Annotated in this window: 40 protein-coding genes and 2 pseudogenes; 28 read left to right on the forward strand and 14 right to left on the reverse strand. The window is 28.2% G+C overall.

Translation table 11 applies throughout. From position 1 onward, the window contains the following. A partial coding sequence (locus ACRCZX_RS00410; RefSeq protein ID WP_438580977.1) for an RNA-guided endonuclease InsQ/TnpB family protein occupies positions 1-422 on the forward strand: 422 nt, incomplete at its 5' end. A gap of 165 nt (positions 423-587) precedes the next feature. After that, complete coding sequence (locus ACRCZX_RS00415) at positions 588-1,760, forward strand: MalY/PatB family protein (protein WP_438580978.1); 1,173 nt, start codon at positions 588-590, stop codon at positions 1,758-1,760. 45 nt (positions 1,761-1,805) lie between these two features. On the opposite strand, the gene ACRCZX_RS00420 is transcribed toward ACRCZX_RS00415, so the two are convergent. Next, positions 1,806-1,931 (reverse strand): hypothetical protein, encoded by a 126-nt coding sequence (locus ACRCZX_RS00420; RefSeq protein ID WP_438580979.1) that lies wholly within the window; start codon positions 1,929-1,931, stop codon positions 1,806-1,808. Positions 1,932-2,111: 180 nt separating this feature from the next. Between ACRCZX_RS00420 and ACRCZX_RS00425 the strand changes: the two genes are divergently transcribed. Continuing rightward, positions 2,112-2,972 carry a patatin-like phospholipase family protein gene (locus tag ACRCZX_RS00425; RefSeq protein ID WP_438580980.1) on the forward strand — a complete coding sequence of 287 codons (861 nt, stop codon included), beginning with the start codon at positions 2,112-2,114 and terminating at the stop codon, positions 2,970-2,972. Positions 2,973-3,033: 61 nt separating this feature from the next. Here the strand turns inward: ACRCZX_RS00425 and ACRCZX_RS00430 are convergent, their stop codons facing one another. Further along, positions 3,034-4,581 carry a YfcC family protein gene (locus tag ACRCZX_RS00430; protein WP_438580981.1) on the reverse strand — a complete coding sequence of 516 codons (1,548 nt, stop codon included), beginning with the start codon at positions 4,579-4,581 and terminating at the stop codon, positions 3,034-3,036. 17 nt (positions 4,582-4,598) lie between these two features. Further along, entirely contained in the window at positions 4,599-5,936 is a 1,338-nt protein-coding gene (locus tag ACRCZX_RS00435; RefSeq protein WP_438580982.1) for a Sapep family Mn(2+)-dependent dipeptidase, read from the reverse strand. A gap of 165 nt (positions 5,937-6,101) precedes the next feature. On the opposite strand from ACRCZX_RS00435, the gene ACRCZX_RS00440 reads away from it, so the two are divergent. From ACRCZX_RS00440 to ACRCZX_RS00450, 3 genes are all read left to right on the forward strand, one after another. After that, positions 6,102-7,445, forward strand: coding sequence for an OmpP1/FadL family transporter (locus ACRCZX_RS00440; protein WP_438580983.1), 1,344 nt, complete (start codon positions 6,102-6,104; stop codon positions 7,443-7,445). 132 nt (positions 7,446-7,577) lie between these two features. After that, positions 7,578-8,015, forward strand: coding sequence for a hypothetical protein (locus ACRCZX_RS00445; protein ID WP_438580984.1), 438 nt, complete (start codon positions 7,578-7,580; stop codon positions 8,013-8,015). Positions 8,016-8,119: 104 nt separating this feature from the next. Next, on the forward strand, positions 8,120-8,620 hold the full coding sequence (locus ACRCZX_RS00450) for a hypothetical protein (protein WP_438580985.1): 501 nt from the start codon (positions 8,120-8,122) through the stop codon (positions 8,618-8,620). Between the two features lie 412 nt (positions 8,621-9,032). On the opposite strand, the gene ACRCZX_RS00455 is transcribed toward ACRCZX_RS00450, so the two are convergent. Then, positions 9,033-10,349 carry an MATE family efflux transporter gene (locus ACRCZX_RS00455; protein WP_438580986.1) on the reverse strand — a complete coding sequence of 439 codons (1,317 nt, stop codon included), beginning with the start codon at positions 10,347-10,349 and terminating at the stop codon, positions 9,033-9,035. A gap of 76 nt (positions 10,350-10,425) precedes the next feature. Between ACRCZX_RS00455 and ACRCZX_RS00460 the strand changes: the two genes are divergently transcribed. The 13 genes from ACRCZX_RS00460 (at position 10,426) to ACRCZX_RS00520 (ending at position 23,121) form a co-directional block, all read left to right on the forward strand. Continuing rightward, entirely contained in the window at positions 10,426-11,205 is a 780-nt protein-coding gene (locus ACRCZX_RS00460) for a MerR family transcriptional regulator (RefSeq protein ID WP_438580987.1), read from the forward strand. 88 nt (positions 11,206-11,293) lie between these two features. After that, positions 11,294-11,626, forward strand: coding sequence for a hypothetical protein (locus ACRCZX_RS00465; RefSeq protein WP_438580988.1), 333 nt, complete (start codon positions 11,294-11,296; stop codon positions 11,624-11,626). Between the two features lie 83 nt (positions 11,627-11,709). After that, complete coding sequence (locus ACRCZX_RS00470) at positions 11,710-12,369, forward strand: response regulator transcription factor (RefSeq protein WP_438580989.1); 660 nt, start codon at positions 11,710-11,712, stop codon at positions 12,367-12,369. Between the two features lie 124 nt (positions 12,370-12,493). Then, positions 12,494-13,723, forward strand: coding sequence for a sensor histidine kinase (locus ACRCZX_RS00475; RefSeq protein ID WP_438580990.1), 1,230 nt, complete (start codon positions 12,494-12,496; stop codon positions 13,721-13,723). Then, entirely contained in the window at positions 13,716-14,531 is an 816-nt protein-coding gene (locus ACRCZX_RS00480) for a nitroreductase family protein (protein WP_438580991.1), read from the forward strand. The genes ACRCZX_RS00475 and ACRCZX_RS00480 overlap by 8 nt, the downstream gene beginning before the upstream one ends. Positions 14,532-14,578: 47 nt before the next feature. Next, the gene (locus ACRCZX_RS00485) at positions 14,579-15,148 is read left to right on the forward strand and encodes a 3'-5' exonuclease (RefSeq protein WP_438580992.1); all 570 of its coding nucleotides are present in this window, start codon (positions 14,579-14,581) and stop codon (positions 15,146-15,148) included. A 1,076-nt stretch (positions 15,149-16,224) separates the two neighbouring features. Next, positions 16,225-17,499, forward strand: coding sequence for a histidine-type phosphatase (locus ACRCZX_RS00490; RefSeq protein ID WP_438580993.1), 1,275 nt, complete (start codon positions 16,225-16,227; stop codon positions 17,497-17,499). Positions 17,500-17,521: 22 nt separating this feature from the next. Then, positions 17,522-18,442, forward strand: coding sequence for a phosphate/phosphite/phosphonate ABC transporter substrate-binding protein (locus tag ACRCZX_RS00495; protein WP_438580994.1), 921 nt, complete (start codon positions 17,522-17,524; stop codon positions 18,440-18,442). Between the two features lie 45 nt (positions 18,443-18,487). Beyond that, the gene (gene phnC / locus ACRCZX_RS00500; RefSeq protein ID WP_438580995.1) at positions 18,488-19,237 is read left to right on the forward strand and encodes a phosphonate ABC transporter ATP-binding protein; all 750 of its coding nucleotides are present in this window, start codon (positions 18,488-18,490) and stop codon (positions 19,235-19,237) included. Beyond that, positions 19,221-20,084 (forward strand): phosphonate ABC transporter, permease protein PhnE, encoded by an 864-nt coding sequence (gene phnE, locus ACRCZX_RS00505; RefSeq protein WP_438580996.1) that lies wholly within the window; start codon positions 19,221-19,223, stop codon positions 20,082-20,084. Before phnC ends, phnE begins: the two co-directional genes overlap by 17 nt. Beyond that, positions 20,085-20,888 carry a PhnE/PtxC family ABC transporter permease gene (locus ACRCZX_RS00510; protein WP_438580997.1) on the forward strand — a complete coding sequence of 268 codons (804 nt, stop codon included), beginning with the start codon at positions 20,085-20,087 and terminating at the stop codon, positions 20,886-20,888. Positions 20,889-20,893: 5 nt separating this feature from the next. Then, positions 20,894-21,766, forward strand: coding sequence for an MBL fold metallo-hydrolase (locus ACRCZX_RS00515; protein WP_438580998.1), 873 nt, complete (start codon positions 20,894-20,896; stop codon positions 21,764-21,766). After that, positions 21,763-23,121 (forward strand): CehA/McbA family metallohydrolase, encoded by a 1,359-nt coding sequence (locus tag ACRCZX_RS00520; RefSeq protein ID WP_438580999.1) that lies wholly within the window; start codon positions 21,763-21,765, stop codon positions 23,119-23,121. The genes ACRCZX_RS00515 and ACRCZX_RS00520 overlap by 4 nt, the downstream gene beginning before the upstream one ends. A 157-nt stretch (positions 23,122-23,278) precedes the next feature. On the opposite strand, the gene ACRCZX_RS00525 is transcribed toward ACRCZX_RS00520, so the two are convergent. From ACRCZX_RS00525 to ACRCZX_RS00545, 5 genes are all read right to left on the reverse strand, one after another. Continuing rightward, positions 23,279-24,709, reverse strand: a complete 1,431-nt coding sequence (locus ACRCZX_RS00525) for a 6-phospho-beta-glucosidase (protein ID WP_438581000.1) — start codon at positions 24,707-24,709, stop codon at positions 23,279-23,281. A 25-nt stretch (positions 24,710-24,734) separates the two neighbouring features. Then, complete coding sequence (locus ACRCZX_RS00530) at positions 24,735-26,588, reverse strand: beta-glucoside-specific PTS transporter subunit IIABC (protein WP_438581001.1); 1,854 nt, start codon at positions 26,586-26,588, stop codon at positions 24,735-24,737. A 194-nt stretch (positions 26,589-26,782) separates the two neighbouring features. Beyond that, the gene (locus ACRCZX_RS00535; protein WP_438581002.1) at positions 26,783-27,625 is read right to left on the reverse strand and encodes a PRD domain-containing protein; all 843 of its coding nucleotides are present in this window, start codon (positions 27,623-27,625) and stop codon (positions 26,783-26,785) included. 226 nt (positions 27,626-27,851) lie between these two features. Then, complete coding sequence (locus ACRCZX_RS00540; RefSeq protein WP_438581003.1) at positions 27,852-28,118, reverse strand: zinc ribbon domain-containing protein; 267 nt, start codon at positions 28,116-28,118, stop codon at positions 27,852-27,854. A gap of 182 nt (positions 28,119-28,300) precedes the next feature. Then, positions 28,301-28,579, reverse strand: coding sequence for a DDE-type integrase/transposase/recombinase (locus ACRCZX_RS00545; protein ID WP_438581004.1), 279 nt, complete (start codon positions 28,577-28,579; stop codon positions 28,301-28,303). Positions 28,580-28,616: 37 nt separating this feature from the next. Here ACRCZX_RS00545 and ACRCZX_RS00550 point away from each other — a divergent pair, with 37 nt between their 5' ends. Then, positions 28,617-28,961 carry a transposase gene (locus ACRCZX_RS00550; protein ID WP_438581005.1) on the forward strand — a complete coding sequence of 115 codons (345 nt, stop codon included), beginning with the start codon at positions 28,617-28,619 and terminating at the stop codon, positions 28,959-28,961. Positions 28,962-29,139: 178 nt separating this feature from the next. Here ACRCZX_RS00550 and ACRCZX_RS00555 read toward each other — a convergent pair. The 4 genes and pseudogenes from ACRCZX_RS00555 to ACRCZX_RS00570 form a co-directional block, all read right to left on the reverse strand. Beyond that, positions 29,140-29,235: pseudogene (locus ACRCZX_RS00555) on the reverse strand (hypothetical protein); the annotation flags it as partial. Positions 29,236-30,200: 965 nt separating this feature from the next. Next, positions 30,201-30,443 carry a hypothetical protein gene (locus ACRCZX_RS00560; RefSeq protein ID WP_438581006.1) on the reverse strand — a complete coding sequence of 81 codons (243 nt, stop codon included), beginning with the start codon at positions 30,441-30,443 and terminating at the stop codon, positions 30,201-30,203. A gap of 60 nt (positions 30,444-30,503) precedes the next feature. After that, positions 30,504-30,677 (reverse strand): annotated as a pseudogene (locus ACRCZX_RS00565) (IS110 family transposase); the annotation flags it as partial. A gap of 98 nt (positions 30,678-30,775) precedes the next feature. After that, a complete protein-coding gene (locus ACRCZX_RS00570) occupies positions 30,776-30,970 on the reverse strand; it encodes an IS110 family transposase (RefSeq protein WP_438581007.1) in 195 nt (64 codons plus the stop codon). Positions 30,971-31,226: 256 nt separating this feature from the next. Between ACRCZX_RS00570 and ACRCZX_RS00575 the strand changes: the two genes are divergently transcribed. The 8 genes from ACRCZX_RS00575 to ACRCZX_RS00610 all read left to right on the forward strand — a co-directional run bounded on the left by ACRCZX_RS00575 (position 31,227) and on the right by ACRCZX_RS00610 (position 37,699). Next, positions 31,227-33,026 carry a replication initiator protein A gene (locus tag ACRCZX_RS00575; protein ID WP_438581008.1) on the forward strand — a complete coding sequence of 600 codons (1,800 nt, stop codon included), beginning with the start codon at positions 31,227-31,229 and terminating at the stop codon, positions 33,024-33,026. A 140-nt stretch (positions 33,027-33,166) separates the two neighbouring features. Next, complete coding sequence (locus tag ACRCZX_RS00580) at positions 33,167-33,334, forward strand: DDE-type integrase/transposase/recombinase (RefSeq protein ID WP_438581009.1); 168 nt, start codon at positions 33,167-33,169, stop codon at positions 33,332-33,334. Positions 33,335-33,453: 119 nt separating this feature from the next. Next, a complete protein-coding gene (locus tag ACRCZX_RS00585; protein WP_438581010.1) occupies positions 33,454-33,594 on the forward strand; it encodes a hypothetical protein in 141 nt (46 codons plus the stop codon). A gap of 326 nt (positions 33,595-33,920) precedes the next feature. Then, on the forward strand, positions 33,921-34,295 hold the full coding sequence (locus ACRCZX_RS00590) for a hypothetical protein (RefSeq protein WP_438581011.1): 375 nt from the start codon (positions 33,921-33,923) through the stop codon (positions 34,293-34,295). A gap of 36 nt (positions 34,296-34,331) precedes the next feature. Continuing rightward, positions 34,332-34,508 (forward strand): hypothetical protein, encoded by a 177-nt coding sequence (locus tag ACRCZX_RS00595; protein ID WP_438581012.1) that lies wholly within the window; start codon positions 34,332-34,334, stop codon positions 34,506-34,508. 507 nt (positions 34,509-35,015) lie between these two features. Further along, positions 35,016-35,288, forward strand: coding sequence for a hypothetical protein (locus ACRCZX_RS00600; RefSeq protein WP_438581013.1), 273 nt, complete (start codon positions 35,016-35,018; stop codon positions 35,286-35,288). Positions 35,289-35,401: 113 nt separating this feature from the next. Further along, positions 35,402-35,770, forward strand: coding sequence for a hypothetical protein (locus tag ACRCZX_RS00605; protein WP_438581014.1), 369 nt, complete (start codon positions 35,402-35,404; stop codon positions 35,768-35,770). Between the two features lie 165 nt (positions 35,771-35,935). Further along, entirely contained in the window at positions 35,936-37,699 is a 1,764-nt protein-coding gene (locus ACRCZX_RS00610; protein WP_438581015.1) for a flavocytochrome c, read from the forward strand. A gap of 290 nt (positions 37,700-37,989) precedes the next feature. On the opposite strand, the gene ACRCZX_RS00615 is transcribed toward ACRCZX_RS00610, so the two are convergent. Beyond that, a partial coding sequence (locus tag ACRCZX_RS00615) for a hypothetical protein (protein ID WP_438581016.1) occupies positions 37,990-41,910 on the reverse strand: 3,921 nt, incomplete at its 5' end.

A 41,910-nucleotide genomic window follows, 5' to 3' on the forward strand; every position in this document is an offset into this window, starting at 1 on the left:
ACAAGAGCCAAAATATCGTGAAATTAGAGAAAAAAATAAGGCTCGTTCATAGAAGAATTTCTAATATTCGTAACAATAATCTTCATGTAATTACTAATGAGATCGTGAAAACCAAGCCATCTCGAATTGTAATGGAAGATTTAAATGTTAAAGGTATGATGAAAAATAAGTATCTCTCAAAGGCTATAGCTGAACAAAATTTCTATAAATTTATAACTTATATGAAATATAAAGCTGAATTTAATTTGATTCAATTTATACAAGTGCCAAGATTTTATCCAAGTTCTAAGACTTGTTCAGACTGTGGAACTATTAAGAAAAATTTAAAACTTTCTGATAGAGTTTTCAAATGTGAGTGTGGTCATGTTATGGATAGAGATTTAAATGCAAGTATAAATTTAAGTAATTATAGAGTTTCCTAAAAAAGAAAACTATAATATGTACCGTGCGTTATGCGGGAATTTAAGCCTTCTGAGAATTATATCAAACTAAAGTAGATAAATTAATTTATCGAAATAGGATTCTATGAATAAGGAATTTAATTTGTATATTTTTACAAATTAATGGTAACGGAGCCGACGTCTAAAATGAAATATAATTTTGATGAAATTGTTGTGAGATCAAATACTCGATGTGCAAAATATGATGAAAGAATTAAAAAATTTGGTTCAGAAAATTTGATTCCATTATGGATTGCAGATATGGATTTTAAAACAGCTGAACCAATAATAGTAGCTTTAAAACAAAAAGCTGAAGAAGGAATATATGGTTATGTTTCAAGACCTGATAGCTATTTTAAAGCAGCATGTGATTGGAAAAAGCGTCGTAACAATTGGGAAATTGAACAATCTTTATGTTCTTTTTCATTGGGAGTAGTTCCTGCTATGACTATTATGGCTCAAATATGGTGTAAAAGTGGAAGTAATATTCTTATTCAACCTCCAGTTTATGGTGAATTTTTTGAAATAGTTAAAAATTCAGGCAACAATGTATTAACAAATCATCTTATAGAAAAAGATGGAAAATGGTCTATTGACTGGGAAGATTTTGAAACTAAAATAAAAGAAGTTTCTATGTTTTTATTTTGTACTCCTCACAATCCTTTGGGGATTGTTTGGGAAAAAGAAGAGATTGAGAGAGTCGTAAATCTTTGTGCAAAAAATAATGTAATACTGATAAGTGATGAGATTCATTCAGATTTAATTTTTCATGATAAAAAATTTATTCCAACAGCTACAGTAAGTGAGTTAGCAAAAAAAACAGTTGTGACTTGCTTTTCAGCTACAAAAACATTTAATCTAGCTGGGTTACAAGCTTGTACTGTTGTTTTTCCTAATAATAAACTAAAAGTAGAATTTGATAAATGGTGGCTTTTAAAAGATATTCATCGTAATAATTCATTTTCTTCTGTTGCAATGGAAGTTGCTTATAACGAAGGTGAAGAGTGGCTAGAACAATTACTACCATATCTAAGCAGTAATTTTGATTTTGTAGTTCAATATTGTAAAAAAAATATACCTAAAATTAAGACTTCAGCACCAGATGCAACATATTTAATGTGGCTTGACTGCCGAGCTTTAAATCTTACAAATGAAGAGTTAGATAAATTCATGATTCAAAAAGCAAAGCTTGGATTGAGTAGTGGATCAGCATTTGATAAAACATTAAATGGATTCATGAGATTGAATGCAGCAACTCCAAAAATAATTTTAGAAAAAGCATTAAAAAGCTTAAAAAAAGCTGTAGACGAATTAGACTAACAACTAAAAAAAGATACATCAGATTTTTTTCTGATGTATCTTTTTTTAGTTGTTTTTTTCATTTTCGTCATTCTCTCTAACTTCACTCGCTTCAGCCTCAACATTTGAGTCTAAGATATCAGGAGATTTAAGTTTTTCTTTTTTTTTGATTAGACATGCACAATTTTCCATTAAAAAATCACCTACTTTTTTTGCTTCTATTAATATTTATATTCTTAATAATCGAATAACTTCCTTTAAAAAATATCACTATATTTTTTTGACCCGAGATTCAAATATTTGTTGACAATTATATTATTTTAGTTTATATTTATAATATAAGAAAAATTATTTATCAGGAGGCTTTAGTTTATGAATAGCAATATAGGATTAGTATTAGAAGGAGGTGGACTAAGAGGAGCGTATACAACTGGAATTTTAGACTATTTTTTATCAAAAGAGTTATATTTTAAATACACTATTGGAGTATCAGCAGGTGCTATATATTCAGCTTCTTATATATCTAAACAAAAAAGAAGAAATATTGATATAATTTTAAAATATTTAAATGATGATAGATATATGGGATTAAAATATTTAGTGAAAAATGGAAGTTATATAAATACAGATTTTGCATATAAAGAAATAACATATAAAAAATCTCCATTTGATTTTGAAACTTTTAGTGATTGTGAATTAGAGTTTAAAGTAGGAGCTTTTAATTGTACAAAAGGAAAAACAGAATTTTTTAGTAAAAAAGATTTTAAAAATACAGAAGATTTATTAGAAACTTTAATAGCATCTGGAAGTTTACCATTCTTTTGTAAAGCAACAACTTTAAATGAAAAAAAATATTTAGATGGTGGAATAGCATCTCCAATCCCAATTGTACAATCAATTTTAGATGGAAATAGTAAAAATGTAATTATTTTAACAGAAGATAAAAGCTATACTAAAACTCCATTAAGATTTAAGCCTCTAATAAACCTATACTATAAAAAATATCCTAAAGTAGCAGAAGCTTTAAATAGAAGACATTTAACATATAATAAAGAGTTAAGAGAAGTAGAAGAGCTAGAAAAAAAAGGTGATGCTTTTGTTTTTAGACCAACTAAAATTGTAGTAGTTGATAGATTAGAAAAAGACTTAAATAAAATAAAAGATCTATATAATCTAGGGCTAAAAGACGCAGAAGAAAATTATGAAAGATTATTAAGATGGTTAAATAATTAATAAAAAAAAATACCTTCGGTCATGACCGAAGATATAATTTTGATATAATTTTGACCGAAATCTATATTAAACCTAGATACTGAGATACAGATATTAAAATACAACCACTTGCGAGCATTGTAATAAATATTTTTAATACAAATTTTAAATATTTATCATAAGGAACATTAAATAATTCTAAGGTTCCCATAGTTGTAGCACCAGGATATATTCCCGACATAAAGTTTAATCCCAGAGTAAATGCAGAGATTAACATGATTTGTCCGCCAGCTGCTCCAACTTTTGAATTTTGGAATAATGCCATTGCAACCGCTCCTAATATAGGCATTGTGATTCCAGCAACACCACTTGTTGACTGTAAAAAGAATCCAATTCCAACATAAGCTAAAACAGCAGCAATTGAGAATGCCCATGCAGGTATACCTTGCAGTGCTGATTGAATCCAGTAAACAAATGTAACAGACATTCCAGCGGTTTTTCCACCCATCAATATTGAAATTCCATTTGCAACAGATAAAACTAAAACAACACCTAAAAGGTCTTTTGCTCCATTCGCAAACTCTTTTACAAATTTATCTTCAGGAATCTTATTAATAAATCCAATTAATAATGAACCTAATAAGAATACAAATGAAAATTCACCAAAATACCAATCTCCTAAAGGAGTAATGTGTTTAGCTCCAAAAACATTACCTAAAACAGGAACTTTAGCAAGTAAATAAAGAGGAGCATTTATTATATCTTGGAAAGTTTTTCCATTCTCCATTTTAATTTCATACCAAGGCATATAACCTAGTATCAATAAAACTATTATTCCTACTAAAACTATAATTGACCAAAATCTTTTCTTTGTTAACTCTGGTAACTCAGCATTATTATTAGTTAGTGTATTTACTTCAATACCTCGAAGTATTGACTTTTCTTTATCTTTTTTTACTTCATTTGCATACTTTACAGTAAAAAATAAACCTATAAAATAAAGAAGAACAAACATTAAAAGTCTTAAAACAAGACCACTTCCAAGAGATAAATCTGGATTTCCTATAGCTCCTATAGCAGCACCAGTTGAAAAAGGATTTACAATACTTGACATGTTTCCAGCTGTTGCTCCAACTGTTAAAACTGCTAATCCTGTCATGACATCATAACCAGCGAGTACAAATAATGGAACTATTACTATTGAAAAAGCTGGAATCTCTTCCCAAAATCCAAAAACACTTCCAAAAATAGCAAATGTAAACATTAGAATTGCGATTAAAGTTGTTCCAGTATATTTTTTCAAAAGTGAACCAATACCAGCATCCATAGCTCCTACAGAGTTTATAAGCCCTAAAAAAGCACCTGCCATAAGTATTGCTATACTTACAGAGCTTGATTTTTCAAAGCCTTTAATTGGAGCCATTATAATGTCCCAAAGTCCTGCAGGTAAACGACCAGCTTCTCTTACAACTTCTCCAGAATCATTAAATACAGCGTTATATACAACCTCTTTAACTCCATTATTATCAAAAATTATAGATTGAGGAACTATCCAAGTTAAAGCAGCTGTTATTATTAAAAAGACGAATACAATTGTATATGCACTAAACATTTTTTTCTCTTTTTTCATTTTTCCCTCCATTATAACTAATCTTTGAATTTTTCAAAAGCTTTCATATAAATTTTCATAGCTATTTTCATATCATCTAATATAATATATTCGTTTGGTTGATGTTCTGTTTTTGGGCTTCCTGGTAAAACCGAACCAAAAGCAACACAATTATCTATAGCTCTAGCATAAGTTGCTCCACCACTAGCTATTGGTTTTGATACTGTATCTCCAGTAACCTCTACGTATGCTGACATTAAAGTTTTTATTAACTCTGAATCTAAAGGAGTATATATTGATTTTAGATAATCGTGCTCTTTATACTGGAACCCGTATTCTTTTGCTTTTTCAGTTATCTTTTTTACAATAAGCTCTTTGTCATAAGTTACAGGAATTCTTATATCAATACATAAAATTTCATTTTCAAGATTAAATTCAACTTTTCCAACATTGAATTTTAATTCTCCAGAATGTTCATCTTTTACTTCACCAAAAATAGGCTCTGCAAAATCGTATCCAATTAAGTTTTCAAATATAAAATCTCCAGATTTTGTTGATTTTCCACTTTTTTTCAAAGCGTGGAAATATCTATTGATAGCATTTATTCCAGTTTCTGCAACTTGAGCATGAACACTCTTACCTACAATTTCAATTTCACCATTTTTATCTATAAACTCATAGTTTAAGGTATTCAAAGCTTCTATTAATCCTTCGGTATTTTGAACAAGGATACTAGATGGAACTGAATTAAAGGCATCTCCACCTTTAAAAATCATATTACTTTCATTTTTGGCAGTTAGTTTACATTGAAGCAATCCTTTTTCTGCATATATTAAAGGAAATCTAGAATCAGGTGTGAATCCAATTGTTGGAATTTCCTCTTTCGCAACATATTTAGGCATATCTCTCCATAAATTTTCTTCATCTGTTCCAAATATAAATCTGACTCTATAATTAAGCTCGAAGCCACAATCCAAAAGAGTTTTCAGAGCATATATAGCTCCTAAAGTAGGACCTTTATCATCTTGTGCACCTCTACCATAATATTTACCATCTTTTATTATTGGCTCAAATGGTGGATTATCCCATTTTTTTAAATCACCAGGTGGAACAACATCGAGATGCCCCAAAACTCCTACTAATTTTTCCCCACTACCAATTTCTGCATATCCATAGTATCCTTCTGGATCTATAAAAGTTTTGAAACCTAAATTTTTGCAAATTTCTAAAGTTGCTTCTAATACATTTTGAATATTTTTTCCAAAAGGATAACTACTTTCATCTTCTTCAAAATAACTTGGAATAGAAATTATTTTGTTTAAATCTTTCAAAAAATTTGGAAAATTAGCATCTAATGCTGTTGAATATTTTTTCATAACCCCTCCATTTATAAGTGTGTCCTTAAAAATTAAAATAACATATCTATTGAAAAATGTCTAATATAGAATATATATATAATAAATAGAAGTATAGAAACATCTTTTTCTAATTTGGGAAATATGATATAATAATAAAAAAATTAGAAATAAAAGGGAGAAAAAATGAAGTTAAGAACAGCAGCGATATTAACCTTATTAACATCAGCTACATCATTTGCAGGAAGTATTGATTATCTTTCACAGCAAGATGCAGAGTATTTAGCACATCCATCTATGGTAGGAAAAATAGGGGTATCAGGAGCTTATTATAACCCTGCAGGTCTTGTTTGGCTTGAGGATGGGTTATATGTACAAATAAACAACCAAACACATTTAAAAACTTATAGTATGAACTATACGGATTCAAAGGGTGAAAATCTTGATTTTAAAAGTGATAAAGCTTCACCATTAGTACCAAGTATTCAAATAGTAAAGAAATTAGCGGATAGAGCATATTTCTTTAATATGGGAGCGATTGGTGGAGGAGGAAGTGTTGCATATAGTGGAGGAATTGCTTCTTTCCCACAACTAACTGAAAGTAGTCCTTTGCTTGAAATAATTGATACAAAATTTTTAGGTGGTTCAACAATAGATGGACAATCTTATTATGTAGGAATTCAAGGTGGAATTGCTCAAAAGTTTAATGAAACTTGGAGTGGTGCAGTTAGTTTGAGATTAGTTGACGCTGAAAAAAAATTCAAAGGTTCAGGAGATTTTACATATAACAAAAAACTAGTAGATGCTTTATTAGCATTTAAAGGTATAAATGAAAAGTCAACAGGAAAAGCGAAATATGATATAGACTCAGAAAGAACAGCATTTGGAGTAACAGGAATAATTGGTTTAAACTATCATCCAAATGAAAAATTGAATGTAGGTATGAGATATGAAACAGAAACAAAATTAGATTTTGATACAAAAGAATCTAAATTAAGAAAAGGATTTAGAGAATCAGCAGGTGGTAATTTTATAGGTGATATACTATATGATGAAATGGGTAAAAGTACAGCTATAAGACAATGGATGGTTGAAGGAAGCGGAAGAAGAAATTTACCAGCAGTAGCTGCATTAGGAGTATCTTATAAAGCAACAGATAAAACAACTTTATTAGCATCAGGAAACTACTACTTTATAAAAGAAGCTGGAGATGATGTTGGAAACTTTGATGGTTATAATAATGGTTATGAAGTATCAGTTGGATTGGATTATCAATTAAATGAAAAGTGGACTTTAATGACAGGATACCAATACACAAATACTGGAGCAAACGAACAAACTTATACAGATACAGATTATGTACTTGATGCAGATATGTATTCAAGTGGAGTTAAATACAAATATAGTTCACAGTTAGATTTAATGGGAACATATTCTCATATACAATATAGAACAGATAAAAGTGTTAAAGGAATAGAATATAAAAAATGTGTAGATGCCATTGGAGTATCAGCAACATATAAATTTTAAGTAAAAGCAGATGAAAAAATTTTTTCATCTGCTTTTGTCTTTATAAAAAAAAGATTAAGACTTAAAAATCGTATAAAGTTAATGTATAAGAAAATTTTAATAGAAAATAAATATTTAAAAAGGAGAAAATTAATGAAAAAATATGTTGTTGGACTTTCAATTGAAGAAGTATTAGGAATAAAGCATAAAATCGAAGGAAATAGTTTTGACAATAAATTTTTAGTGTTATTTCAATTTACACATTTTTCATCAGGTGTAGGAGCTACAATTGGTGTATTTCAAAATAAAATAGAATATTTAAACTGGTTTTTAAAAGATTTACTACCATATACAGAGTTTTGTTTAGATGAAGATATAGCTGAAAAAAATGAATCCCTAGATTTTACAAACTTAAAAAATTCAATTACAGAATTTTTAGAAGAAGAATCAAAGTTATCTTTTGAAGAAATTTTAAAACTAATTGATGAGACATTAAGTTGTGAGAATACAACTTCTTGGGGATATAATCATCTATGTTTTGGAAGAGCAGATGAAATATTGAATCATATAATAGAAGACAACTATTTTTAAAAAAAACAAAAAAAGCTTGCATTTTTTCGGTTTTTGACTTATGATTCAAGTGTAGAGTTTTTTTATATTTAATAATTTTGTAATTAGTAATAGGAGAAATAAAAATGATGGAATTTAGAAATATGAGTGATGTAAAATTTATAAAAGTGATATTTGATGAATATGAAAAGTCTTTTCTATTAGAAAGTAAACTTACAACAAAAGGAATAAAAACAAAAGTTGCAAGAAGCTTAATCAATGAATCAATATTTAAATCACCAAAGGAAATTATAGTTGTTCCCGCACAAGAAGCTGAAGAACAAGATTTACTTCAAGAAAAAGTTAGAGTTAACAGTTATACTAGCATTGGAATTCATGTAAAATGGGATTTACATAAAAATATAAAACCTGTTGTAAAAACAGAAGAAATTTTCTTAATTTTAAATCATTTTGATGCTTTCCATAATAATTATGAAATTTATTTTAAATCATTTGGAGCAATACAATTTGTAAATCAAAGATTGAAGATAAATATAGATTTTAAAAATAGTGAAGAGTTATTTGAGTTTTTAAAAAAGCATTTTAACGTAGCAGAAGTTAATAAAAATATAATAAAATTAATTTAATTTAATTTAATTTAATTTCAAACTTTTTAGGCAACAAAAAACGTCTAAAAATTATAACAATAGTTAGATGAATTAAATCATCAAAGCCAAAGATTAAAAAAATCCATCACACAGTTTTAAGAGTGTTTTAATATTAGAAGTTATTTAACCTTTTATGAAGTTTTAGTAAACAAAAATAAATTAAAGGAGTTATTAAGTTTAAAGTATTTTAGCAAATCATGAAGTTGTGCAGTTTAACTATTGTATAGAAGTAGATTTAAAGTTATTAAATGAGTTTATCTTTATTCTGAATAATATAAATAAAAGAGTAAAAGAAGTTTATGAGTTTTAAAATTATTTGATAGAAAAATATTTATAGCAGTGTATTTTAGGTAGAGAGATTGTGATGGGTCTCTCTACTTTTTTATTTTTGTTAAATAGTATTATTTTTTGAAGTTATAAAACTAAAATTATAATTTTCGTTAAATAGTATTTTCCAAGTGAAAAAAACAAAAGTTTCAGAAAATAATGTACTTAGCCATATTCCGTTCAAGCCCCAGATTCTACTTAAAACAAAAAGAGTGATAGGGAAAAATATAAATGATCGTAAGCAAGAGATAATATTTGATTTTCCAGGGTCATTTATAGCTTGATAGTAACCAGATTGAATAACATTGATTCCAATTATAAAGAATGATATATTGAAAAGAAAAAGTCCAATATATGTTTCTTTTAAAATAGTAGTTTCTTTTGTAAATAATCCAATAATTTCATTTCCAAAGAAAAATGTAATTATAAAGTATATAAAGTTTATAAATAAAGAGCTTAAAATTGTAAATTTATAAAACTTTCGAACTTTCTCAGAGTTGTTTGCACCATAATTAAAACTAAATAATGGTTGAATACCAAAAGATAAACCCAATAAAAGCATGTAAACTATTGTTGTTAAGTAGTTTATAATACCAAAAGATGCCATTTGATTGTTATTTCCAATTTTTAAAATAGCTATATTCATACAAAAAACTATTATTGAAAAAGTAATTTCCATGAAAAATGAAGGAAAACCAATTCTAATAAAGTTTAAGATATTTTCTTTATATAATCTACTTTTACCAAAAGATAGATGACCTTTTTTAAATAAGAAATGTAAGAGTATAATCAGCACAGTTAGAATTTGTCCTAATCCAGTTGCTATAGCGGCTCCTTTTATTCCTAAATGAAATATAAAAATAAAGATGTAGTCTAAAATAATATTTAAAGCAGCTCCTGAAATTGTTGCAATCATAGCTAATTTTGGATTGCTATCATTTCTAATAAAACTACTTAAAGCAATTCCAATTATATTTGGAATACAGAATGCAACATAATATTTTAAGTAAGTATTTGCTAATTCGAGAATAGAGTCACTCGCTCCTAAAAATATAATAATCTCTTTTGAAAATATAAAAAATATTCCACTTAAAAGAGAACTTAAAATTAATAAAAACAACAGTGTTTCTCTAAAAATAGCGACACCTTTTTGTATATTTTTATTTCCAAAACTTTCAGAAATAAGAGTTCCACCTCCAACAGCAAACATAGATGCTATTCCAAAGAAAAATATAGAGATTGGTAAAACTAAGTTAACAGCTCCAAGAGCTAAACTCCCAACACCTCTTCCTACAAAAATACCATCAATTATAACATATAATGATGATACAAACATTGCAAATACAGATGGTATTGCATAGTTAATAAATTCTTTAAACATTTTACTTCCTCCTTTTGTATATATCATTGTATACTCTATTGTAAGAATAGAGTCAAAGGAAATCTTGGAGGATAAAATGAAATTTTCAATTGGTGAAACAGCAAAATTAACACGAGTTACAATCCAAACACTTCGTCACTATGATAAAGAAGGACTTTTAAAACCATCTTATGTCGATGATGAAACAAAATATAGATATTATTCAATTGATCAATTTCAACAAATTGATTTTATTAAAAGATGTAAAGCATTGGGATTTTCTTTGGAAAAAATAAAATCTATTTTGTATGATGAGAATAGTTTAGAAAATATTTTAGACTCAATAACTTTTCAAAAATATGTGATTCAAATAGAAATTGAAAAATTAGAAAAAATTAGAACTGATTTGGAAAGATTAGAGAATAATTTAGAGCATGCTTTAGAAAGACTAGATAAAGATCCAGAAATTGAAGAAATAAATTTTTTTATTTTAGGAAATTATAAAAGTGAGATGAAAAATATAGCTCATATAGAAGATAGTATCAGAAAAGTTTTAAAGGATTTTAAAATTCCACACAGTATAATTGATACACTTATAGTATTGAAGGTTAATAAAGCTAATCCACTAGTTTATGAAGAGCTTTTAATAGCATCATATATAATAAAGTCAGAAGTACAATACTCTTCAACTGGAATTTCAGTCTATGCTGAAGGTCAAAGTTTTGAAAACCAAGAGTCTTTTTCAAAAATAGAAAATTATAAAAATAAAAATAATATTATTTCAGAAGATAACTATTTTGAGATATATCATATATCAAAGTTAGATAGTAAAAATAAAGAATACTCATTAATAAATATATTTTCTCCTTTTAAATAAATTAGGAATTGACATATTTCTGTAACAAAAGATTGATAATATAACTGTATAAAGAATAAATAAATTAAAAATAAAGGGAGTGATTTTTATGAAAAAATTATTATTAATAGCGGTATTATGTTTATCAGCGGTATCTTTTGCTAAAGGGCATGGAAATATGGGTAACGGAAATATGGGTAACGGTGGAATGATGAATGGTTCTGGAAACTGTTTAATGATGGATTCAAATATGACACCTGAATTAAGAAAAGAGATGCGAAATGATATGATTTCAATTCAAGAGAAAAATTTAGAGATCAGCAAAATAATGAATACAGAAAATCCAGATATGAAAAAAGTAGAAAAGTTAAACAGTGAAATTTATGGAATAAAAGCTGCTCACAGAACAAAAATGCAACAAAATATGTTAAAAACAAAATAATTAAATATTATAAATGAAAAGACGGGGCTAACTCGTCTTTTTGTTGTATAATATATTAAATTAAGAAAAGAAAGGAACAAAAGATGAAAAAAAAGATATTAATAGTAGAAGATGAAGAGAATTTAGCAAGAATAATAGCTAAAAATTTAGAGAAAGAAAATTTTGAAACCAAAATAGTTACAGATGGAGAACTTGCGGTAGAAGAATTTTATTCGTTTAGCCCTTCACTTGTTCTTTTAGATATAAATTTACCTCGAAAAAACGGTTGGGATATTTGTAAGGAGATTCGACAATATTCGAAAATACCAATAATAATAATGACAGCTAGAGATGCAGAGTTAGATGAAATCCATGGATTAGAATTAGGAGCAGATGACTATATAGTTAAACCTATTAGTAATAAAATAATAACTATAAAAATTAAAAAACTTTTAAAAATGGAAAGTGATGAATTTTTTTCTTTAAAAGGATTTACTTTTGATTATAATAAATTTAAGATTTTTATAGATTCAGAAGAGACTCTTTTGAGCAAAAGAGAAGCGTTACTATTAGAGTATTTTTTTAGAAATAAAAATATAATATTAAGCAGAGAAACATTATTAAATGAAGTTTGGGGGTTTGAATTTTCTGGAGAAGAGAGAGCTGTAGATACGTTAGTAACTAGACTTAGAAAAAAACTGAAAGTTTATGGTGATTGTATAAAATCAATAAGAGGGGTTGGATATGTTTTTGAAGAAAATTAAATTTAATATGTTTTCAAAAATATTTTGTTTTTCAATCTTTATTGTACTTATAACACTTTTAATAAATTATACTTTTAATATCTTTTTTCTAGAGAAGTTTTATATTTATAGAAAAAAAACTACTATGTTAAAAATAGTAGAAGTTGCTAAAAATATCTATATAAATGAATCAGAAGATAATTTTGAGGATTATATTTATGATATAAAAGAAGCTAATGGTATTGATATAGAGGTAAAATCAATCAAAAAAAATCGGATGATGGGGCATATGCGTAAAAATATAAATCTCCAAAATTTAAAATTTGATAAATTTGTAACTCAAAAATTAATAGGAAACGATGCAAAAACACTCTATTATGCTAGGCAGTTGAAAGATGAAAAAGCTTTAATTATTAGAACATCACTTTCTGTAATAGAATCTCATAGCCATGAAAGTAACTTTTTCAATTTAATTACTGCGTTAATAGCATCAATAATATCTCTTGTTGGAGGTATTATATTTTCAAAAAGAATAACAAAAGATATTAGTTATTTAAAAGAAAAAGCACATAAAATAGCAAAGTTAGAATTTCCCAAAAATATAACTATAGATAGAGATGATGAAATTGGAGATTTAAGTAAAGATTTAGAAAAAATGTCAACTGAGTTATCGTCTTCGATAGATAATTTAAAGTCATTTGTTTCAAATGCCTCACATGAATTAAGAACTCCAATTGCAGTTATTTGTACTCATGCTACAGCACTTTTAGAGCTAGATGATTTAAATTCAGAAGAGAAAAAAAAATACCATGAAATAATTTTAAAAGTTAGCAATGAAATGAAAGATTTAACAGAAAACCTTTTGACACTTTCAAAACTAGATAGCACTGTTTTTAAAGTACAAAATAAAGAGATTAGTATTAATGAAATTTTAGAATCAGCTTTAGAGAAATATGATATAATTGAACTTGAAAAAGATATATCTGTAGATATAAGTATATTTAACGATAAAATATTTGGAGATTCTAGAATTTTAAAGCTAGTTTTGAATAACTTAATTCAAAATGCTTTAAAATACTCTGAAGTTGGTGGAAGAGTAGAAATATTCGAAGAAAATGAGTATCTGTTTATAAAAAATGCGTTTAAAGGATATATAGATACAGATTTAAATAAATTAATTCAACCATTTAGCAGAGGTAAAAATGCTGAAGATTTTAAGCTAGAAGGTACTGGATTAGGGTTATCTATAGTTCACAAAGCTTTAAAGTTAGGAGAAATAGATTATAATTTAATTTTAGATAAAAATATATTTTTAGTAAAATTAAAGATTTTTAAGAATAATATTGAAGTAAAAGGAGCTGATTTGCATGTTTAAGGTGGATTCTACAAAGTGCGTTGGGTGTGGACTTTGTATAAAAGATTGTTTTGTAAAAGATATAGAGTTGTCGGATGGTAAAGCTGTTATAAAAAATAAAAATTGCTTTAAGTGTGGACATTGTATAGCTGTTTGTCCAACTAATGCTATTTTGACTGATGATTATAATATGACTGATGTTTTAGAGTATAACGAAGAAAAATTTAAAATAGATTCAGATAATTTACTTAATTTTATAAGATTTGAAAGAACTATTAGACATTTTAAAGATTTAGATGTTGAAGATGAAAAGCTATTAAAAATAATAGAAGCTGGAAGATTTACTCAAACTGGAAGTAATGCACAAAATGTAAATTATGTGGTTGTAAAAGAAAACGTTAAAAAAGTTAGAGAAATAACTTTGGAGATTTTAGAAAAATACGGTAGACATATTATAGAAAACTCTGATAATGTTCTTTATAAAAGATATGCTAAAATGTGGATAAATATGCATAAAGATTTTACTGAAAACCCTGCAGGAGAAGATAGACTTTTCTTTAAAGCCCCAGCTTTAATAATGGTAACATCTGAACATGCAATAAATGCAGGCTTAGCTGCTGCAAATATGAAGATGATGGTGGATGCGTTAGGTTTAGGAACTGTATTTAGTGGATTTTTAGTAAAAGCTTCACAGGAAAACCCAAAATTAAAAGAGTTTTTAGGAATAAATCGAGCTGAAGAGATTGTTGCTTGTTTAGTTATAGGATATCCAAATATAAAATATAAAAGAACTACACCTAGAAAAAAAGCTAATATAATTTGGAAATAGTACAAAAGCTTAAAATTGAAATAAAATATATAAAGTAGGAGATATTTATGAAATTACTATACTTAGATACAGAAACAACTGGATTAACAGATAACTCTGCAATTGTTCAAATAGCGGGAGCTATAGAGATAGATGGAGAGATAGTTGAATGGTTTAACGTTAGATGCCGTCCACACCTAGGAGCTGAAATCTCTCAGAGTGCTTTGGATACAATTGGATTTCAAATTGAAGATTTAAATAAAGAGCAATCTCCAGAAGATGCTTTAAAAGAGTTGGAAACTATATTTTTGAAATATGTAGATAAGTATGATAAAAATGATAAATTTATAATGGTTTGTCACAACTATCCTTTTGATTTTAGAATGTTGTTTAATTTTTATAATCGATTAAATAATAAATTCTTAGGAAGCTTTATTAATTATAAATTGAATGTTTGTACTTTAAATTTAGTGAAAACTCTTCAAGTTATAGAAGTTTTACCAATTTTAGAAAACAACAAATTAGAAACTCTTTGTAAACATTTTGATGTTTCTTTGGAAAATGCTCATGATGCCTTAGAAGATATTAAAGCAACAATCATTGTTTATAAAAAAATAACAGAGTTATTAAAAAAATAACTACATCCATAATTAAGAAAAAAATCTTGAATTTTTATTTATTATGATCTTCTAGTGTTTAGTCTTTTGGCAAACCACGGTATCAGAGTGAGCGAAGCCGAGACTTATCCCCTTGTAAAAGAGGAAAAGACATAAACAAACCACGTATAACGTCATTCGATCGCATCTGACTGAATCTAAATGCTTTTCAGCTCATCTAATACTTGCCCTAGATGATATGTTCTTAACCCTTGTATTAGTTAATAATGAACAACTTTAGATACTCCCTAAATCAAGTATCACTCCAAGCCTTTTTTTGAGAGTAGCTTTCACTCTTGCAACAATTCATAAGACGGCTTATACGTCTACTGATTAGTGCCTATCAGCTCTAAAATATTTTAGAAATTATATTAGTTATAATTACAAGTAAACAAAAAAGGTTATCATAGAATTGAATGATAACCTCAATATTTTACAAGTATTTTAGATTTCTTATAGACAAACTTCAATAAATTTGTTATAATAATTTAAATTAGTTGCTTGATATGTCAGTATCATTCAATTAAGGTTCTGAAGAGTTTGCCGACTTTTCAGGACCACTTTTTTTTATCTAAAAATATAATAACATAAACTATAGTCTAAAGTCTAGTAATAATTTTAAAATGGACCCTATGTCAAGGGCATTTTAAAAAAGAAAGTTAAATATTTAAAAGCTGATTCTTGTATTGTACAGGAGTCAGCTTTTTTAGATTACATTCTTGTACTAGCACAATCAATTCGAGATATGCCAATAATATGAACATCAAAATTGGCCTCTTAAATATTATTATACAAAAAAGCCCCTACAAGATAGACTCGCTTTTTTTACGTGTCCATTTTAATTAAGTTTAGAAGCTTTCTTTTTATTAAAAATAATTTTTTCATCTCAATTTTGTAAAATATTTATGTTAAGAAAAATCCTGTAAACGGCAATTTTTTTTGTTACAACTAACAGCTATATATAAAATAACAAATCTTTTACACAAAATTAATCTTCTATTAACATTTATACCTTATAATATTATGTAATAAAAAAATTATATAAGAGGAGAAATTGGATGAACATTAAAGCAACTTTATTTTCAATTGTGACTTGCACATCAATCACTTTAGCAGCAGATTTTGAATATCTTGGTACAAAACAACCTTATAATTTTGAAAAATCAATTGTTACACCTACTCCTGTTGGATACAAGCCTATTTTTATCAATTACTTAGGAAGACATGGATCCAGACATCTTTCTTCACCTAAATACGATATATCTGTTTTTGAACTACTTTCAATAGCTGAAAAAGATGGTGAAATAACAGCTGAAGGTCTTAATCTGAAAAAAAAAGTTGCTAAAATTATTGAAATAGAAAAAGGAAATTACGGACTTTTAACTCAAGTTGGAGCTACAGAACAAAAGGAAATTGCTAAAAGATTCTATGAAAATAATAAAGAGATATTTGGAAAAGATATTATTGCTAGTTCTACATATGTTGAAAGAGCTCAACAAAGTAGAGATGCTTTTTTAGAAGAGCTATCAAAATATACACCATCAACTAATTTCAAAATTTCAACAAATACTAAAAAAGATAATATTTTAAGGTTCTATGACCTTTCACCTGAGTATGAAGAGTTTGTAGATAATGGTGATTGGAGAAAAGATGTTGAAAAATATTCTAAAACTAAAGATTTCAACAACGAAGTTTTAAGTAAATTGTTCTCAAAAAAATTTATTGAAAAAATAGAAAAAGGAGAGTTTAAATTAAAAGATGCTAAAGGTAAAACAGTTTTAAAAAATCCAACAGATGCTGTTAGAAATATCTACGACCTTTATATTATTCAATCTAATATTGGAGTAGATTTAGGAATTGGAAACCTTTTCTCTAAAGAACAACTAAAGTGGTACGAAGAAGTAGATAACTTATATGATTTTTATGAAAAAGGACCTGGAAAAACTGGAAATGATATTGCTACTACAATCGCATTACCTCTTTTAAAAGATTTTATTAAGACTAGTGACGAGGCTCTTCTTAATAAGAATATCAGTGCTAATTTAAGATTTGCTCATGCTGAAACAATGATTCCGTTTATAACGCTTTTAGAAATTAATGGAATGGCTGTTAAACAAGATAAAATTGAAGATGTTTATAAAACTTGGTTAGGTAGAGAAGTATCAGGAATGTCAACGAACGTTCAATGGTTATTCTATAGCAATGATAAAAGTAATGTTATAGTTAAAATGCTTCACAACGAAAAAGAGGTTAACCTACCTATCAATAGTTCTATGAAGCCATATTATAAATGGGATGACGTTAAGAGTTTCTACGAAACAAAATTAAAATAATTTATAATTTGGAGGAATTAAATTGAAAAAATTTGAAAAGATACTGACATTTGGTTTATTAGGAACATCTTTATTTGTATCTGGTTGTGGAAAAAAAGATAGCAGAGAACAAAAATTAGTTATAGCTTTTGGAATTGACGAAGACCTTGAGATGAAAGTGAAAGCTAAAGATCAATTTTTAAAAGATTTAGAAGCTAGTGTTGGAATGAAAGTTGAATGGTTTGAACCATCTTCTGATATGGCTTTAAGAGAGTCTTTAAGAGCTAAGAAAAACAGAACGGATATTGCATATACTGGTGCTATGCCTTACTTTATAACTTCTCAAAGAACGAAGATTGAGCCTCTTGTTTCTTTTGCCAAAGATGGAAAAAAACAGAACTGGGGAAAATTCTCATATTTCATAACAAGACCTGATACAAATATAAATGGTTTTACTAAAGAGGATTTAATAAATCCAACTAGACCATATACTTTTGCTTATACAAAACAATCGTCTGGTTCAACTTATCTTTGGCCAGTAAATGATCTTATCAGTAGTAAAATTATAAAAGATACAAATGATTTCAACACTAAATTTAAGCCTTATGAAACAGGTTCGACGACAAATACTGTTAGAGCTTTACTTGATAAAGATGCTGATATTGGAGTTATCTCATCAAACTCATACATAAAGAATAGAAAATTCTTTACTCCAGATAATCATAAGATTATCTATAAGAGTTCTGTTATTCCAGATAATTTATGGCTAATACAACAAGATTTACCAAAAGAGTTAAAGCAAAAGTTAGAAAATTTCTTCTTGAATTATAATGATCCTAGCTTTATGCAAAACTTCTACGGTAAAAAAGATGGAGAGCAACATATAAAAGTAGAGCTTAAAGATTTCGATATAATTGAACAAGTTATGAAAAATCTTAACTTAATAGAACTTAGTACAGATTAATTATATAAAAATAGTAAATAACTTTAGTTAGTGAAAGGGAGAAAAATGGAAAATATAGTTTCAATAAAAAATGGTAACAAGATATATGATAATAAATTTTTAGCTTTATCTGATATTAATTTAGATATAAAAAAAGGTGAATTCGTGGCTATTATAGGATCTTCTGGAGCTGGTAAATCAACTCTTTTGAGAACTATCAACTCAATGAACCCTCTTTCTAGTGGAGCAATTATCTTTAATGGAAAAGATATATCTAAAATATCTGGTGGAAATCTTAGAAAAGTGAGAAGAGAGATGGGAATGATTTTCCAACACTATAACTTAATCGAAAGACTTTCAGTTGTTCAAAATGTTCTTCATGGAAGACTGGGTTATATGACAAATCTAAAAGGTTTCTTTGAACTTTATTCTGAAGAGGATAAAATAAAAGCTTTAAATATATTAAAAAGATTAGGTCTTGAGGATCATTGTTATAAAAAGGCATCAGAACTAAGTGGCGGACAAAAGCAAAGAGTTGGAATATCTAGAGCTCTTGCTCAAAATCCTAAACTTATATTAGCTGATGAACCAATAGCAAGTTTAGATCCTAAATCATCTGAAGTTGTTATGGAAACTTTAAAGAACATCTGTGTTGAAGATAATCTAACATGTATTGTTAACCTTCATCAAGTTGAATTTGCTAAACAATATGCTACTAGAATAATTGGGATGAATAAAGGAAAAATTATTTTTGATGATATTCCTGAAAATCTTACAGAAGAAAAGATAGGTGAGATTTATGGACAAAACATTTAATATATCTTTTATCAAACCATCTAATATTTTTAGTAAATCGTTTACAAATGTTTCAGCTAAAGAACTTTTTAAATCACTTATCAAGTTCTTTAGTGCTAAAACTGATTTATTAGTAATTGGAGCGATCTCTCTTATTTATCTTTTAATTGCACAAAGAATAGAGTTCTCTTTTTCATTATTTTTACAACAACTTCCTGAAGCTGTATTTTTTATCACTGAAGAGATGCTTCCTGTAAACTGGGAAAGTTATAGTGATTATTTATCTCCACTATTAGACACTTTCTGTGTTGCTATCATTTCATTAGTTTTTTCATCTGTTATATCTTTTTTACTTGGATTTTTGTGCTCAGAAAAGACTATGCATATTAAATGGGTTAGAACTACTGTTAAAGGTTTTATGGCAGTTATTAGAAACGTTCCCAACATTATTTGGGCTCTTATGCTAGTTCCTGCTTTTGGAGTTGGAATTACAACTGGAGTTATCGCTTTAACTGTTGGAAATATTGGAAGTATGACCAGATTTTACTATGAAACTATAGATGAAGTTGATTTAGAACTGCTAACATCTTTAAAAGCAACTGGAATGTCATACATACAAGTTATTAGATTTGGTGCTATTCCCCAGGCTCTTCCAGGCTTTATTTCTTGGACTATTTACTCTCTTGAAAACAATATTAGATCATCATCTATAATTGGATTAGTTGGAGCTGGTGGAGTAGGTATGTACATCAGTAACAATCTAAGTTTAATGAAGTATAAAACTGCAGCTATGGGAATTATCTTAATTGTTGTTTGTGTTATTATCACTGAAATAATTTCTAATATTTTAAGAAAGAGGATAATCTAAATGAATAAAAACTACTTTGGAAAAATCAAAATTAAAGACCATGAAACTGATAAATTCTTAAATAGAATCATGTTAAGTATAATACTTCTATTTATTTTCTCATTATTTAAATTAAATCTAGATTTTTATAGATTTTCTAGAGGAATGACAAGACTTGGAGGAATTTTAGCTGATTTTGGAAGACCTGATTTAAGCGTTTTTAAATTTGTCTTAATAGCTGTTTGGGAGTCATTTGAAATTGCTTTTATAGCTACTCTAGTTGGAATGATTTTCTCTATTCCCCTTGCATTCTTAGCTGCGGGGAACACAACACCTTGGAAACCGTTAGCTACTGGAATAAAAGCTTACTTGTCATTTATAAGAGCTGTTCCATCTTTAATCTGGGCAGTTATATTTGTTTCTTCAATAGGACTTGGTCCTTTTTCTGGAATTTTAGGATTATCTGTACACACTGTTTCTTATTTAACAAAAGCTTATTTACAATCTATTGAAGATTTAGGGGATGAAAATATTCTAGCTATTAGATCAACTGGTGCTTCTTGGCTTAATATTATAAAAGCTGCTGTTGTTCCAAACATAAAAAGAGTCGTAACTGGTTGGACAGCTTTAAGATTTGAATCTAATATGGCTCAATCATCTGTAATAGGGGTAGTTGGAGCTGGGGGAATTGGATATATAGTTTCTAAATTTATAAAAGCATATGATTTTAATGCCGCTGGAACAGCTCTTATAACATTAATTACAATATCAGTGTTCGTTGAAGTTTCTGGAGCACTTTTGAAAAAATATACAGAAAGAGGTTAATTAATATGAAAACTATTTTTTTAGGAACTGGATCTGCAAGTGGAATTCCTGATCCATTTTGTTCTTGTGAGTATTGCAAAAAAGTTAGAGAGTTAGGAGGGAAAAATCTAAGAAAAAGATCCTCATTTTTATTAGAGGATCGAATTTTACTAGATTTTTCTCCTGATATTAGAACTCAAATCATAGAAAATAAAATAGATTTTAATAACATAAAGGGAATTATTTTATCTCATACTCATAACGATCACTTAGATATCCAAGAGTTGATAAAAATAAAAGATCCTATTCATATTTTTGTTAATGAAACCTCTTATGAATGGCTTAACTCACAAATCAAATCTGGAATTAAACCAAAACATCTAGCTAAATTAGCTGAAAGAACACAACACCTAAATATTATACCTATAAAAAACTTTCAATCTTTCAAATTTGAAGGGTTTAAATTTACTCCAATAGAAGCTCGACACACTGGTCTTAATACTGGGGAGTTAGGGATGAATTTTATAATTGAAGATAAGTATAACAAAACTAGACTTCACGCATCTGATACAGGCGTTTACTCTGAAAAAACATTTGATTTTATAAAAAAATATAGATTTGATAGCATCGTTGTTGAATGTACTTTCTTAGACTGTAATAAAGATAATGTTGACCACTTAGATTTAAGAACCCTAAAAGAAGTTTTGACAAAGCTTCAAAGTTTTGACTCTATTAATTCTAAGACGCCTATTATTATAACTCATTTTGGGCATGATCCTATGAAAACTCATAAAGAGATTGAAGAGTTAGTTAAAAAATTACAATTTAATATCTCTGTTGCATATGATTCTATGGAGTATATTAATCCTATTTTAAGTAATAATGGCGAAAATTTATGATTTTAAATGGAATATTTACAGAAAAAGAGTGTGAGGTTTTAACTTTCAATTTAAACTTTAGAAATATTAAAAAAAATATAATTTTATTTTTAAAAAATTGTCCAGATGAACATTTTCCTGTAACATTAAAAGACCCAAATGGAAATATTAGAATCTTAACAACTTTTAAATCTAAAGAAAAAATTTTCTATAGTGGTAAAAGTTTTGAAGAGAGCTCTAACTGCTCTCTTCCTGGTGAACTTATGGATGGTATTTGGAAACTTGAAATAACGAAACCTTATGCTTTTAGGGGGATGTTTGTTTTAGAAATTTTAAAAAATGTTGATATGAATAACTCTTTATCTTTTATGGATATATCTAAATTTGATTTTGAAAAACAGTTTTCAAAAAAAAGTAGATGGTACAAAGGAGAGCTTCATGCTCATACAAAGTTTTCAGATGGGTTACTCGATTTAAGAAACTTGCCAAAAGGTATTGAAGAGTTAGGTCTTGACTTTGTATTTCTAACTGACCATAATGTTGTTTCAACAAAAACTCCATTGACTAACTCTCCAATTATTCCCTCAACTGAACTTACTCTGATGGAGAATGGGCATTTTAATTTTTTAGGCTTAAAAACTCTTCCTGATTATTCAGCTTTTTTAAAAGGAAAAAAGGTTAGAGCAGAGATTTTAAAGATCATATTTGAATGGGCTAAAAAACAAAATGCTTTGCTTGTTATGAATCATCCTTTAAATGATACTATGGGAGTGAATTATAACCTCGATTTAAACAGCTTTGATTTAATTGAAGTTTTAAACTCTCCATATAACGAACAAAAAACTCAATTTAATATTGATGCTTTAAAAGCTTTTGATGGTTTATTAATGAATGGTTATAAAATATTTGCTGTTGGTGGAAGTGATTCTCATACTGATTTCATTCATAAAGATTCAAGTTTTTTAGGAAGACCTTTAAATTATGTTCATATGAATGGATTTTCTGTTAATAATTTACTTCAAAGTTTAAAAATTGGAAAAAGTTATATTTCTACAATTGGAGAATTAGATTTTTCTTTTTATGAAATATCTGATAAAAACGAAAAAAAAGAAATTTTCTTTGGGGAAACTTTAAATCACAACCTTATCGAATTGAATCTTTCAGCAAATGAAAATATAATTTGGAAATTGATTGTTAATGGCGAAATACACTCTGAAGTTATTGGAGATAAACTTCATATTAAAATTTCTCTTCCTAAAGATAGTTATTTTAGGATAGATGGGTACAAAAATAACGACATATCTGTTATTACAAATCCTATATTCTTTGGAGAGATTTTAAAGACAGGTAAAGATTGGTTGAGTATTAGAAAATAAATTTTTTAGTGACTTAAGATATGGAATTATTACTTTGCAAGGATGATTTAAATTATTGCATTGAACTTTTTTTAACAAAAAAAACTATCTAGGCATTGATTTTATTAACTTTTAAAGATGTTTTATCTATGCCTAGAATGTATGGGTATATTTTTATTTATATATTTTCTCCATTTGCTGCTATAACATCTTTATACCAATAGAATGATTTTTTTCTGCTTCTTTCTAAAGTTCCAACACCATTGTCATCTTTATCTACATATATAAATCCATATCTTTTACTCATTTGACCAGTTCCAGCACTAATTAAATCTATACATCCCCAAGGTGTATAACCTATAAGCTCAACACCATCCTTGATTCCTTCTTTCATCTGCTCGATATGAAGTCTTAAATACTCTATACGATAGTCATCATTTATGCTTCCATCGGCTTCGACTTTATCAACTGCTCCTAGTCCATTTTCTACAATAAATAAAGGTTTTCCATATCTATCATATAGATCATTCATTGTCACTCTCAGTCCAACTGGATCTATCGTCCACCCCCATTCTGATTCTTTTAAATATGGATTTCCTAAAGTTTTAAATGCATTTCCAGGTTTTATATTTTTCATAACCTCAGGATCAGCACTTTTTAGTCTACTCGAGTAGTAACTAAAACCTATATAGTCAACAGTATTCTCTTTTAAAATCTTCTTATCCTCATCAGTTATATCTAATTTTATTCCCATCTCTTGGAATAATCTTTTTGAATATCTTGGATATTCACCTTTCGATTGAACATCTATAAAGAAGTAATTTTCTCTATTTGCAGCTTGAGCTACTAAAATATCATCAGGATGACAAGTATTTGGGTATACTGTTCCTGCAGCTAGCATACATCCAATCATATTTTCAGAATCTATTTCATGACCAATTTTTGTAGCTAATGCACTTGCAACAAGTTGATAGTGTGCTCCTTCATACATACATTGCTCTCTGTTTTCTGTTTCTTCAAAAACAAGCCCTCCCCCAAAAGATGGGATGTGAAGAATCATATTTATCTCATTGAATGTCATCCAATATTTTACTTTTCCTTTATATCTATTAAAAAGAACTTCACAATATCTTGTATAGAACGCTATCAATTTACGATTCTTCCATCCACCATATTTTTTTGTTAATTTTAGTGGAGTATCAAAGTGGTTTATTGTAACTACGGGCTCTATTCCATTTTTTATAAGCTCATCTATTAATGAGTCATAGAACTTTAATCCCTCTTCATTTGGTTCTAAATCATCACCATTAGGAAAAACTCTAGCCCAACAAATTGAAGTTCTTAAACATTTGAATCCCATCTCTTTAAATAATTTTATATCCTCTTTATATCTGTTGAAAAAATCTATTGAAACATGCGAAGGATAATAATCATAAGTTGTTTCTAAAGTTTTTCTCACATCTGCTAGCGCTTCTTTTCTAATTGGAATACCACCTGGTAGTATATCCACAGGAGACAATCCTTTTCCTCCCTCTAAATATGCTCCTTCACACTGGTTAGCAGCAATAGCTCCTCCCCATAAAAAGTTTTCTGGTATTATTTTTTTCATAACTCTCCTCCTCATATAATTCTTTCTATGCTAACACTAATATATTTTCTCCAACATTTACTTTTCCAAATTTTGAAACTATTACTTCTGCATAATCACTCGAATTAGTAATAATAACAGGAGTAGAAATATCAAATCCTTTTTTCATAACTACATCTCTATCAAATCTCACTAAAATATCTCCAGCTTTTACTTTTTCTCCCTCTTTTACACAAGATTCAAAATGCTTTCCATTCAATCTCACAGTGTCTATTCCAACATGAATCAAAATCTCAGTTCCATCTTCTCCCTCTAATCCAACAGCATGTTTTGTTGTAAAGACTGAACTAATAACTCCATCTACAGGTGAATATATTTCTCCAACTTCAGGTATTATAGCATACCCTTTTCCTAAACTTTCGCTTGCAAAGGCGTCATCTTTTACAGTTGATAATTGAATAACTTCCCCTTTTGCTATCGATTTAATTTGAATAGCTCCATCTGCAGGTAACTCTTTTTTTATGTTATCATTTTTAATAGGTTCAGAATCTTCGTTTGGAATATCTTCAAACCCTATTATAAATATTGATATAAATGCTGTTGAAAAAGCTATTGCACAAGCTACTGCAGCGTGAATTATATTCATAGGTTTTATTTCACTTATAAATATTGGTAATGATGCTAGTCCTGGAATTCCTGTTGAAAAACGCACAACTCCCATAATTCCACAATATAGTCCTGCCAAACCTCCACCTAACATTACTGATATAAGAGGTTTTTTCAATTTCATTGTCACTCCATACATAGCTGGTTCTGTTATTCCTAAACAAGCAGTAAACCCCGCACTTCCAGCAAGTTGTTTTAAATCTCTATTTTTAGTTTTTAATGCAACAGCTAGAGTTGCTCCTCCATGAGCAACATTCGAAACTAACATTCCTGGTCCAACAACTGTATCAAATCCATTTATAGCTAACTCATTAAATCCTATTGGAATTAATCCATAATGCATTCCTATCATAACTAATAACGGTGTTGTTCCTCCAACTATAACAGGAATTAACCACGGAGCAAAGCTGTTAATTTGTTCTACTCCTAAAGCTAAACCTTCTCCTGCAATTGATCCTAATGGTCCTAGCAATAAGAAGCTAAGTGGAGCCATTATCAATACAGTAATTAAAGGTTTAGAAAAAAATTTGATAAACTTAGGTGAAACTCTATCTGCAAACTCCTCTACAAAAGACATAATATAAACAATCATTATTATTGGTACAACAGATGAAGCATAGTTGACAAGTCTTAAAGGCATTCCTAAAAAATAAACCACTTCTTTTGAATTAACTAATGATAAATAGTTTGGATGAATTAAAGCTCCTCCAATTAACATACCCATATATGGATTACATTTAAATTTCACAGCTGATGTATATCCTAAAACTACTGGGAAAAAGAAAAACGCTGCATCTGCTACAAAATTAAATATATAAAATGTTTGACTTTCTTTACTCAAAAATCCAAAAGTTGTTGCCAATACCAAAACTGCTTTTAACATTCCTGCTGCTGTAAGAGGTGGAATAATTGGAGTGAATATTCCTGAAATAACTTCAAAAAATCCTACAATTCCTCTTTTTTTCTCAGAAGATTCTCCTTCAGTTTCAATAGCTCCTACAATTTTCAGAATCTCCTTATAGACTTTTGAAACTTCACTTCCAATAATAACTTGAAATTGGCCATTACTGTCGGCTATTCCTATAACTCCCTTTGCAACTTTAATTTTATCTACATTAACTTTTTTAGCTTCTTTTAAGTTAAATCTCAATCTTGTTGCACAATGAATTACATTTGAAATATTTTCCTTTCCTCCAACATTTTCTAGAATTAACTTTCCTAACTCTTGATACATAACCCATTCCTCCATTTAATTTTTTATAAATGGGTCTTGCCTGTTTTATAGAAAATAAAAAACCTAAGTAAATAGAAAAATGAATCTCTATCTTACTTAGGTTTTGCCTTCTCACAGTAACAATCCTGTTTTATATTTTTTTTGTTTGATTTGTAATTTATATTAACACATTATTTTTCATACGTCAAACTTTTTCAGTTTTTTTCGTTCTTAATTTTTACAATTTGTAGAGTTAATAAGACTCTTTCATCTATATTTAATATTTTTTTATATTTACGTTCTATAAATTCTGTTATCTTTTCAACACAGTAATATTCTCTTGGAAAACTTTTAGTAGTTGCAATATATATTTCATCATATTCTCCAATATCTTTAATGATTTTATTATTTATAACTTTCTGTGCTAAAAATTTAATGTTATTTATAAAATAATAATAAGACTGAGTTTCTTCATCTAAATCTAGTAATAGATTATATTTTACAATATTCAAAATTTCATTAATCAATTTTGTTATATCAATTACATTTGGAATTGTTTCTTTCAACTTAGCATTGATTATATGAGTCGCAATAAAAGCTGCCTCATCTTCTGGCATTTGAATTTTCAATTCATCTTTTATAACCTCTAAGGCATAAAGTCCAACTTCAAACTCCTCTTTATATAGCCTTTTTATATCCCATAAAAGTCCATTCACTAATTCACCTGAAGCTATGAACCTATCTACAGATCTGTAGATATGGTCTGCTATTCCTATGTAAGTTATATCATTCAACTCCTTTTTAAAAATATCATTTGTATGCCTAACAATTTTATCCGTTATTCTGATATACTCTATTGGTATCTCATCTAACAAAACTTGAATTTTTTTCTTAGTTTGATTGTCGGAAGATATAAAAATTTTTTCAATTAAAGCTTCATCTAACATATCACCAATCTTTTTCTTAAATGCTATTCCACACCCAACAACAATAATCTCTTTCTCATCTATATTTTCTGAGATTGCAACATTGTTATTCAATATTTTTTTTATTTTCACTGTTCCCCACTCCATAAAAAAATTTGTTTTCCGAAAGTATAGCATACTTTTAGAAAAAAAATCAGTTATTTTTTTAGGGAAAATTAATATTATATTCTCAAATTGTTTTGATTACAGTATAATCAATGATATTCTTCATGTAGATATTATTTTTTGCAAATTAACTCAAATAATATAAGCTAAAAAAAGAGATATATAATAAAAGAACATATTATAGTTTTCTTTTTTAAGAAACTCTATAATTACTTAAATTTATACTCGTATTTAAATCTCTATCCATAATATGACCACATTCACATTTGAAAATTCTATCAGAAAGTTTTAAATCTTTCTTAATAGCTCCACAATCTGAGCACGTCTTAGAACTTGGATAAAATCTTGGTACTTGTATAAATTCAATCAAATTAAATTCAGCTTTATATTTCATATAAGTTATAAATTTATAGAAATTTTGTTCAGCTATAGACTTTGAGAGATGCTTATTGTTCATCATACAAATCTTCCATTACAATTCTAGATGGCTTGGTTTTCACTATCTCATTAGTAATTCCATGAAAATTATTGTTACGAATATTAGAAATTCTTCTATAAACGAGCCTTATTATTTTCTCAAATAATATTTCTCACTCTTAATATTTCCAAAAAAACTTCCACTGGACCATTATCTATACATTTTCAAACTCTTGACATACTATGAGTTACTCCTAATCTTTCTAGAGTTTCTTTGTACTGTAAAGATGTAAATTGAGCGCCTCTATCACTATGTAGAACAGCATTTTTAAGAATCTCTTTTGTATATGAGTTTTCTAACACTTTCAGTACTAATTCTGTATTTGCTTTATTAGAAAGTGAGTATGATAAAATTGATTTATCATACAAATCAAAAGTAGCACACATACATATATTTTTCAGCTGTAAATCTAATTTTTTTAGACATATACTACCAACTTTCATATTTTTATTAAATGTTGATAATATATGTGTGCCCTATATGGGTATCATATCAAATAAGTACAAAACTGGTTTTTATGTTAATTCAGATAAAAAAATTTATTTAACTCTTTCTATAGATCAATTCATAGGAAGATTATTATTGCATATTCCTCCCAAAGATTTTAAAATGATTAGAAGATTCGGACTTTATTCAAGAAGACATAAAAAGAAAAAACCCAAGAAAATTAAGCTTTTTAAAGACAAAATTTCTTGGGCTGAACATATTTTTAAAACTTTTAAGATGAATCCATTAATTTGCCCTAAATGCAACTCTGATCTTGTTCTTTTAGAAATATTCCATATTAAATACGGTGTGATATTTCCAAAAGCTAGTTCTTCTTAATACGTTGACTCAAATAACTATTCACCCGCACTACACTTGCGGTATTTTCACAACTTTGAGCTTTCACATTATTATACTATTTTTTTTGTTCTATCTCAAATATTTTAATATTTTTTTACCAAATTTTTTTCTACAGTTTCCTTATATAATAAAAACAGTAACTATTTAGATTATATCTTCAACAAACTCTTGGTCTTCTGAATAATATGTATCCACTATCTGTTTTATGATGTGGAATCAATTTTCCATTAGAGTCCCAATTTCTCAATGTTTGAGCTGTTACGTTTTAAATTTTTACCATTTCTTTAGTTGAGTAATACTTCATTAGCTTTCACATCAACTTATTTTGTCATAAAAAATTATAAAAAGAAAAACTAAATTTTGATTTTTATAAGTTTGTTTCAACTGTTACTAACCTTTTAAAACATTGATATAATTCGTATATTTGTCTTAAATGGTTCTCCCGTTTTAAATGTTGAGATAAATTATAACAGCTTTAGAAAGATATTTATAGAGAACAATTTCTTTGATTTTATATTTTTTTTTATTTTAATATTGTTTATAGTTGTTTTTTTAGTTAATATAGTTTAATTGTTGCATTGAACTTTTTTTTAAAAAAAATAACTATCTAGTCGTTGATTTTATTAGCTTTTGAAGATGTTTTATCTATCCCCACCATATAGGGCTATCTATCCCCATTATGTAGGTATACTTCTCCCCACTATGTAGGGGTATCTCTCCACACTATATAGGTATATTTATCCCCACTATGTAGGTGTATATTTTAAAATTATAAATTTTTATAAAAAATACCCTCACTAAATAGGGGTACTTTTATTTGCAAATAATAAAGAAGTGTGATAATATAAGGCTATTCAATAATCCAAACAAGTAAAAAAACATACATATACCTACATAGTGGGGATACAAAAATATAGATTATAAATTATGTTAGACTAACTATATGAAGTCAAGTATATAATTTTATTTTTTTGAAATATTTTTTAGAATTTTTTTTAAAATATGGATGTATTTCTAGGAGACGACTTTTGATAAATTTTAAAGTCGCCTTTTAAAAAATAAAATCATTAAATTTTTTAGTTCTGTGGAACAAAATTAATATTATTCTTTAAAAGATGAAAAATTACTCTGAGTAGCTTCTTAGATGTATGACTAATTGCAACATAATGATGTTTTCCTTCACTTTTCTTTTTTTCTTGATAAAGTTTGAATGTAGGATCACGCATTGCAACTAAAAGCGTAGCTTGTATGATTGCCAATCTCAGATAATATAATTGATCCTAGAGTATAAGATATTCCAAGAATACTCATCAATGGTGTTTTCATTTGAATAAGAAGCTCTTTCAAAGCTATCGCCTTATCTTTTCCGTACTTTCCCTTAGAAGTTTTGGATAAAAGATTAGTTAATTTAGTTAAATGACAATCAGAAATATCATAAGCAATTGGATATTCTAAAAGCATAGCATAACTAGCTTTTGGATGTATTGACCATATTAATGTCCCGAGTTCGGGAAATAGAATTGTAAGTAAACGCGAGACAGAAACTTTTAATTTAGTGCACTGTCCAATTAATCTATAACGGTGTCTAGTTAGAGATTTTAATTCTTTAATTTCATGAGATACAATTGCTGTTGGGGCTTGTTCGGAGTTGAAAAGTAAGGTAGTAATAAACTTAGCATCAATTTTGTCAGTTTTAGTTTTTCTTAGTGTTTAAGACTTCCTAAAAGAAGCTCCAGCAAGGGGATTAAATACCGTAATTTGGTATCCCTTGGTACGCAAGAAATTTATATACCTTAGTGCCCAGTGGATTCAAGCCCTATATGCACATCACTAGCGACTTGACAGTTTGAGAAAATAATAGAATAAAGAGTATTAAATCCTTCAAGAGTATTTGTGATTCTTAAATTATTGCTGATAAAAACGCCATCAGAGGTAACAATGTAGCAGTCATGCTTATCTTTTGCGATATCGATTCCTACATAGATCATAATTCACCACCTTGAAATATATTAAAAGTACTGTTTGTTTTCCACTAAAGCTTTATACTGAATGTATCCTCGTCCTATATAAAACGTCAAGTGTTATCTAACTAATTAACAAATTAGTATAAAGCTCTGGTTATAGCCTAAATGAAATAGTCTAGTTAAACTAGCTATAGGGCGAAACAATAATCCACAGTACTTTAGTAAATTATATCAAATAAATTGATGAAGATTCTACATCTTCATTATACGAGGGGGATAAATGTTAAAAAAAATCTTAGAGGATGAAATTCTTGATTATAAAGAAGAAGATATGATAGAAGAAGATATGATTGTAGATGAAAATATGATTAAAAATACATCTTCTGTAAGAATAGATATGAACATAATACAGCATCCTTTATTTTCAAGAAATACTAAAAGAAAGCCAAATCAAGCAGTAAAGTATTATTTCAATGAAAATAGAGATATGTATATAAAAGTGACTCCTACACTAGGAGAAACTATTCCAGGTGAATATGATGAAAGAGTTTTTATAGCTCTTTCAAAAATAATGAAAAAAAGAGGTTTTCCAAGAATTTTTATTGTTGCTAATTTTGAAATTAAAAAAGAAATGAAAGATGATAAAGATAACAATGCTTATAAAAAAATTAAAAATTCTATTAAAAGACTAAATAAAACTAATTATACATTTAAAAATACTATGTATTCTAATTCTGCTCGTGGAATAATAAATAGAGAAATTGGAACAAATATTTTCAATATAGAAATTATAGATTTAAAATTAAAAATAAATGAAAATCTTAAAAAAGAAATAAGTGATGACAGAGTTAAAGAAGTTTATAAGATAAGTATGAGTGACCATTTTTATGAAAATATATTATCAAAAGGATATTTAGTTTATGATAGTGATATTCTTCTTAATATTAGTACAGGAACAGCAAGAACACTTTATATGTTAATAGAAAAATTAAGATTTGACAATACAAAACTCGAGCTAGAAAGTATATTTTTGATAAAAAGAATTCCACTTAAATCAGATAGTAAAAATTTTTACAGAACTATAGAAACTCTAAGAAAAAGTTTTTTAGAACTTCAACGTCTGAACCTTGTAGAAAGTTTTGAAATAGTAAAAAATACTACTTGGGAAAATTCAACTATTAAAATAGTATTTAGTAAAACAAATGTAGAAGAAAAGCAAAGAAGATTTTTTGAAGACAAAAATGAATTTAGAAAAATAGCAACAGCTTTAACTATAAGCGATATGGAAGATTCATTAATATCTAATACACAAAATAATTTACAAGAGATTTCAAATAAAACAGGGATAGTTCCAAGTAAAGAGATGATAGATGCTGTAATATTATGTCTACCATCTAGAGCTAAAGCTTTAAAATCGATGCCTAAAACTATAAGTGATGCTATATTTGAGTACGGATTACAACGTGTTGTTCAAGTAGCAAAATATATAAAGAAAAATAAAGTAGAAAAAATAAGAGCTTATTTTTTAAAAGCACTTAAAGAGAATTGGGAAATTGAAATTGAAAAAGTTGTTGTTAAAGAAATAAAAAATAATACAGAAAATGAGTTTGTAAAGATAGAACAATATACTAGTGTTGAAAAAGAACAAGCCTTAATATATTTCAATAGTTTAGCAGATAAAAGAAAAATAGAGTTAGAGGAAAAAGTATACTCTGAATATATTAAAGAATGTGGTTCAAATACTAAAATCCAAAAAATAGCATTTAAAGCAGCTAAAAACAATCTTATTTCTATATACATTTTAAAAAATCCGCGAGTAAAAACAAACATTAAAATTGAAGAAGTTAATGTAATAGAACCTGAAATTATAATAAAGAATAATATGTCAAGTTTATCAAATTTCAAAAAATATGCTGAGGATACAATTCAAACATTTAAATTTTTGTTTGAATTAACAGATATACAAGTTAAAAAATTACAAAAAAATGTTTATTTTAAAATAACTCCAATGATGTTATCTAAAGAATTAACTAAAGAAAAAATATCTAAATTAGTACAAGAAGAAATTGAAAATATGTAAAATTGGTATTGAATGATAAAATGGAAGGATTATGGAAAAGTATAATTGATTAACGATTTAAGACAGCTTTCCCATTACCTTAAGAAAATTTTTGAGGTATAATTATACCATAAAATAAAATTATTAGGAGGATGTTAGCTATGGATAGAGCACAAAAATTCCCTTATCTTTGGAAGAATATAAAGAATGAAAAGCCTAATATGGTATGCTCAACTGATATTACCTATTTAAAAACACCGACAGGTTTTATGTATTTAACTGCAATAATTGATGTTTACAGTCGTAAAATATTAACTTGGGAATTGTAAAACAGTATATCTAAAGATTTTTGTATTAATTGTTACAAAAATGCAGTAAAAACTTATGGTTCACCAGAAATATTAAATACGGATCAAGGAAGTCAATATGGAGTAATGAGTTTATCGAAATGGTGCTTTCATCAGGCGCTTTATTAAGTATGGATGGAAAAGGACGTTGCCTGGATAATATCTGGATAGAAAGATTTTGGAGAACAATTAAATATGATTATTTATATCTTTATGAGTATAAAACAACACTGGAATTATAAAAATGAATCCAATCATATTTAAATTTTTACAAGTCAGAAAGAGGTCATAGTTCTTTAGGATATTCTACTCGAGATGAAGCTTTTGAACTATCTACTTTTGAGTACAAAAAAATTTCTTAGGTTTTAAGAGAAACTATTTGATAAAAGAGCCCACCATACAATCTCACCTTCTAAAATCCATTTTGCTTCTGCATTTATCATACAATATTTTGTATAATAAATACCTTTAAAAATTTTTTGACAATTTAAGTATTGAGAGGTATATATAATATAAATATTTAAACGCTATATTCGTGTCTTAAAAATTTTGAAATTTAGGAGGAAAAATGCATTTTTTTAATGAAAACTTAGCCTTAAAAATAGGAATTAATGAATCTATATTTTTACAAAACATCTATTACCTTTCAAAAAAAAGAATAATTTTTGATAAAAATATTGATAATGAGCTATGGCTTAAAATGTCTAGTACTAAAATTCAAGAGTTTCAACCATACTTTTCAAGATCTGAAATTCGAACTCTTATAAAAAATTTAGTAAAAAATGATTTGTTAATAAAAAATCAAAATAATAAAAGAGTCACGAATACGATGTCGTATGCTTTAACTTATCGTGGTTGGATCTTAATGTTAAGTTTAGAAAAGAAATCTGAGTTAAAAAAAATAAAAGAAAACTTGGTTAATTTAGACAATGCTCCTTGGTAATATCTGCTAGATTATTTGCTAAAAGATGTTAATAAGTTGGTTAAATCAGCAAATTCTTGGTTAATTCTAACAAAAGATTGTCCAGATTTAGCCAATATAATAATAGAATATAGAAACCTTATAGAAAGAAATAGAACAATAGAAAAAATAAAAGACAAAGATAAAAATGAAAGTGAGCCTGAAGATAAATTTTTTCAATCTTTAAATTTTTAAAAAGAAGGTTGAAAAGTCATTCAGTAACCATGAAAAATTTTGTGACAAAGTTATATTTCCAGCAGTAGAAAAATATAGGCCTTCAAAAGTCTTAAAAGCCCTCAAAAAAACCGTCGAATGCAATCTTTTTCATGAATTTGAGCAAATCAGAGCTTCAAAATTAAAATTATCTAAAAATAAAAATGAACTATTACCACCTTCTCTAATTAGAATGGGATAGTTCACTAATTTTTTATTTATTTTTACTATTTAAATACCCTTAAAGACTATTAAATACTACTAGAGAAACACCACCACCATGTTAGTCCAGCAAAATCAATACTCGGATGTGTGGAGCATAAGATTATAAACCCTATATTGTAGTGATAATTATAATTTTGAGGTGAAAAATGGGGAAAATAGGATTTAATAAACAGTTAAATAGGTTGCGTATTTATTTTGCAAAAAATATTTTTGTGAATGTATTTGGGTGGTTATTAAAAGAGTTTAATAAGTGAAACAAAGGCCTTGAAATTAAAGAGAGGGTTATCGCTTGAGATATGGGAAGCTTCCACAACTAGACCCTATACAAAAGAGAAGTTTAGCGATTTTATCCCTGGTTTAACAGTTTCAAAACGCTATGAAATTGACAAAGAAAAAGGTTATGGAATATCTGGATTTTTTTTTGTAACTCAAGAAATTAATGATGAAACTTTGAAAATAGAGATTATTTCGCTTTTTATTCCGTTTCTTTTTTACAAACATGACATCAACATTAGAGATAAAACAAAGAAAAAATAACCTCTAACTATTAAAGAGCTAGATTATTGGGATAATGAGTTAAAACATAAAAAGCAGGAGATACTGCTATTAGAGTTGATGAGGATAGCTGGAAAGCACGCCAAAAGGCTTGTATGCTGTTAAACAGGCTACTTCTAGAACAATTCCGTGACGTTTTAGAGGTGCCTGAGGCTTATATATTAGGGAGAACAAATGATAAAATTATCAAACCAGCCAAAGCAGAGTTAGAAAAGAAAATGATATATAGATTCCCATCAAAAACGAAGGGCAAAGGTCGTAGAAAAATTGAAAAGATAGAGATTCATTTTTCTATTTTTGAAGCTGAGCCTCCTAAAAAGAAAACTGGCTTAACTTTAGAAGATGAAGTGGCAGCAAGAGAGATCCTTCAAAAGCAAGGCGTTGGCTTTGAGATTCTTAACGAACAAAAGAAAAAATCGTCAACTGTTTACATAAAAACCCTAAAGGCTGTGTTGAAGAAATAGAATTCAAAAGGTAGAACTAAACGGAGTATATATTACGATTACGAAAATTAAAAAGAAAAATTAATTAATAATTTAAAATACGGTCTAAAAAAATAAAAATGTCGTTTTTTTAGTTATAAATATATTAATATAGAATATATTGTTGAATATAAATGGGGGGATTAAATGAAAAAAAGATTATTGTTATTATCATTGATGGTAGTTATGGGGAATCTGAGTATGGGAGAAAATTTTAAAGAAGGAACATACTTAGGAAGTGCAAATGGATATAAAGGAGAGATAAAAGTAGAGGTAAAACTCTCTAAAGATAAGATAGAAGATATAAAAGTAATTTCAAATATAGATACACCAATAATATCAGAGGCACCTGTAAATATTATTCCAAAAAAAGTTTTACAAACACAAGGTTTAGGAGTAGATGTCGTAGCTGGTGCAACAGGAACAAGTAGAGGAATTATAGCAGCTATAAATAACGCAATAAAATCTTCAGGATATAAAACAGATCTAAGAAGAGTTAAAGAGACTAAAGAAAAATTCACTGATAAAGTGGTAGAGCATAAAGATGATGTTATTGTTATTGGAGCTGGAGGAGCTGGATTAATTGCAGCAATAGAAGCTAAACTAAACGGAGCTAATGTCACTGTTATAGAGAAAATGGCTTTTCCAGGAGGAAATACACTTATTTCTGGAGCAGAGTATGCAGCACCAGAGAACTGGGTACAAAAAAAAGAAGGGCTAGAAGATAGTAAAGATCAATTTTTCAATGACACAATGAAGGGTGGAGATAATGAAAGTAATCCTAATTTAGTAAGAGTTTTAGCTGATAACGCATTAGATGGAGCAGTATGGCTAAAAGATTACGTAAACGTTGTATTTGAAGATAGACAGATGTTTTTTGGTGGACATTCAGTTAAAAGAAGTTTAGTACCGAATGGAGCAAGTGGTGTAGAGATTATTGGAAAATTAATGATAAAAGCAAAAGAGTTAGGAATTCCAGTTCACTTAGAGATGAATGCAGTAGAATTAATAACAGAAGGAAATAGAGTAGTTGGAGTAAAAGCTCTAACACCAATAGAAACGCATAATTTTATGGGGAAAAATGGAGTGATTATAGCAAGTGGTGGATTCGGTTCAAATATAGAGATGAGAAAAAAGCATGATCCAAGAATGGATGAAAAAATTCTTTCTACAAATACAACTGGAATAACTGGTGACGGAATAGTAATGGGAGAAAAAGTTGGAGCAGTAACAAAAGGTATGGAGTTTATTCAAACTTATCCAGTTTGTGATCCAGAAAACGGAGCCTTACTTTATACAGGAGATGTAAGATTAGCAGGAAGTGCAATTTTAGTTAATAAAGAAGGAAAACGTTTTGTTGAAGAGCTAGATAGAAGAGATATTATCTCTTTTGCCATAACTAAACAAATAGGTGGGGTAGGATACTTATTCTGGGATCAAGCCCAACTGGATAAAACAGAAGTAGCAGTTCATCACAAAGGGGAATATGAAGCTCTATTAAGAAGAGGAATTTTAGTGAAAGCAGACACAATTGATGAAGCTGCAAAACATTTTGGAATAGATGCAAAAGAGTTAAGAGGTACTGTTGAAAAATATAATGAGTATGCTAAAAATGGAAAAGATTTAGAATTTAATAAAAGAGGTGGACTTGTAGCATTTAAAGAGGGACCATATTATATTTTAAAAAATACTCCAGCTATTCATCATACAATGGGTGGATTAGTAATAGACTCAAAAGGTAGAGTTTTAGACAAAAATGGAAATCCAATAGATGGATTATTTGCTGCTGGAGAGGTTACTGGAAATATTCATGGGAAAAATCGTTTAGGAAGTAACGCTATTACAGATATAACAGTATTTGGAAAAATTTCAGGAGAAAGTGCAGCTAAAAATTTAAAAAAAGTGAATTAAATAAAATCGACTAAAAATTAAGAAAAAATAAAAAAAATTATTAAAAGAACTTTAAAAAATTTAAATTTAAAGTTCTTTTTTTCTTGAATAGTTTTAAAATAGACAAAGGCTCACTTAAGAGAATAATAAAACCAGTACTTTAGCTCCTTTTGTGATAAAACAAATGATCCTTTTAAAGGATCTTTTTCTATGAAATCTAAATGAAATGAAAAAGAGGATAGAATATTACTTCTATCCCCTCTTTCATCACTAGTATTTCCTTTACAAAATTCTTAATGATTTCTGTTTAATTAAAACTTGTATCCTACACCTGCACCAACAAATGAGTTATCTCTTTTTCCAAACTCTTTTCCTGCATTGATATTGAAGTTAAATATTTCACCTTTATACTCCATACCAATTTTTGTTGTTGTTTTAGCATTTTCCATTTGGTTTTCAGGTAAATATGCTGACCCTTCGAATCCTTCAAAAGATAATTTCTGATCTTTTTCCATATTTCCTAACTCATATGAGTAATCTACTGAAGCATATAGAGATATTTTATCTATATTTTTTCCAACTGTTACTCCTACTTTAGGTAAAACTGATGTGTAGTCTTGTGATTCTATTTTTGTGTTAGCAGCATTTGCTCCTGTCTCAGAGATAGTGTCATATTTTCCATATGCTATTTCTAGTGAAGCAAATGGTTCTACATAACTTTCCTCTCCGTACTTCTTAGATATTTCTCCAACTGCTCCGATTCTATATGAATCAAAATCAGATTCTGCTGTTCTTCCAAGAGTAGATATTTTTCTGCTGTTCTCATGGAAATTATACTCTCCAGATAATCCAAGTTTGTAATCAAACTCTCTCTTTTGAGCTAATTTATTTAATCCTAAATGAATAGTTTCTATTTTTCCATCAGCTGAATCATCATAATCTATATTGCTATACCCATATCCGATGTTTCCAAACATTCCATTTCCTAAGTCCATAGCTCCAATAAATCCACTAAGTTTAGACTCGTATCCTTCAATTCCATTTTTAGAATCTACGTCAGAATATTTTCCTAACAGTGAGAAATTAATTTTATTTTCTCCTATTCCAGATATTGTACTACTTCCTTGAGAATTGAAAACTTCTCCAATATTAAATATCTGAGAACTTAAGTTAGCATAAATACTTGGAGTTAATTCATTTAGAGTATTAGTTATAGTTCCTACTGATTCAGTATCTATAGATTTAAGAACTGTCTGAGCATCTTTAGAAAGAGTTTTAAATCCTTCTTCGTTTTGATATTTTCCAAAGATATCTGCTACAGATATTAAATTTCCAGCTGTGAAATCAGAAAGAGTACTTTCATTTCTAACCAATTTTCCATCCAAGTTACCCCATCTGTCAGTTATAGCTTCAGCGTCATAAAGTAAAGATGTTGATTGGAAATTAAAATTATCTCCATAAGTTATCTCTTCAGCATCTACAACATTCTGCATTGTGTAGCTATCTTTGAATCCATTTTTTGTCATATTTGCAGATACTTTTATATCTCCATTAAGTGATACACTCTTAGCACTTATTTTTCCATAAGTTCCATTCTCTGATGTTCCTATGACAAAAGATCCACTGTTAACAGTATTGATCGATAGGTCAGTATCAGCTGTTATCGTTCCAGAGTTTATGAGAGTTCCAGAACCCATCATGGCAATACTTTCTCCACCAACGTTATCTTTATGAATATTGATTGTTCCATAATTTATTGCTATTGCTCCATACTCAGCATACATTCCTCCTGCTGCACTCCCTCCAACTTTTATTGTTCCTTCTAATCCATTAACAATTGTAGAACCCTGATCAGCATACATTCCATATGAACCTTCTCCATCTATGTTTATGATTCCATTATTAGTAGCTTGTGCAGTGCTTCCTGTTACCAATATTCCAATAGCATAATTTCCAGTAACCTGTATTAATTTATTATTCTCAACTATACCGCTAGAATTTATTCCAATAGCTCCTCGAGTACTAAATGGTGAATTATCTGGATCAATTATTTCATTATCTTTTTGTACAACTAAATTACTATCGATTATTATATCTCCATTATTAACTATATCAAATCCATCAATCCCTATAATCTGACCAGAAGCATAAGCTGAATTTTCTGTTTCATGTACAATGAATTGATCCCCAGAAATTTCTATTTTCCCACTATTTAAGATTTTTGGTTTAAGTGTTCCATCAGTTGTTCCAGCAGATATTCCGACTAAAAATCCTCCTTGTAGCTTATCAGCATACTCTTTAGTTCTTTCTAATGAAATAAGGCCTTTATTTTCAGCTGTTCCACCATCACCAATACGCATTCCCCAACCTGAATCTGCTATATATATTTCTCCTAATTTTTCATTTATTATAGTAGAATTTTCGTTTCCTAACATTCCATAACTTTTATCAAATGAATTTTCCGAATGTGGCTCTGATAGAGTTTCAATATAAATTTTTCCAGAATTACTAGCTGTTGTATTGTTTATTACACTTACACCCGCTCCTTCTCCGATTACAGAAATTTTTCCATCATTACTAACACTACCGTCTCCATACATTCCATTTACAAAAGTCCAATCAAGCAAACCATCTTCATGAACTTGTGATTCTACTATTATATTTTTTTTATTAGTAATTTCACCAAAACTTGTAGTCATTCCATTTCCAAGACCACTCAAAGAAATTAATCCTTCATTTATAGCTTTAGCTCCATTAATTGCAAGAATTCCATCACCACTATTAGAAAGATTTATTTCCCCATTGTTTGTTGCAGTTGAATTACTTCCAGTGATATAAATTCCTTTAGACTCTTTCCCTTTTACAGTCACTTTACCATTATTGATTAAATCTCCATTATCTATTTTTATTCCTATAGAATAATCACCTATTACATTTATAGCTCCTGTATTTAGAATACTTGATTTACCAACAGACTCTAAAACTTGAATACCTATAGGGGCGAAATATCCACCCCCATTTCCTTCTACATTGATAGTTCCATGATTTTCTATTATAATTTTTTCACCGAAACTAGATGAATTACCATATATTCCAATAGCACTTCTTTCTGTTGCTTTTACTTCAATAATTCCTTTTTCAGAATTTATAAATTTACCATCAAAGTATATATATGCCCCTATTACATTTTTACCCTCCATAACTATTAACCCATTGTTTTCTCCAGTAGAATTATATCTTATCTCCATTCCAATTCCAGATCCTGCCAGTTCTATAGTTCCGTTATTTACTCCAGTAGAATCCTCTTCTATCTCCATTCCAATTATCTCTGTTTCTTCTATACTTTCAGACTCAACTAGCTTTCCTTCTGAATCTATGGTTGAGTGTTTTTGAAGAAAAACTATACTTTCACCATAAATATAATTTTCATTTGTTGCTATAGAGTTTTCTGAGGCTTTTATTCCAATTGCAGATCCTGCCAGGTTTATAGTTCCGTTGTTTACTCCAGTAGAATTCTCTTCTATCTCCATTCCAACAACTTCTGTCCAAGTATTACGTTTATTTTCATGAGTTGGACTATGATAATTCTCTTCAACCTCTTCTGAAGTTACTTCTATAGTGCCTTTATTTATTGCATCAGAATTGTTAACAGCCAACATTCCTTGACCTTTTCCAACTAAAACTATTTTACCTTTTTCACCATTTGTAATTTTAGAACCATCTTCACCTATCATTCCAACTACATCTTCTTTTGATGTTCCTGATTCTTTGTGAACTGATTCACTATCTTTATCATACACTTCAGAAATATATTCTTGATTTCCTGATTTCACGTCTATAGTTCCATTATTTTCTAAATTCGCTGAATTTGCTAACATTCCAGCTCCAGAACCATCTATTGTTATTGATTTATTATTTGTAGCAACAGCTCCTGATTCCGCTCTCATTCCTTCTATCCAATCATATTTCTTCTTTGTTGTGTATACTTCTTTTTCACCATCATCTGTTTCTACTTCTTCAAATACACCTTCAATTACGTTAGACTTTCCAGTTATTGTTCCATTATTTATAGCAGTAGCGTTAGTATCTACTAATATTCCAATAGAGTTATCTCCTGAAACTTCAATTGTTCCACTATTAATTCCTACTACATTACCTTCAAGAAGCATTCCCGTTGCATTTTTTCCCGAAAGATTTATTTTTCCTGAATTTTCTATTTGATATTTTTCTGT

It is taken from the genome of Cetobacterium sp. (genome assembly GCF_051658645.1).
Taxonomy (GTDB): Bacteria; Fusobacteriota; Fusobacteriia; order Fusobacteriales; family Fusobacteriaceae; genus Cetobacterium_A.

Bases quoted from the DNA above. Each gene is read 5' to 3' on its own strand.
- ACRCZX_RS00575 (WP_438581008.1), top strand. From the start codon at position 31,227: ATGTTAAAAAAAATCTTAGAGGATGAAATTCTTGATTATAAAGAAGAA.
- ACRCZX_RS00560 (WP_438581006.1), bottom strand. From the start codon at position 30,443: ATGCTTTTAGAATATCCAATTGCTTATGATATTTCTGATTGTCATTTA.
- ACRCZX_RS00415 (WP_438580978.1), top strand. From the start codon at position 588: ATGAAATATAATTTTGATGAAATTGTTGTGAGATCAAATACTCGATGT.
- ACRCZX_RS00605 (WP_438581014.1), top strand. From the start codon at position 35,402: ATGCTGTTAAACAGGCTACTTCTAGAACAATTCCGTGACGTTTTAGAG.
- ACRCZX_RS00460 (WP_438580987.1), top strand. From the start codon at position 10,426: ATGAAATTTTCAATTGGTGAAACAGCAAAATTAACACGAGTTACAATC.
- ACRCZX_RS00425 (WP_438580980.1), top strand. From the start codon at position 2,112: ATGAATAGCAATATAGGATTAGTATTAGAAGGAGGTGGACTAAGAGGA.
- ACRCZX_RS00455 (WP_438580986.1), bottom strand. From the start codon at position 10,349: ATGTTTAAAGAATTTATTAACTATGCAATACCATCTGTATTTGCAATG.
- ACRCZX_RS00590 (WP_438581011.1), top strand. From the start codon at position 33,921: ATGCATTTTTTTAATGAAAACTTAGCCTTAAAAATAGGAATTAATGAA.
- ACRCZX_RS00475 (WP_438580990.1), top strand. From the start codon at position 12,494: ATGTTAAAAATAGTAGAAGTTGCTAAAAATATCTATATAAATGAATCA.
- ACRCZX_RS00610 (WP_438581015.1), top strand. From the start codon at position 35,936: ATGAAAAAAAGATTATTGTTATTATCATTGATGGTAGTTATGGGGAAT.
- ACRCZX_RS00480 (WP_438580991.1), top strand. From the start codon at position 13,716: ATGTTTAAGGTGGATTCTACAAAGTGCGTTGGGTGTGGACTTTGTATA.
- ACRCZX_RS00545 (WP_438581004.1), bottom strand. From the start codon at position 28,579: ATGAAAGTTGGTAGTATATGTCTAAAAAAATTAGATTTACAGCTGAAA.
- ACRCZX_RS00550 (WP_438581005.1), top strand. From the start codon at position 28,617: ATGGGTATCATATCAAATAAGTACAAAACTGGTTTTTATGTTAATTCA.
- phnE (WP_438580996.1), top strand. From the start codon at position 19,221: ATGGACAAAACATTTAATATATCTTTTATCAAACCATCTAATATTTTT.
- ACRCZX_RS00510 (WP_438580997.1), top strand. From the start codon at position 20,085: ATGAATAAAAACTACTTTGGAAAAATCAAAATTAAAGACCATGAAACT.
- ACRCZX_RS00435 (WP_438580982.1), bottom strand. From the start codon at position 5,936: ATGAAAAAATATTCAACAGCATTAGATGCTAATTTTCCAAATTTTTTG.
- ACRCZX_RS00520 (WP_438580999.1), top strand. From the start codon at position 21,763: ATGATTTTAAATGGAATATTTACAGAAAAAGAGTGTGAGGTTTTAACT.
- ACRCZX_RS00440 (WP_438580983.1), top strand. From the start codon at position 6,102: ATGAAGTTAAGAACAGCAGCGATATTAACCTTATTAACATCAGCTACA.
- ACRCZX_RS00580 (WP_438581009.1), top strand. From the start codon at position 33,167: ATGGATAGAGCACAAAAATTCCCTTATCTTTGGAAGAATATAAAGAAT.
- ACRCZX_RS00530 (WP_438581001.1), bottom strand. From the start codon at position 26,588: ATGTATCAAGAGTTAGGAAAGTTAATTCTAGAAAATGTTGGAGGAAAG.
- ACRCZX_RS00465 (WP_438580988.1), top strand. From the start codon at position 11,294: ATGAAAAAATTATTATTAATAGCGGTATTATGTTTATCAGCGGTATCT.
- ACRCZX_RS00490 (WP_438580993.1), top strand. From the start codon at position 16,225: ATGAACATTAAAGCAACTTTATTTTCAATTGTGACTTGCACATCAATC.
- ACRCZX_RS00525 (WP_438581000.1), bottom strand. From the start codon at position 24,709: ATGAAAAAAATAATACCAGAAAACTTTTTATGGGGAGGAGCTATTGCT.
- ACRCZX_RS00485 (WP_438580992.1), top strand. From the start codon at position 14,579: ATGAAATTACTATACTTAGATACAGAAACAACTGGATTAACAGATAAC.
- ACRCZX_RS00430 (WP_438580981.1), bottom strand. From the start codon at position 4,581: ATGAAAAAAGAGAAAAAAATGTTTAGTGCATATACAATTGTATTCGTC.
- ACRCZX_RS00570 (WP_438581007.1), bottom strand. From the start codon at position 30,970: ATGATCTATGTAGGAATCGATATCGCAAAAGATAAGCATGACTGCTAC.
- ACRCZX_RS00470 (WP_438580989.1), top strand. From the start codon at position 11,710: ATGAAAAAAAAGATATTAATAGTAGAAGATGAAGAGAATTTAGCAAGA.
- ACRCZX_RS00420 (WP_438580979.1), bottom strand. From the start codon at position 1,931: ATGGAAAATTGTGCATGTCTAATCAAAAAAAAAGAAAAACTTAAATCT.
- ACRCZX_RS00585 (WP_438581010.1), top strand. From the start codon at position 33,454: ATGGTGCTTTCATCAGGCGCTTTATTAAGTATGGATGGAAAAGGACGT.
- ACRCZX_RS00515 (WP_438580998.1), top strand. From the start codon at position 20,894: ATGAAAACTATTTTTTTAGGAACTGGATCTGCAAGTGGAATTCCTGAT.
- ACRCZX_RS00450 (WP_438580985.1), top strand. From the start codon at position 8,120: ATGATGGAATTTAGAAATATGAGTGATGTAAAATTTATAAAAGTGATA.
- ACRCZX_RS00445 (WP_438580984.1), top strand. From the start codon at position 7,578: ATGAAAAAATATGTTGTTGGACTTTCAATTGAAGAAGTATTAGGAATA.
- phnC (WP_438580995.1), top strand. From the start codon at position 18,488: ATGGAAAATATAGTTTCAATAAAAAATGGTAACAAGATATATGATAAT.
- ACRCZX_RS00540 (WP_438581003.1), bottom strand. From the start codon at position 28,118: ATGATGAACAATAAGCATCTCTCAAAGTCTATAGCTGAACAAAATTTC.